The sequence below is a fragment of the Fictibacillus arsenicus genome, assembly GCF_001999465.1.
In the GTDB taxonomy this organism is placed as follows: Bacteria; Bacillota; Bacilli; order Bacillales; family Fictibacillaceae; genus Fictibacillus; species Fictibacillus arsenicus.
This window is the reverse complement of sequence record NZ_MQMF01000006.1, coordinates 1-56,077: the sequence shown is the minus strand read 5'-3', so window position 1 is coordinate 56,077 and position 56,077 is coordinate 1. Positions and strand designations below refer to the sequence as shown.

The 56,077-nt window shown below is 42.4% G+C and carries 70 protein-coding genes, 1 rRNA gene and 2 other annotated features (1 of these 73 cut by a window edge); all 71 genes read right to left on the bottom strand.

Annotated features, from left to right (window positions below; genetic code table 11):
• Window positions 1-326, bottom strand: the 5' portion of a protein-coding gene (gene cwlD, locus UN64_RS18440) for an N-acetylmuramoyl-L-alanine amidase CwlD (protein WP_077365546.1). The gene continues 400 nt to the left of window position 1, outside the view; 326 of the gene's 726 nt are visible here — the first part of the coding sequence; its start codon is at window positions 324-326; its stop codon lies off the left edge, out of view.
• A 73-nt stretch (window positions 327-399) separates the two neighbouring features.
• The gene (locus tag UN64_RS18435; protein ID WP_077365544.1) at window positions 400-840 is read right to left on the bottom strand and encodes a DUF2521 family protein; all 441 of its coding nucleotides are present in this window, start codon (window positions 838-840) and stop codon (window positions 400-402) included.
• A 370-nt stretch (window positions 841-1,210) separates the two neighbouring features.
• Window positions 1,211-1,603 (bottom strand): 30S ribosomal protein S9, encoded by a 393-nt coding sequence (gene rpsI, locus UN64_RS18425; protein ID WP_066237857.1) that lies wholly within the window; start codon window positions 1,601-1,603, stop codon window positions 1,211-1,213.
• 17 nt (window positions 1,604-1,620) lie between these two features.
• Window positions 1,621-2,058, bottom strand: coding sequence for a 50S ribosomal protein L13 (gene rplM, locus UN64_RS18420; protein ID WP_066285587.1), 438 nt, complete (start codon window positions 2,056-2,058; stop codon window positions 1,621-1,623).
• 150 nt (window positions 2,059-2,208) lie between these two features.
• Entirely contained in the window at window positions 2,209-2,973 is a 765-nt protein-coding gene (gene truA, locus UN64_RS18415; protein ID WP_077365540.1) for a tRNA pseudouridine(38-40) synthase TruA, read from the bottom strand.
• Window positions 2,974-2,987: 14 nt separating this feature from the next.
• Window positions 2,988-3,785: an energy-coupling factor transporter transmembrane component T family protein gene (locus UN64_RS18410; RefSeq protein WP_077365538.1), complete on the bottom strand. Its 798-nt coding sequence runs from the start codon at window positions 3,783-3,785 to the stop codon at window positions 2,988-2,990.
• Between the two features lies 1 nt (window position 3,786).
• Window positions 3,787-4,653, bottom strand: coding sequence for an energy-coupling factor ABC transporter ATP-binding protein (locus tag UN64_RS18405; protein WP_077365536.1), 867 nt, complete (start codon window positions 4,651-4,653; stop codon window positions 3,787-3,789).
• Window positions 4,638-5,468, bottom strand: a complete 831-nt coding sequence (locus UN64_RS18400; protein ID WP_077365534.1) for an energy-coupling factor ABC transporter ATP-binding protein — start codon at window positions 5,466-5,468, stop codon at window positions 4,638-4,640. Before UN64_RS18400 ends, UN64_RS18405 begins: the two co-directional genes overlap by 16 nt.
• Window positions 5,469-5,891: 423 nt before the next feature.
• Window positions 5,892-6,254, bottom strand: coding sequence for a 50S ribosomal protein L17 (gene rplQ / locus UN64_RS18395; RefSeq protein ID WP_066285577.1), 363 nt, complete (start codon window positions 6,252-6,254; stop codon window positions 5,892-5,894).
• Between the two features lie 58 nt (window positions 6,255-6,312).
• Window positions 6,313-7,257 carry a DNA-directed RNA polymerase subunit alpha gene (locus UN64_RS18390; RefSeq protein WP_066285575.1) on the bottom strand — a complete coding sequence of 315 codons (945 nt, stop codon included), beginning with the start codon at window positions 7,255-7,257 and terminating at the stop codon, window positions 6,313-6,315.
• 143 nt (window positions 7,258-7,400) lie between these two features.
• A complete protein-coding gene (rpsK, locus tag UN64_RS18385; protein ID WP_066237883.1) occupies window positions 7,401-7,796 on the bottom strand; it encodes a 30S ribosomal protein S11 in 396 nt (131 codons plus the stop codon).
• Window positions 7,797-7,816: 20 nt separating this feature from the next.
• Window positions 7,817-8,182 carry a 30S ribosomal protein S13 gene (rpsM, locus tag UN64_RS18380; protein ID WP_077365532.1) on the bottom strand — a complete coding sequence of 122 codons (366 nt, stop codon included), beginning with the start codon at window positions 8,180-8,182 and terminating at the stop codon, window positions 7,817-7,819.
• 21 nt (window positions 8,183-8,203) lie between these two features.
• Entirely contained in the window at window positions 8,204-8,317 is a 114-nt protein-coding gene (gene rpmJ / locus UN64_RS18375) for a 50S ribosomal protein L36 (RefSeq protein WP_007203526.1), read from the bottom strand.
• A gap of 35 nt (window positions 8,318-8,352) precedes the next feature.
• Window positions 8,353-8,571, bottom strand: coding sequence for a translation initiation factor IF-1 (gene infA, locus UN64_RS18370; RefSeq protein WP_066237890.1), 219 nt, complete (start codon window positions 8,569-8,571; stop codon window positions 8,353-8,355).
• Entirely contained in the window at window positions 8,564-8,887 is a 324-nt protein-coding gene (locus UN64_RS18365; protein WP_077365530.1) for a KOW domain-containing RNA-binding protein, read from the bottom strand. The genes infA and UN64_RS18365 overlap by 8 nt, the downstream gene beginning before the upstream one ends.
• 14 nt (window positions 8,888-8,901) lie before the next feature.
• Window positions 8,902-9,648: a type I methionyl aminopeptidase gene (gene map, locus UN64_RS18360; protein ID WP_066285564.1), complete on the bottom strand. Its 747-nt coding sequence runs from the start codon at window positions 9,646-9,648 to the stop codon at window positions 8,902-8,904.
• Window positions 9,645-10,298 carry an adenylate kinase gene (locus UN64_RS18355; protein WP_066285562.1) on the bottom strand — a complete coding sequence of 218 codons (654 nt, stop codon included), beginning with the start codon at window positions 10,296-10,298 and terminating at the stop codon, window positions 9,645-9,647. Before UN64_RS18355 ends, map begins: the two co-directional genes overlap by 4 nt.
• 71 nt (window positions 10,299-10,369) lie before the next feature.
• A complete protein-coding gene (gene secY / locus UN64_RS18350) occupies window positions 10,370-11,671 on the bottom strand; it encodes a preprotein translocase subunit SecY (RefSeq protein ID WP_077365528.1) in 1,302 nt (433 codons plus the stop codon).
• Window positions 11,671-12,111, bottom strand: coding sequence for a 50S ribosomal protein L15 (gene rplO, locus UN64_RS18345; protein WP_066285559.1), 441 nt, complete (start codon window positions 12,109-12,111; stop codon window positions 11,671-11,673). The genes secY and rplO overlap by 1 nt, the downstream gene beginning before the upstream one ends.
• Window positions 12,112-12,142: 31 nt before the next feature.
• The gene (gene rpmD, locus UN64_RS18340) at window positions 12,143-12,331 is read right to left on the bottom strand and encodes a 50S ribosomal protein L30 (protein WP_066285557.1); all 189 of its coding nucleotides are present in this window, start codon (window positions 12,329-12,331) and stop codon (window positions 12,143-12,145) included.
• 14 nt (window positions 12,332-12,345) lie between these two features.
• Window positions 12,346-12,846, bottom strand: a complete 501-nt coding sequence (rpsE, locus tag UN64_RS18335; RefSeq protein WP_066285555.1) for a 30S ribosomal protein S5 — start codon at window positions 12,844-12,846, stop codon at window positions 12,346-12,348.
• Between the two features lie 14 nt (window positions 12,847-12,860).
• Window positions 12,861-13,223 carry a 50S ribosomal protein L18 gene (gene rplR / locus UN64_RS18330; protein WP_077365526.1) on the bottom strand — a complete coding sequence of 121 codons (363 nt, stop codon included), beginning with the start codon at window positions 13,221-13,223 and terminating at the stop codon, window positions 12,861-12,863.
• 31 nt (window positions 13,224-13,254) lie between these two features.
• Window positions 13,255-13,794, bottom strand: a complete 540-nt coding sequence (rplF, locus tag UN64_RS18325; protein ID WP_077365524.1) for a 50S ribosomal protein L6 — start codon at window positions 13,792-13,794, stop codon at window positions 13,255-13,257.
• A gap of 24 nt (window positions 13,795-13,818) precedes the next feature.
• Window positions 13,819-14,217, bottom strand: a complete 399-nt coding sequence (gene rpsH, locus UN64_RS18320) for a 30S ribosomal protein S8 (protein ID WP_066285549.1) — start codon at window positions 14,215-14,217, stop codon at window positions 13,819-13,821.
• A 32-nt stretch (window positions 14,218-14,249) separates the two neighbouring features.
• Window positions 14,250-14,435, bottom strand: coding sequence for a type Z 30S ribosomal protein S14 (locus tag UN64_RS18315; RefSeq protein ID WP_066285547.1), 186 nt, complete (start codon window positions 14,433-14,435; stop codon window positions 14,250-14,252).
• Between the two features lie 24 nt (window positions 14,436-14,459).
• Complete coding sequence (gene rplE / locus UN64_RS18310) at window positions 14,460-14,999, bottom strand: 50S ribosomal protein L5 (protein WP_066390678.1); 540 nt, start codon at window positions 14,997-14,999, stop codon at window positions 14,460-14,462.
• A gap of 26 nt (window positions 15,000-15,025) precedes the next feature.
• On the bottom strand, window positions 15,026-15,337 hold the full coding sequence (gene rplX, locus UN64_RS18305; protein WP_066294477.1) for a 50S ribosomal protein L24: 312 nt from the start codon (window positions 15,335-15,337) through the stop codon (window positions 15,026-15,028).
• Window positions 15,338-15,393: 56 nt separating this feature from the next.
• Window positions 15,394-15,762 (bottom strand): 50S ribosomal protein L14, encoded by a 369-nt coding sequence (gene rplN, locus UN64_RS18300; protein WP_066285543.1) that lies wholly within the window; start codon window positions 15,760-15,762, stop codon window positions 15,394-15,396.
• Between the two features lie 45 nt (window positions 15,763-15,807).
• On the bottom strand, window positions 15,808-16,071 hold the full coding sequence (gene rpsQ, locus UN64_RS18295; protein ID WP_077365520.1) for a 30S ribosomal protein S17: 264 nt from the start codon (window positions 16,069-16,071) through the stop codon (window positions 15,808-15,810).
• 22 nt (window positions 16,072-16,093) lie between these two features.
• The gene (gene rpmC, locus UN64_RS18290) at window positions 16,094-16,297 is read right to left on the bottom strand and encodes a 50S ribosomal protein L29 (protein WP_066237940.1); all 204 of its coding nucleotides are present in this window, start codon (window positions 16,295-16,297) and stop codon (window positions 16,094-16,096) included.
• Window positions 16,287-16,721 carry a 50S ribosomal protein L16 gene (gene rplP, locus UN64_RS18285; RefSeq protein ID WP_066237943.1) on the bottom strand — a complete coding sequence of 145 codons (435 nt, stop codon included), beginning with the start codon at window positions 16,719-16,721 and terminating at the stop codon, window positions 16,287-16,289. Before rplP ends, rpmC begins: the two co-directional genes overlap by 11 nt.
• A 2-nt stretch (window positions 16,722-16,723) precedes the next feature.
• A complete protein-coding gene (rpsC, locus tag UN64_RS18280; protein WP_077365518.1) occupies window positions 16,724-17,383 on the bottom strand; it encodes a 30S ribosomal protein S3 in 660 nt (219 codons plus the stop codon).
• A 3-nt stretch (window positions 17,384-17,386) separates the two neighbouring features.
• Window positions 17,387-17,728: a 50S ribosomal protein L22 gene (gene rplV / locus UN64_RS18275; protein ID WP_066237948.1), complete on the bottom strand. Its 342-nt coding sequence runs from the start codon at window positions 17,726-17,728 to the stop codon at window positions 17,387-17,389.
• A 19-nt stretch (window positions 17,729-17,747) separates the two neighbouring features.
• Complete coding sequence (rpsS, locus tag UN64_RS18270) at window positions 17,748-18,026, bottom strand: 30S ribosomal protein S19 (RefSeq protein WP_066285535.1); 279 nt, start codon at window positions 18,024-18,026, stop codon at window positions 17,748-17,750.
• Window positions 18,027-18,083: 57 nt separating this feature from the next.
• Window positions 18,084-18,914, bottom strand: a complete 831-nt coding sequence (gene rplB / locus UN64_RS18265; RefSeq protein ID WP_077365516.1) for a 50S ribosomal protein L2 — start codon at window positions 18,912-18,914, stop codon at window positions 18,084-18,086.
• Between the two features lie 28 nt (window positions 18,915-18,942).
• On the bottom strand, window positions 18,943-19,230 hold the full coding sequence (gene rplW, locus UN64_RS18260; protein ID WP_066237959.1) for a 50S ribosomal protein L23: 288 nt from the start codon (window positions 19,228-19,230) through the stop codon (window positions 18,943-18,945).
• Window positions 19,230-19,853: a 50S ribosomal protein L4 gene (rplD, locus tag UN64_RS18255; RefSeq protein ID WP_066285532.1), complete on the bottom strand. Its 624-nt coding sequence runs from the start codon at window positions 19,851-19,853 to the stop codon at window positions 19,230-19,232. Before rplD ends, rplW begins: the two co-directional genes overlap by 1 nt.
• A gap of 17 nt (window positions 19,854-19,870) precedes the next feature.
• Window positions 19,871-20,509: a 50S ribosomal protein L3 gene (gene rplC / locus UN64_RS18250; RefSeq protein WP_077365514.1), complete on the bottom strand. Its 639-nt coding sequence runs from the start codon at window positions 20,507-20,509 to the stop codon at window positions 19,871-19,873.
• A 52-nt stretch (window positions 20,510-20,561) separates the two neighbouring features.
• The gene (rpsJ, locus tag UN64_RS18245) at window positions 20,562-20,870 is read right to left on the bottom strand and encodes a 30S ribosomal protein S10 (RefSeq protein ID WP_053356198.1); all 309 of its coding nucleotides are present in this window, start codon (window positions 20,868-20,870) and stop codon (window positions 20,562-20,564) included.
• A gap of 916 nt (window positions 20,871-21,786) precedes the next feature.
• On the bottom strand, window positions 21,787-22,977 hold the full coding sequence (tuf, locus tag UN64_RS18230; RefSeq protein WP_077365510.1) for an elongation factor Tu: 1,191 nt from the start codon (window positions 22,975-22,977) through the stop codon (window positions 21,787-21,789).
• 116 nt (window positions 22,978-23,093) lie between these two features.
• Window positions 23,094-25,172, bottom strand: coding sequence for an elongation factor G (fusA, locus tag UN64_RS18225; RefSeq protein WP_077365508.1), 2,079 nt, complete (start codon window positions 25,170-25,172; stop codon window positions 23,094-23,096).
• Window positions 25,173-25,246: 74 nt separating this feature from the next.
• Complete coding sequence (gene rpsG, locus UN64_RS18220; RefSeq protein ID WP_077365506.1) at window positions 25,247-25,717, bottom strand: 30S ribosomal protein S7; 471 nt, start codon at window positions 25,715-25,717, stop codon at window positions 25,247-25,249.
• A gap of 47 nt (window positions 25,718-25,764) precedes the next feature.
• Window positions 25,765-26,187, bottom strand: coding sequence for a 30S ribosomal protein S12 (gene rpsL, locus UN64_RS18215; protein WP_077365504.1), 423 nt, complete (start codon window positions 26,185-26,187; stop codon window positions 25,765-25,767).
• Between the two features lie 116 nt (window positions 26,188-26,303).
• Window positions 26,304-26,552 (bottom strand): 50S ribosomal protein L7ae-like protein, encoded by a 249-nt coding sequence (locus tag UN64_RS18210; protein ID WP_077365502.1) that lies wholly within the window; start codon window positions 26,550-26,552, stop codon window positions 26,304-26,306.
• Between the two features lie 84 nt (window positions 26,553-26,636).
• Window positions 26,637-30,260: a DNA-directed RNA polymerase subunit beta' gene (gene rpoC, locus UN64_RS18205; RefSeq protein ID WP_077365500.1), complete on the bottom strand. Its 3,624-nt coding sequence runs from the start codon at window positions 30,258-30,260 to the stop codon at window positions 26,637-26,639.
• A 29-nt stretch (window positions 30,261-30,289) separates the two neighbouring features.
• Window positions 30,290-33,832, bottom strand: a complete 3,543-nt coding sequence (gene rpoB, locus UN64_RS18200) for a DNA-directed RNA polymerase subunit beta (protein WP_077365498.1) — start codon at window positions 33,830-33,832, stop codon at window positions 30,290-30,292.
• A gap of 292 nt (window positions 33,833-34,124) precedes the next feature.
• Entirely contained in the window at window positions 34,125-34,727 is a 603-nt protein-coding gene (locus UN64_RS18195) for a class I SAM-dependent methyltransferase (protein ID WP_077365496.1), read from the bottom strand.
• 118 nt (window positions 34,728-34,845) lie between these two features.
• On the bottom strand, window positions 34,846-35,211 hold the full coding sequence (gene rplL / locus UN64_RS18190; protein ID WP_077365494.1) for a 50S ribosomal protein L7/L12: 366 nt from the start codon (window positions 35,209-35,211) through the stop codon (window positions 34,846-34,848).
• A gap of 47 nt (window positions 35,212-35,258) precedes the next feature.
• Entirely contained in the window at window positions 35,259-35,759 is a 501-nt protein-coding gene (gene rplJ / locus UN64_RS18185) for a 50S ribosomal protein L10 (RefSeq protein WP_077365492.1), read from the bottom strand.
• 40 nt (window positions 35,760-35,799) lie between these two features.
• Window positions 35,800-35,953, bottom strand: a sequence feature (ribosomal protein L10 leader region).
• Window positions 35,954-35,998: 45 nt separating this feature from the next.
• Window positions 35,999-36,700, bottom strand: a complete 702-nt coding sequence (gene rplA, locus UN64_RS18180) for a 50S ribosomal protein L1 (RefSeq protein WP_077365490.1) — start codon at window positions 36,698-36,700, stop codon at window positions 35,999-36,001.
• Window positions 36,701-36,866: 166 nt separating this feature from the next.
• Complete coding sequence (gene rplK, locus UN64_RS18175) at window positions 36,867-37,292, bottom strand: 50S ribosomal protein L11 (RefSeq protein ID WP_066285502.1); 426 nt, start codon at window positions 37,290-37,292, stop codon at window positions 36,867-36,869.
• A 167-nt stretch (window positions 37,293-37,459) separates the two neighbouring features.
• Entirely contained in the window at window positions 37,460-37,996 is a 537-nt protein-coding gene (nusG, locus tag UN64_RS18170; RefSeq protein WP_066285499.1) for a transcription termination/antitermination protein NusG, read from the bottom strand.
• Window positions 37,997-38,072: 76 nt separating this feature from the next.
• Window positions 38,073-38,279, bottom strand: coding sequence for a preprotein translocase subunit SecE (secE, locus tag UN64_RS18165; protein ID WP_066285497.1), 207 nt, complete (start codon window positions 38,277-38,279; stop codon window positions 38,073-38,075).
• A gap of 57 nt (window positions 38,280-38,336) precedes the next feature.
• Window positions 38,337-38,486: a 50S ribosomal protein L33 gene (gene rpmG / locus UN64_RS18160; protein WP_077365486.1), complete on the bottom strand. Its 150-nt coding sequence runs from the start codon at window positions 38,484-38,486 to the stop codon at window positions 38,337-38,339.
• 351 nt (window positions 38,487-38,837) lie between these two features.
• Entirely contained in the window at window positions 38,838-39,488 is a 651-nt protein-coding gene (sigH, locus tag UN64_RS18155) for an RNA polymerase sporulation sigma factor SigH (RefSeq protein ID WP_066285495.1), read from the bottom strand.
• A gap of 79 nt (window positions 39,489-39,567) precedes the next feature.
• A complete protein-coding gene (locus UN64_RS18150) occupies window positions 39,568-40,086 on the bottom strand; it encodes an NYN domain-containing protein (RefSeq protein WP_077365484.1) in 519 nt (172 codons plus the stop codon).
• Window positions 40,083-40,847: a 23S rRNA (guanosine(2251)-2'-O)-methyltransferase RlmB gene (gene rlmB / locus UN64_RS18145; RefSeq protein ID WP_077365482.1), complete on the bottom strand. Its 765-nt coding sequence runs from the start codon at window positions 40,845-40,847 to the stop codon at window positions 40,083-40,085. The genes UN64_RS18150 and rlmB overlap by 4 nt, the downstream gene beginning before the upstream one ends.
• Window positions 40,848-40,864: 17 nt before the next feature.
• Window positions 40,865-41,263: a Mini-ribonuclease 3 gene (locus UN64_RS18140; protein ID WP_077365479.1), complete on the bottom strand. Its 399-nt coding sequence runs from the start codon at window positions 41,261-41,263 to the stop codon at window positions 40,865-40,867.
• Window positions 41,264-42,667, bottom strand: coding sequence for a cysteine--tRNA ligase (gene cysS, locus UN64_RS18135; protein WP_077365477.1), 1,404 nt, complete (start codon window positions 42,665-42,667; stop codon window positions 41,264-41,266).
• The gene (gene cysE / locus UN64_RS18130) at window positions 42,664-43,314 is read right to left on the bottom strand and encodes a serine O-acetyltransferase (protein ID WP_077365475.1); all 651 of its coding nucleotides are present in this window, start codon (window positions 43,312-43,314) and stop codon (window positions 42,664-42,666) included. Before cysE ends, cysS begins: the two co-directional genes overlap by 4 nt.
• 283 nt (window positions 43,315-43,597) lie before the next feature.
• Window positions 43,598-43,829 (bottom strand) — a binding site (T-box leader).
• 56 nt (window positions 43,830-43,885) lie between these two features.
• Entirely contained in the window at window positions 43,886-45,355 is a 1,470-nt protein-coding gene (gltX, locus tag UN64_RS18125) for a glutamate--tRNA ligase (protein WP_077365473.1), read from the bottom strand.
• Window positions 45,356-45,526: 171 nt separating this feature from the next.
• Window positions 45,527-46,009 (bottom strand): 2-C-methyl-D-erythritol 2,4-cyclodiphosphate synthase, encoded by a 483-nt coding sequence (gene ispF / locus UN64_RS18120; protein WP_077365471.1) that lies wholly within the window; start codon window positions 46,007-46,009, stop codon window positions 45,527-45,529.
• The gene (ispD, locus tag UN64_RS18115; protein ID WP_077365469.1) at window positions 46,006-46,701 is read right to left on the bottom strand and encodes a 2-C-methyl-D-erythritol 4-phosphate cytidylyltransferase; all 696 of its coding nucleotides are present in this window, start codon (window positions 46,699-46,701) and stop codon (window positions 46,006-46,008) included. The genes ispF and ispD overlap by 4 nt, the downstream gene beginning before the upstream one ends.
• Window positions 46,702-46,720: 19 nt before the next feature.
• Window positions 46,721-47,812 carry a PIN/TRAM domain-containing protein gene (locus UN64_RS18110; protein WP_077365467.1) on the bottom strand — a complete coding sequence of 364 codons (1,092 nt, stop codon included), beginning with the start codon at window positions 47,810-47,812 and terminating at the stop codon, window positions 46,721-46,723.
• Window positions 47,813-47,885: 73 nt separating this feature from the next.
• Complete coding sequence (gene disA / locus UN64_RS18105) at window positions 47,886-48,959, bottom strand: DNA integrity scanning diadenylate cyclase DisA (RefSeq protein ID WP_077365465.1); 1,074 nt, start codon at window positions 48,957-48,959, stop codon at window positions 47,886-47,888.
• 8 nt (window positions 48,960-48,967) lie between these two features.
• Complete coding sequence (radA, locus tag UN64_RS18100) at window positions 48,968-50,341, bottom strand: DNA repair protein RadA (protein WP_077365463.1); 1,374 nt, start codon at window positions 50,339-50,341, stop codon at window positions 48,968-48,970.
• Window positions 50,342-50,625: 284 nt separating this feature from the next.
• A complete protein-coding gene (clpC, locus tag UN64_RS18095) occupies window positions 50,626-53,046 on the bottom strand; it encodes an ATP-dependent protease ATP-binding subunit ClpC (protein WP_077365461.1) in 2,421 nt (806 codons plus the stop codon).
• A 14-nt stretch (window positions 53,047-53,060) separates the two neighbouring features.
• Window positions 53,061-54,131, bottom strand: a complete 1,071-nt coding sequence (mcsB, locus tag UN64_RS18090; protein ID WP_077365459.1) for a protein-arginine kinase McsB — start codon at window positions 54,129-54,131, stop codon at window positions 53,061-53,063.
• A gap of 4 nt (window positions 54,132-54,135) precedes the next feature.
• Entirely contained in the window at window positions 54,136-54,669 is a 534-nt protein-coding gene (gene mcsA / locus UN64_RS18085) for a protein-arginine kinase activator protein McsA (protein WP_066285466.1), read from the bottom strand.
• Window positions 54,670-54,705: 36 nt separating this feature from the next.
• Window positions 54,706-55,173: a CtsR family transcriptional regulator gene (locus tag UN64_RS18080; RefSeq protein WP_066285464.1), complete on the bottom strand. Its 468-nt coding sequence runs from the start codon at window positions 55,171-55,173 to the stop codon at window positions 54,706-54,708.
• 769 nt (window positions 55,174-55,942) lie between these two features.
• Window positions 55,943-56,058: ribosomal RNA gene (gene rrf / locus UN64_RS18075) — 5S ribosomal RNA — on the bottom strand.
• Window positions 56,059-56,077: the final 19 nt, after the last annotated feature.

The window sequence follows — 56,077 nt, the reverse complement described above, 5'->3', positions numbered from 1 at the left end:
CATTTTCGATGCCTTAGCTTTCTTGTACCTTTTTCAGCCAAGTCTTTGTCTGTCTCACGGGTCATAATAACAAGCGCTCCCGCTTCCTGCAAATAATCACGTAGCATAATCGAGATATTTAAGGCGATTTCCTTCTCGAGTACTTCACCATCACCTACGGCACCGCCATCTGCACCCCCATGTCCAGGATCGATCACAACAACTTTTCCGGATAACGGCAAGTTCCATGCACGCCATGAATCATTATCTAAAATACGATAGGTGAAAATAAAGATAAGGACTGCGCACCCTAATGCAAATGCGGCTCCCTTCACCCACTTCTTCATGTTTTGTCCCCCTATACAAGCCATATATCACTATGTATATGGGACAAGAAAGAATTTATAACTTACTTAGAGATTATTGCAGTTTCATTCTGTAGCGTTTTTCACCGTTTCTGTACCCTTCCATCCACCAAACATGGACATAGGCTTCACAGCAGAGGTGAAGTGATTCCATCATCATTTCTGTACCCCAGCACCAGAACTGCCAATATTCAAAAAGTCCGTCTGCGATTGCTTTTTGTTTTTCATATGCACGATCTTTAATCTTTTCTAATGTTTCACCGTGGTAAGCAAAACGGCTGTAGCCTGCACCTAGTAGATACGCATCGATCGCCATATCAATGCATGCGTCCTCAATATCATTTTGATATAAAAGCGAGTATTGGAAAAACGGCTGGAACAACCGCTGAAATTCCTTTTTAATATTAGGAAGCGACAAGTCGCGAAGTACCTTTCGCTCGAAATTTTCTTTTTTATAGCGCTGTTTTTCTCTGAAGTTGTTTAAGACAATAGCCATTCTTTCTCCCCTTCCTGCGTTTTAACTTTACGCATTGTTTTTCCTTACCTTTATTTTTCTCAAAGGAAGGTTTATCGACACTGCATAAAAGATGGTAAGGGAAAAGCTGGCATTACACTAAAAAAACACATAAGATAATCCTTGTACTCAGGTGCATTTGAATATGAATGCAAAAGCTTTTAGTCTTGAATCCAGATTCTTGAATCCAAAAATTTTTGCATCCAATCCACGAAAAACAAGCATTTATCCACGAGTTTACATTCCTCGACAAATTACGCACATGGGTCGCTATTTACAAGGTACAAAGCATAAGCAAACAAAAAACCCCGCTCTCCAAAAAGAGAACAGGGTTTTGATAAACGTATAAAGATTAACGTTTTGAGAACTGAGGTGCACGACGAGCGCCTTTAAGTCCGTACTTCTTACGCTCTTTCATACGAGCGTCACGAGTAAGGAATCCAGCTGCTTTAAGAGATCCGCGGTACTCAGGATCTGCTTCTAGAAGCGCACGAGAGATACCGTGACGGATAGCTCCTGCTTGTCCAGTGTATCCACCGCCATGAACAGTTACTAATACGTCATACTTATCAGTTGTTTCAGTTGTGTTAAGTGGTTGCTTAACAATAAGCTTTAATGTTTCTAATCCGAAAAATTCGTCTATGTCACGTCCGTTGATAACGATACGGCCTTCACCAGGAACTAATCGTACACGCGCTACGGAGTGCTTACGACGTCCAGTGCCATAATATTGTACTTGTGCCACGTAAATACCCTCCTTTTTTATCCGCGTAACTCGTAGTTTTCAGGTTTTTGTGCTTGATGGTTGTGCTCAGCTCCAGCATATACGTGAAGCTTTTTGAACATTTGGCGACCAAGGCTGTTCTTTGGAAGCATACCTTTGATTGCTAGCTCAAGCATTTGAACCGGACGAGTTGTACGCATTTCTAATGCAGTTCTCGTACGAAGTCCACCTGGGTGTCCAGTGTGGCGGTAATAAATTTTGTCAGTCAATTTCTTACCTGTTAATTCGATCTTTTCTGCGTTGATGATGATCACGTGATCACCAGTATCAACGTGTGGTGTATAAATAGGCTTATGCTTACCGCGAAGGATAGAAGCAACTTCACTGGATAGACGTCCAAGAGTCTTGCCTTCAGCGTCGATCACAAACCATTTACGTTCTACTTCAGAAGCTTTCGCCATGAAAGTCGTACGCATGTGTTTTCCCTCCTGTATCTTCAATCAAATTCAATTATATTCAATGTGAACATTTCCCAAAATATCTCCGGGGCATGTGGACGATATCTTTAGAAATACCAAATAATATCTTATAATATATAAACAACGATGTCAAGCGTATCCTAAATATTATTCATGATTCTCTTGGTAATTCTCTTGGTAATTTACTTGATATAAATAAAGTCCGTGAGCAGGTGCTGTCTTGCCAGCCAATGCACGGTTTTTACCTGCGATGATCGTCATAATCTCTTCAGGCTTCCTTTTGCCTTGTCCTACCTCTAAAAGAGTCCCAATGATTATCCTCACCATGTTATACAAAAACCCGCTGCCTTTGATTTTAAAGGTCAGAGACTCACCTTCCTCATGCACATCCAATGAGAAGATCGTTCTTACCTTATCCGCTACTTCTGAACGTGCAGATGAAAACGAAGTGAAATCATGAGTACCTAAAAAGCAGCTGCATGCTTTTTGGATATCCCTCATATTCAATGGGTACGGATAATGAAACATGTGGTCCCTTTTAAAAACGTCAGGCTGTTTACTTACGAGCAATTTATAATGATACTCTTTGCTTTCTGCAGAAAACCGAGAATGAAACGAATCGGGTACTTCTTCCACATCTTTTATAAGAATGTCATCCGGCAGCATCGCGTTTAAAGCTTTCCCCCAAGCACCACTTGGAATAATCATTTCTGTATCAAAATGAAACACTTGGCCGACTGCGTGTACACCAGCATCAGTACGGCCAGAAGCTGAAATCTGTACAGCCTCTCCTTTATGCATCTTTTGGAGAACAGACTGAATCGTGCCTTGCACCGTTCTTCCGCTAGGCTGTACTTGGTATCCGGCAAAATCAGTTCCGTCATAAGCTACGGTTACTTTCATACGAGCCATTGTTGTTTCTCCTTTTAACTGCGTAATAAAAATAGCGATATTGTCAGCAAGATAAGCAGCACTAAGGCAAATGTATCCCGGTTATGCCACTCTAGCGCTCTTAACCTCGTTCTGCCTTCACCGCCGCGGTAGCCTCTTGCTTCCATGGCGAGTGCAAGCTCTTCTGCACGCTTAAAAGAAGACACAAACAAAGGAACAAGAAGCGGAACAAAGGCTTTTGCCCTTTCTTTTATCGGTCCGCTTGTAAAATCAGCACCACGAGCCATCTGTGCCTTCATGATCTTCTCTGTCTCTTGCAAAAGAGTCGGTATAAATCGAAGAGATATCGACATCATTAAAGCAAACTCATGAACAGGAAGCTTCCATTTTTTTAACGGACCAAGCAGATGTTCAAGCCCGTCTGTTATATCAATCGGTGTTGTAGTCAGCGTAAGCAATGAGGTCATCAACACGAGCAACAGAAGTCTCATCGCGATAAAGATACCCTGTATCACTCCGCCTTCATATATTTCTAACCAGCCCGCTTTATAAAGCACATCTCCTTCTTTTGTTAAAAAGATGTGCAGAAGCATCGTGAAAACTACAAGAATAAGGATCGGTTTAAGTCCTTTATATAAAAACCGCAGCGGAACTTTGGATGCTGAGATGGTGACAGCAGTAAAAGCGATCAGAAGACCGTATGTGATCCAATTGTTGGCTAAAAAAACAATGAACAAATAAAAGAATGCAGCAATAAGCTTTGAGCGTGAATCCATCCGGTGCAGAGGAGACGATGCCGGGTAATACTGACCGATAATTACATTTTGCAGCATACTAGCTCCCCCTCTTCTTGAGAGCTTGTCCAAGACTTTTAGCCAGTTCTTCTATCGTAAAATCCGACAGTGACAGGTTCTGTCCTGACTTCTCGTTCCATTTCAAAAGAAATTGAACCGTTTCAGGTACATCCAACCCTGCCTCTTGAAGTGCTTTTCTCTCATTAAAAATTTCGCTTGGCTTCCCGTGCAAGTAAAGTTCACCCTTATGCATGACAGCAATCTCATCCGCATATTTAGAGGCATCCTCCATGCTGTGAGTGACAAGCACAGTTGTTAACTTGTTTTTTTGATGAAGATCGTAAAATAAATCCATGATTTCTACACGACCCGCTGGATCTAATCCTGCAGTCGGTTCATCTAGAATAAGAACTTCTGGATTCATAGCAAGCACACCGGCGATCGCTACTCTTCTCATCTGGCCTCCGCTTAGGTCGAACGGTGATTTGCTTAAAACCGTTTGCGGCAATCCTACCATCTCAATCACTCTTGAAGCTGTATTCTTCGCTTCCTCTTCTGCCATCCCAAAATTGCGGGGACCGAACATGATATCCTTTTCCACTGTTTCCTCGAAAAGCTGATGTTCCGGATACTGAAATACGATTCCTGCCTTTTTGCGAAGCGGCTTTAAATCTTGCTTTTTCCCGCCAGCTTCTAAAAGCGTTTCACCCATTTTTATAGATCCAGCAGATGGTTTCAACAGCCCATTCAGATGCTGAATAAGTGTCGACTTTCCAGACCCCGTATGTCCGATGAGCGCGAGGAATGTTTCATCAGGTATATCCAGGTTCACATCATGAAGAGCCCGCCTTTCAAATGGCGTTCCTTGCATATACCGATGTTCGAGTTGCTTTATGCTAATTTCCATAATGCATTCACCAGCTCTTCCTGCGTTAAATAGCCTCTATCAAGCTCGACTCCCTGCCTGCGAAGAGCTTCGCTTAATTTTAGTGAAAACGGTAAATCCAGACCAGCAGACTTCAGCAAATCACGCTGCTGAAAGATAGTATCGGGTTTTCCTTCTGCTGCTTTTTCCCCCATTTTCATGACGACAACTCTGTCTGCACTTAGCGCTTCCTCTAAATCATGAGTGATTGAAATAACAGTGATGCCTTCATTTTGATTGAGTTCACGGACTGTCTCCATTACTTCAATCCTGCCGACTGGATCAAGCATTGAAGTGGCTTCATCTAATACGATGACAGAAGGCTTTTGTGCTAAAATACCCGCAATCGCTACTCTCTGTTTTTGACCGCCCGATAATTGATGTGGTTCTTGATTTAAGAAAGCTTCCATGCCGACCCGCTGAACACTTTCATTGATCCGCTTAATCATCTCTTCACGAGGTACACCGAAGTTTTCAAGACCAAATGCAATATCATCTTGAACGCTTGTCCCTACAAATTGATTATCCGGATTCTGAAAAACCATTCCTACCTGTCTGCGAATTTCCCAAATGTCATCCTCACGCGCTGTTACGTACTCAGAAACATTTACAGTACCCTCATTCGGCAGCAACAGACCATTCAGCAATTTAGCCAAAGTAGACTTCCCAGAACCATTATGGCCAACAATAGAAAGCCACTCGCCTTTGTATACATCTAAGCTCACGTTTTTCAGCGTGGCCGTCTCTTCTCCCGGATAAAAAAAGGTCACATCCTTAACCGAAATAATGCTCTCCATGTGACATCCTCCTCTTAGCTGCTGCTAATCTAAGCTGCTCTCTGCTAGTTAGTTCTTAAAACTCTTTTAATTATTGCTGCAAAGGCTGTATTTCCTTTACATCAATAATAGTTTTTAAAAAAATTTTTTAAAGGGTTGGTTTTTTGCTTTGTTTTTTGCTTTGTTTTTTGTTTTGTTTTGCTTCTCTGACAAGTTGATTGGAGCGCAAGGTGCGAGACTCCTGCGGGACGAGCGGTCAGGTGGAGACTCCTAAGGGCGCAAAGCGCCAGGAGGCTCACCGCACGCCCCGCGGAAAGCGAGCACCTGGAGCGCAAATCAACTCTTCCAAAGAGCGACAAAGCTTTTCTATATCAACTTTTTAATAAAATAAAAAAGGGCAAGATTGTCATTGAAGACTTGATCCCGCCCTTTAAGTAACGTTTATTATACTAATTCAATGATAACCATTGGTGCACCATCACCACGGCGAGGGCCGATTTTTGCGATGCGAGTGTAACCACCGTTACGCTCAGCATAGCGAGGTGCAAGATCACTGAAAAGTTTTTGAAGAGATCTTTGGCCAGACTCACTGTCTGCTACTTCGTTACGAAGGAACGATGCAGCTTGACGGCGAGCATGAAGGTCTCCACGCTTACCAAGCGTAATCATTTTTTCAGCAAATTTACGAACTTCTTTTGCACGTGCTTCTGTAGTTTCAATACGCTCGTTGATGATTAAATCAGTAGCTAAATCACGAAGCATTGCTTTACGAACCGCAGATACACGACCTAACTTTTGGTATCCCATGCTTGTATTCCCTCCTCTGCGCGTTTCTCTCTCGTCTTGAAAAAGCGCGTATTACGAATTAATCGTCAGCGCGTAATGAAAGACCAAGCTCATCAAGTTTCTCTTGAACTTCTTCAAGAGACTTCTTGCCAAGGTTGCGCACTTTCATCATGTCTTCTTCAGACTTATTCGCAAGTTCTTGTACTGTATTAATGCCAGCACGCTTTAGGCAATTGTAAGAACGAACAGAAAGATCAAGTTCTTCAATAGTCATTTCAAGAACTTTTTCCTTTTGGTCTTCTTCTTTTTCTACCATAATCTCAGCGTTCTGAGCCTGATCTGTTAAGCCAACAAAAATGTTTAAATGTTCGCTAATGATCTTCGCACCAAGAGAAACTGCTTCCTCTGGACGAATGCTCCCATCAGTCCATACATCAAGCGTTAGCTTATCATAGTTTGTTACTTGTCCTACACGAGTGTTTTCTACTTGATAGTTTACACGAGAAATAGGTGTGTAAATTGAATCAACAGGAATAACACCGATAGGCAGGTCTTCGCGTTTATTGCCTTCTGCCTGTACATAACCACGACCACGTTTAGCATGAAGCTTCATTTGGAAATGAGCTCCCTTTGCAAGTGTTGCGATATGAAGATCCGGATTAAGGATTTCTACATCGCTGTCATGAGTAATGTCACCAGCTGTTACGACGCCTTCACCTTGGATGTCGATTTCAAGTGTCTTTTCTTCATCAGAGTAAATCTTCATTGCAAGCTTCTTTAAGTTCAAGATGATTGTAGTAACATCTTCAACCACACCTTCAACTGTTGAGAACTCATGCAATACGCCATTGATCTGAATAGATGTAACTGCTGCACCAGGTAGTGAGGACAACAAGATACGACGCAAGGAGTTGCCTAGTGTAGTCCCGTATCCACGTTCAAGTGGTTCAACAACAAACTTTCCGTATGTGGCATCGTCGCTGATTTCAACCGTCTCAATTCTTGGCTTTTCGATTTCGATCATTCAACTGAACCCTCCTTCAAACGTCGAATCTCGGCTGGATTGTTCCAGCCGAAATTCCCCATAGGCATTCCGACTTATCTTTTACCAAAACTTTTACTATAACCATTATAGACAAGTTAAGGAATTATATACCGTGTATATCGTTACACACGACGGCGTTTTGGCGGACGGCAACCGTTGTGAGGTACAGGAGTAACATCACGAATAGCTGTTACTTCTAAGCCTACCGCTTGAAGGGCACGGATTGCTGCTTCACGTCCAGCTCCAGGTCCTTTAACGGATACTTCCAACGTCTTCATACCATGTTCCATTGCAGTTTTACCAGCTGTTTCAGCTGCCATTTGTGCTGCGAACGGAGTAGACTTACGAGAACCTTTAAATCCTAGGTGACCAGCAGTCGCCCAAGAGATTGCGTTCCCGTGCGTGTCAGTAATCGTAATGATCGTGTTGTTGAATGTAGAACGGATATGTGCTACGCCGACTTCAACATTCTTTTTGACACGACGCTTACGTGTATTAGTCTTACGTGCTTTTGCCATTTAGAGTTTACCTCCTTTACTTACTTTTTCTTATTCGCTACAGTACGACGAGGTCCTTTACGAGTACGGGAGTTGTTCTTCGTGTTTTGACCACGTACTGGTAATCCACGACGATGACGAACACCACGATATGCTCCGATCTCGATAAGACGCTTGATGTTTAATGAAACTTCACGGCGAAGGTCACCCTCCACTTTGTGTCCATCGATGACTTCGCGGATTTTGTTTAATTCATCTTCAGTAAGATCACGAACTCGTGTATCTTCAGAAACTCCAGCTTCAGCAAGAATTTGCTGTGCTTTTGTTTTACCGATACCGAAGATGTATGTTAATGAGATTACTACTCGCTTATCACGAGGAATATCTACACCTGCAACACGTGCCATAATTTTTGCACCTCCTGTATATTAACCTTGTTTTTGTTTATGTTTCGGATTTTCACAGATCACCATTACAGTGCCTCTGCGGCGAATCACTTTACACTTTTCACATATTGGCTTGACTGATGGTCTTACCTTCATTTTTTATAACCTCCTTATGTCACGGAGTACATTGATTATTTAAAACGATACGTTATACGACCACGTGATAAGTCATACGGAGACAATTCTACGGTTACTTTATCTCCTGGAAGAATTCGAATGTAGTGCATACGAATCTTTCCAGAAACGTGCGCTAGAACTTTGTGTCCGTTTTCTAGTTCAACACGAAACATGGCGTTCGGCAAAGGTTCAATAACTGTACCTTCTACCTCGATAACATCATCTTTAGCCATCGACTTGATCTCCCTTCTTCAGAGCAATGACTTTCTCGTCGGAAAACTTCGCTACTGCATAACGCAATTTGCCATTGGTTACACGACCTGTTTCAAGAATGCTTTTAACAACTTCTGGAGAAATAAAATCTAGCAATTCTAAATGGTTCAGGTTTTTTCGTTTGGCGCGATCGAACTTGCGCTTATCACCATCAGCTACGAGAACAAAACGTCCATCGAGAATGCCGACTATTACACCAAGCCGATCTGCGTCTCTTCCTTTTAGTATCCGAACCAGTTGTCCTATATTCGGTACCGAATCAGATTCGCTTACCATTTCATCACCTTCACCTAGATCTTTGTTAAGATTTCAAAGCCTTCCTCCGTAATGACAACCGTGTGTTCAAAGTGAGCACACCATTTGCCATCCGTTGTGACAACCGTCCAGTTATCGGATAATGTTCGAACATAGCGAGTTCCCGCATTTATCATCGGTTCTATTGCTAGAACCATGCCCTTTTTCAGTACCGGTCCTTTACCAGGCGGTCCGTAATGAGGAATTTGCGGGTCCTCATGCAAGTCCTGGCCTATCCCGTGTCCAACATATTCGCGGACAACAGAAAAACCTTCTTCCTCAGCATACTTTTGTATCTCATGAGAAATGTCAGTTAACCGGGCACCGGCTTTTGCCTTTTCAAGTCCTCTATATAAAGACTCTTCGGTTACATCCAGAAGTTTTTGAGCTTCCTCAGAAATCTCACCAACTCCGTACGTCCAAGCGGAATCACCATGATATCCGTTGTACTTCGCCCCAATATCTATAGAGATAATGTCGCCATGGTTCAGTACGCGTTTACCTGGAATCCCATGTACAAGCTCTTCATTCACAGAAGCACAGATACTTCCGCTAAAACCATTATAGTTTTTAAATGAAGGGATTGCACCTTGGCTGCGGATAAACTTATCAGCAATTTTGTCCAGTTCCTTAGTAGTTATGCCAGGCTTAATGTGTTTTTTTAACTCTTGATGAGTTAAGGCAACGATGCGACCTGCCTCCCGCATGATTTCAATCTCTCGCGGTGTTTTGCAGATAATCATTTCGCCAATCCCCCAATAAGTTGGTCAATGTCTTGAAAGACTTTGTCGATATCCTGATCACCATTAATGTTTTTCAGGTAACCTTTATCACCATAAAAATCAAGCAGTGGTTTAGCCTGCTTCATGTTTACATCTAAACGGTTTCGAACGGTCTCTTCATTATCATCTTGACGTTGGATAAGCGTACCGCCGTCTTTATCACATACTCCTTCAACCTTTGGCGGGTTGAATATTACATGATACGTGCTTCCGCATGTTTGGCAAATCCGACGACCTGTTAATCGCTGCATAAGCTTATCTGAATCAACTGAAATGTTTAGAACATAATCAATCTTTCGGGAAAGCTCTTGTGTGATTTCTTCCAGTGCTTCCGCTTGGGCAACTGTCCGAGGGAATCCATCTAGTAAAAATCCTTTTTCGCAGTCCTTTTTAGAAAGTCGGTCACGTACGATGCCGATTGTAACTTCGTCAGGAACGAGGTTACCCGCATCCATGTACGATTTTGCCTCAAGTCCAAGAGGAGTCTCCTCTTTAATTGCTGCTCGGAACATATCTCCAGTAGAGATATGTGGTATTCCGTACTTCTCAACAATTCTTTCTGCTTGAGTACCCTTACCTGCTCCGGGTAATCCCATTAAGACTAGATACATCTAATCCCTCCATAAATCACAATCGTCTTTTTTAAACAGAGCATGCCGGGAAGAATAATCTTCCCACGCCCTTATTTAATGAAGCCTTTATAGTGCCGCTTGATCAGCTGGCTCTCAATTTGCTTCATGGTGTCTAGTGCCACACCTACAACAATCAGCAAGCTTGTTCCACCAATTTGAATGGCTGGCGGAAGGTTCAAACCTGGAATTGCTGTAAAGACAACTGGCAGGACTGCAATTGCAGCCAGGAATAGAGATCCAACAAACGTTAATCGATACAGAATTCTTGTTATATAAGTTTGAGTGTTAGCCCCTGGACGAATGCCAGGAATGTATCCACCCTGCTTTTTTAAGTTTTCCGCCATTTGCTCCGGGTTCACTTGGATAAACGTATAGAAATACGAGAATCCGATAATGAGGAGCGCATATATAATCATTCCGACTGGCTTCGTATAGTCAAACGTGTTGATAATCCAAGTCGTAACATCATTCTGTCCGAAGAAACCAGCAACAGTTCTTGGCGTGATAATCAAGGAAATCGCAAAGATAACCGGGATAACACCTGCTGCGTTAACTTTAATCGGAAGATGAGTAGACTGGCCGCCAACAGGCTTTGTTCCAACGACCCGTTTTGCATACTGAATCGGGATTTTCCGAACACCTTGTTGAATAAAGATAACACCCATAATGATGAGTACAATCGCAAGTGCAAGGAGTACGACCGTAACGATGTGCATAAACATCTGATCGTTTCCGCCTTCGAATTGCGTTGTGAAAAGCTGGTTAACTGCTGTAGGAATAGCTGCGACAATCCCCGCAAAAATTAGAACTGATATTCCGTTTCCAATCCCCTTAAGGGTAATCTGCTCACCTAACCACATTAAGAATGCAGTACCTGCAGTTAAAACTAACGCGATAAATAGATACGTAGTCATGCTAGGGTTTTGAATAAGTCCAGGAAAAAGATTGTTAAAACCGATAGACATACCGATTGCTTGGATAAAACCAAGAACGATCGTTCCATAGCGTGTGAACTGAGCTAATTTCTTTCGCCCGACTTCACCTTGCTTACTCCATTCCGTAAACTTCGGCACAACGTCCATCTGCAAAAGCTGCACGATGATCGATGCTGTAATGTACGGCATGATACCCATAGCGAAAATGGAGAAGTTTTGTAACGCTCCACCGCCAAACGTATTTAAAAAACCAAAAATGTTAGCACTGTCGCCCGTACTGAATTTCAATACATCGCGATTCACACCAGGTACTGGGATGAATGTTCCAAGACGGAACACCACCAGCATCGCAAGTGTAAACAATATTTTGTTTCTCAGATCACCCACACGCATGATGTTGGAGATTGTCTGGAACATTAGATCACCTCAGTTTTTCCGCCCGCTGCTTCAATTGCTTCTTTAGCAGAAACAGAGAATTTGTGCGCCTTAACTGTAAGCTTAACTTCCAACTTGCCATTACCTAATACTTTAATACCGTTCTTAAGATTGCTTACTACTCCTGTTTCAAGAAGAAGTTCAGGAGTTACCTCTGTGCCCTCTTCAAAACGTACAAGCTTCTCAAGATTTACAACTGCATACTCTTTACGAGTAGGGTTTGTGAATCCGCGCTTCGGTAAACGACGTGCCAGTGGATTTTGTCCACCCTCGAATCCTGGTCTTACTCCACCGCCTGAACGTGAGTTTTGACCTTTATGTCCTCGACCACTTGTTTTACCATTTCCTGATCCGATACCGCGACCTACACGGTTGCGAACTTTACGGGATCCTTCTGATGGCTTCAACTCATGAAGTTTCATCTGAGCACCTCCTCATGATTTATTTATCTTATTAAGCTTCTAATTCTTTCACTGTTAAAAGGTGAGATACCTTGTTAACCATACCGCGGATAGCCGCGTTATCTTCGTGCACAACTGTCTGGTGCATTTTGCGCAAACCTAGTGTCTTAACAACAACACGCTGGTTTTCCGGACGGCCGATAACACTGCGAGTGAGGGTGATTTCTAATTTCTTAGCCATCTAAAATTCCCTCCTTAACCTAAAAGCTCTTGTACTGATTTGCCACGAAGTTTCGCAACGTCTTCAGCACGCTTTAAATTTTTCAATCCTTCGATTGTTGCACGAACCATGTTGATTGGGTTGTTAGATCCAAGTGACTTAGAAAGGATGTCACCTACACCAGCAAGCTCCAATACCGCACGTACAGGTCCACCAGCAATTACCCCAGTACCTTCAGATGCAGGCTTTAAGAATACGTTACCTGCTCCAAAACGTCCAACTACTTGGTGAGGAATTGTTGTTTTTACAATCGGTACAGTTACTAAGTTTTTCTTAGCATCTTCAATCGCCTTACGGATCGCTTCTGGTACCTCTTGGGCTTTACCAGTACCGAATCCAACGTGACCATTTTTGTCACCTACGACAACCACTGCAGCAAAGCGGAAACGACGTCCACCTTTTACTACCTTAGCTACACGGTTAACCGTAACGACGCGTTCTTCAAGTTCAAGTTTGTTAGGGTCGATACGCATCAGGTTCCCTCCTTCGATTAAAATTCTAACCCAGCTTCACGAGCTGCGTCTGCTAATGCTTTAATACGTCCGTGATATAAATATCCGCCTCGGTCAAATACAACCGATTTGATTCCTTTTTCAACTGCGCGCTTAGCGATTTCTTGACCAATCGCTTTAGCAGCATCTACGTTTCCACCGTTTTCTACATTTACTCCTTTATCAAGAGAAGATGCAGATACAATTGTTACACCTGCTTGATCATCGATCAATTGAGCATAGATGTGCTTTGTAGAACGGAATACGTTCAAACGAGGACGTTGTGCTGTTCCGCTTACAACGCGGCGAACACGAGCATGTCTTTTCTTACGAGCGACATTCTTATCTGCTTTCGTGATCATCCTTTGCACTCCTTTCCGCTACCTAACGGCTTTATTTACCAGTCTTACCTTCTTTACGGCGAACGAATTCACCTTCGTAACGAATACCTTTACCTTTGTAAGGCTCAGGTGAACGAACTGAACGGATGTTTGCAGCAACTTCACCTACACGTTGCTTGTCAATACCCTTAACGATAACCTTCGTGTTAGAAGGTACTTCGATGTCGATTCCTTGCTCAGGAACGATTTCAACTGGGTGAGAGTAACCAACGTTAAGTACAAGCTTGTTACCAGCTTTGGAAGCACGATATCCAACCCCGATAATTTCAAGAGCTCTTTCATAACCGTTTGTTACACCGATTACCATGTTGTTTAATACGCTGCGAGTAGTACCATGCAATGCACGGTGCTCTTTGTGGTCGCTCGGGCGTTCCACAGTAATTTCGTTATCTTGAACATTAATTTTAATGTCAGCATTGAATTTGCGAGAAAGTTCACCTTTAGGGCCTTTTACAGATACAGTGTTGTCATTTGCAACATTGATCGTAACGCCGCCTGGAACTTCTATCGGTTTGTTACCTACGCGAGACATGATGACACCTCCATTCGCTTTTTATTACCAAACGTACGCTAGTACTTCGCCACCCATTTGTGATTGGCGAGCTTCTTTATCAGTCATAATGCCTTTAGATGTAGATACGATTGCAATTCCAAGTCCTCCAAGAACACGTGGAAGTTCACTTGATTTTGCATAAACACGTAAACCAGGTTTTGAGATACGCTTAAGACCTGAGATTACACGCTCATTGTTAGAACCGTACTTAAGGAAGATGCGAATCATTCCTTGTTTGCTGTCCTCTACATACTCCACATCGCGAACAAAACCTTCACGCTTAAGGATTTCTGCGATTTCTTTTTTCATATTAGAAGCAGGAAGCTCCAACTTATCGTGACGAACAGTGTTAGCGTTGCGGATACGAGTAAGCATATCTGCAATTGGATCTGTCATAACCATTACTAGTTACCTCCTTCCCTTTTTTCAGGGTATTACCAGCTGGCTTTTCTTACGCCAGGAATTTGACCTTTATGAGCAAGTTCTCTGAAACAAATACGGCACAATTTGAACTTGCGGATTACTGAATGAGGACGCCCGCAACGTTCACAGCGCGTGTACTCTTGCACTTGGAACTTTTGCTTGCGTTGTTGCTTAGCAATCATTGACTTCTTTGCCACGGGTAAACCTCCTTTGGCTAAAGGTTATTTTTGGAATGGCATTCCGACTTGTGTTAGAAGCTCACGAGCTTCTTCGTCAGTGTTCGCAGTCGTTACAATAACGATGTCCATTCCGCGAACTTTGTTTACTTTATCATAATCGATCTCAGGGAAGATCAATTGTTCTTTAACACCTAGCGTGTAGTTACCGCGACCGTCGAAAGATTTCTTAGAAACCCCGCGGAAGTCACGAACACGTGGAAGTGAAACGCTGATCAACTTATCAAGGAAGTCATACATGCGCTCTCCGCGAAGTGTAACTTTTGATCCGATCGGCATACCTTCACGAAGCTTAAATCCAGCGATGGACTTTTTAGCACGAGTAATCACAGGCTTTTGACCAGCGATTGCTGTAAGTTCCTCTACTGCTGTATCTAACACTTTAGAGTTGGAAACTGCTTCACCAACACCCATGTTGATAACGATTTTTTCAATCTTTGGCGCTTGCATTACTGAAGTGTAATTAAACTTTTCCATTAGAGATGGTAAGATCTCTGCTTTATATCGCTCTTGTAGACGGTTCATTATGTGTCCTCCTTTCACTCTGAGACTTATTTATCTAGGGTTTCACCAGATTTTTTGGCCACACGAACTTTTTTCCCATCAACTACATTGTAGCCTACACGAGTAGGAGCACCAGTTTTAGGGTCAAGAGGCATTACGTTAGAAGCATGAATTGGTGCTTCTTGGCTAAGGATTCCGCCTTGCGGATTAGCCTGAGAAGGTTTTGCGTGTTTCTTAACAACGTTTACGCCTTCAACAAGCACTCTATTAAGCTTCGGATAAGCTTCAAGGATTACACCTTGTTTGCCTTTATCCTTGCCTGAAATTACTTGAACTTTATCGCCTTTTTTCACATGCAATGGCATTGTGAGCTGCACCTCCTTACAAGACAATAAGAGCCTTGCTAGTAAATATATTAAAGAACTTCTGGAGCAAGAGAAACGATTTTCATAAATTGCTTGTCACGAAGTTCACGTGCTACAGGTCCGAAGATACGAGTTCCTCGAGGACCTTTGTCATCCTTTACGATTACAGCCGCGTTCTCATCAAAGCGGATGTAAGATCCGTCGTTACGGCGCATACCACGCTTAGAACGTACCACTACCGCTTTAACAACGTCACCTTTCTTAACAACGCCACCTGGTGTTGCGGACTTAACCGAACAAACGATAATGTCACCAATGTTAGCGTACTTACGACCAGAACCACCAAGAACTTTAATGCAAAGTAGCTCTTTCGCACCAGAGTTATCAGCTACTCTTAAACGGGATTCTTGTTGAATCATGCGAATGGACCTCCTTTCGGATATGAGTATAATCCGAACAATTTATTAAATAATTACTGCTTCTTGAACAACTTCTACCAAACGGAATCGCTTGTCTTTGGAAAGCGGACGCGTTTCCATAACCTTAACGATATCACCGATCTTAGCAGTGTTGTTTTCATCATGCGCTTTTAACTTTTTAGAGTATTTAACGCGCTTGTTATATAAAGAGTGTGTCTTGTATGTTTCAACAAGTACTGTAATCGTTTTGTCCATCTTGTCAGAAACAACACGACCAGTGTACACCTTGCGCTGGTTACGTTCACTCATTGTGCGAACCTCCTCTCAAGAATTAACCGTTAGTAATCCCAAGCTCTCTTTCACGTAAAACCGTTTTTGCACGGGCAATTGCTTTACGAACTTCACGAATGCGGGCCGGGTTTTCTAATTGACCTGTCGCTAGTTGGAAACGAAGGTTAAAAAGCTCTTCTTTAAGTGCTTTTGCTTTTTGTTCAACTTCTGCAGTGGTCAGGTTACGAATATCATTAGCCTTCATTTGTGTCACCACCCACTTCTTCGCGTTTAACAAACTTACATTTTACAGGAAGTTTGTGTGCTGCAAGACGCAACGCTTCGCGTGCCACTTCTTCAGAGACACCAGCGATTTCAAACATAACTTTTCCTGGCTTAACTACTGCTACCCATCCTTCAGGAGCACCTTTACCGGAACCCATTCGGACTTCTAGAGGCTTTGCAGTGTAAGGCTTAGAAGGGAAAATTTTGATCCATACTTTACCGCCACGCTTCATATAACGAGTCATCGCAATACGAGCAGCTTCGATCTGACGGTTAGTAATCCAGCTAGCTTCTAGAGCTTGCAAACCGAATTCTCCGAAATGAACTTCTGTACCGCCTTTAGCGTTCCCACGCATTTTACCGCGGTGTTCACGACGATATTTAACACGTTTTGGCAATAACATAATTATTTGCCTCCTTCCTCTTTTTTCGTTCCTCTTGTTGGAAGGACCTCACCACGATAAATCCAGATTTTAATTCCAAGCTTACCGTAAGTTGTGTCTGCTTCAGCAGTACCATAGTCGATATCTGCACGAAGTGTGTGAAGAGGAACAGTACCTTCACTATAATGTTCAGAACGAGCGATATCAGCTCCGCCAAGACGGCCTGATACTTGAGTTTTGATACCTTTCGCACCCATACGCATTGCACGTTGGATCGCCTGCTTCATTGCACGACGGAAAGATACACGGTTTTCAAGTTGACGAGCGATGTTTTCAGCTACTAGCTTAGCATCAACGTCTGCTTGCTTAATTTCAAAGATGTTAACATGAACTCGCTTGCCAGTCATATCGTTAAGAGCTTTACGAAGTGCTTCTACTTCAGATCCGCCTTTACCGATTACCATTCCTGGCTTAGCAGTTTTGATTGTAATATTTACACGATTAGCTGCACGTTCGATCTCGATACCAGATACAGCAGCATCTTTTAGACGCTTTTCAATATAAGAACGGATCTTAATGTCTTCATGTAAAAGATTAGCGTAATCCTTTTCTGCGTACCATTTAGAATCCCAGTCACGGATGACGCCAATACGTAGACCTGTTGGATTTACTTTTTGACCCACGTCTTAACCCTCCTTCTTTTCAGAAACAACGATTGTGATGTGGCTAGTACGTTTGTTGATACGGCTCGCACGACCCATGGCACGTGGACGGAATCTCTTAAGAGTAATTCCTTCATCAACGAACGCTTGCTTAATCACTAGGTTGTTCGGTTCCATTTCATAGTTGTGTTCTGCGTTTGCGATAGCAGACTTAAGCACCTTTTCGATTACAGGAGAAGCTGCTTTAGGCGTCAAACGTAGAATCGCAAGTGCTTCACCTACTTGCTTGCCTCGAATCAAGTCGATAACGATACGAGCTTTACGAGGAGCAATACGCACTTGTTTAGCAATTGCTTTTGCTTCCATTTTGTGTACCTCCCCTCAATTAACGTCTAGTTTTCTTATCATCAGCTGCATGGCCTTTGTAAGTACGAGTAGGTGCGAATTCACCTAGCTTGTGACCGACCATATCTTCTGTTACATATACCGGCACGTGCTTACGACCATCATAAACAGCGATTGTGTGACCGATGAAGTCAGGGAAAATCGTAGAACGACGAGACCAAGTTTTAACTACTTTCTTGTCGTTAGATTCATTAAGTGCCTCGACCTTTTTCATCAAGTGGTCATCTACAAAAGGCCCTTTTTTCAAACTGCGACCCATTTGAGAACCTCCCTTTGTGTTTGCGCTACGGCTCGATTGAACCGTAGGACAATCACATTATTTTTTGCGACGACGTACAATGTACTTGTCAGTTTGGCTGTTTTTCTTACGAGTTTTATATCCAAGAGTTGGTTTGCCCCATGGTGACATTGGTGATTTACGTCCGATTGGAGCGCGTCCTTCACCACCACCGTGCGGGTGATCGTTAGGGTTCATTACAGAACCACGAACTGTTGGGCGGATACCCTTCCAACGAGAACGACCTGCTTTACCAACGTTTACAAGTTCATGTTCTAAGTTACCAACTTGACCGATAGTTGCACGGCAAGTAAGAAGGATCATACGAACTTCACCAGAACCTAGACGAACTAGCGCATATCTTTCTTCTTTACCAAGAAGTTGAGCTTCAGCACCAGCTGAACGAGCTAATTGTCCACCTTTACCAGGCTTAAGTTCGATGTTGTGAATTGTAGAACCTACAGGAATGTTAGCTAACGGTAAAGCATTACCTACTTTGATGTCAGCTTCAGTACCAGACATGATTTCTTGTCCTACTTTAATCCCTTTAGGAGCTAGGATATAACGCTTCTCACCATCTGCGTAATGGATTAGAGCGATGTTTGCTGTACGGTTTGGATCGTACTCGATTGTAGCAACGCGACCTAGTATTCCATCTTTGTTACGTTTGAAATCGATGATACGATACTTACGCTTGTGTCCTCCACCTTGGTGACGAACAGTTAGTTTACCTTGGTTGTTACGCCCAGCTTTTTTGCTAAGAGGAGCAAGCAAGGATTTTTCTGGCTGGTCAGTCGTGATTTCAGCAAAGTCAAGCTGAGACATGTTACGACGACCGTTAGTTGTCGGTTTAAACTTTTTGATACCCATTGTAATTTCCCTCCTTTACGAGTTCTTTTTAAACTCCTTCAAAAAAGTCGAGTTCTTTGCTTTCTGGAGTTAGTGTAACTACTGCTTTTTTACGTTTAGATGTATAACCAGTATGACGGCCTACACGCTTGAACTTACCTTTGTAGTTAGCAGTGTTTACTGTTTGTACTTTTACGCCAAAGATTTCTTCTAGTGCGCCTTTGATTTGAGTCTTAGTAGCACGAGGATTTACTTCGAACGTGTATTTTTTGTCAGCCATTATTTCAGTAGAACGCTCTGTAATAACGGGGCGCTTAATCACATCACGAGCTTCCATTATGCGAGCACCTCCCCTACTTTTTCCACAGCGTCTTTAGTCATAAGAAGCTTGTCGTGGTTTAACACGTCAAGAACACTAACGCCGTTAGCTGTAACAACTGTTACGCCAGGGATGTTACGTGCAGATAATGCAACAGCGTCATTGTAATCAGCCGTTACAACTAATGCTTTACGATCTGCGGATAGATTTGCAAGCACTTGCTTCATTTCCTTAGTTTTCGGAGCATCGAATGCAAGTCCTTCTAAAACGATCAAGTCGTTATCTAGAACCTTAGAAGATAGCGCTGATTTAATAGCTAAGCGACGAACCTTCTTAGGTAATTTGTAAGAATAGCTTCTTGGTGTTGGTCCGAAAACCACTCCACCGCCAACCCATTGCGGAGAACGGATAGATCCTTGACGAGCACGTCCAGTACCTTTCTGTTTCCATGGCTTGCGTCCACCACCAGCAACTTCGGAACGGTTCTTTACATCATGTGTTCCTTGGCGCTGTGATGCTTGCTGCATAATAACAGCGTCGAAAAGCACGCTTTTATTTGGTTCAATACCGAAAACGGAATCGTTTAATTCGATATCGCCAGCTTGAGTACCATCTTGTTTAAATAATGCTACTTTTGGCATCAGATTGTCCTCCTTCCTTATTTAGCATCCTTTGCTTTAACAGCAGAGTTAATTGTAACGTAGCTCTTTTTCGCTCCAGGTACGTTACCTTTGATCAATAGAAGATTACGTTCTGTATCAACTCTTACAACTTCTAAGTTTTGTACAGTTACTGTATCTCCGCCAGTACGTCCAGGCAATGCTTTCCCTTTGAAAACACGGTTAGGGTCAACTGCACCCATTGAACCAGGACGACGGTGGTAACGGGAACCGTGGCTCATTGGCCCGCGTGATTGCCCGTGACGTTTGATAACACCTTGGAATCCTTTTCCTTTAGATGTACCAGTAACGTCTACAGCGTCACCTTCTGCAAAAATATCTACCTTGACTTCCTGACCAACTTCGTATCCCGCAGCATCAACATTGCGGAATTCCTTAACGTAGCGCTTAGGGCTCGTGCTAGCTTTAGCAGCATGACCTGCTTGCGGCTTAATCGTACGAGATTCTTTTCTATCGTCAAATCCAAGCTGGATAGCTTCGTAGCCATCGTTCTCTACGGATTTCTTTTGAAGAACAACGTTAGGAGTTACTTCTACTACAGTAACTGGGATAAGATCTCCGTTTTCAGCGAAAACTTGAGTCATACCAATTTTTTTACCTAAGATTCCTTTGGTCATTCGTCACACCTCCTATTAATAAGTAAAATAATTATATAAAGTAAACGTGAAATTATAGTTTAATTTCGATGTCTACACCAGACGGCAGATCCAAACGCATTAATGAATCAACAGTTTGTGGTGTTGGCTCGATAATGTCGATCAAGCGCTTATGAGTACGCATTTCGAACTGCTCACGAGAGTCCTTGTACTTATGAACCGCACGAAGGATCGTGTAGATCGCTTTCTCAGTAGGTAGCGGGATTGGACCTGATACCTTTGCTCCTGAACGCTTAGCAGTTTCAACGATTTTTTCAGCAGATTGATCAAGAATTCTGTGATCATACGCCTTTAAACGGATACGAATCTTTTGCTTTGCCATTATTTTCCCTCCTTTATTCGCCTATTTTGATAAACAGACATTGCTCCACGGAAATTCAACCTGATGTCACCAGCCATGGCAAAGGGGCCTGGTGTGTCAGCAACCTTCCGAATCATCGCAGTGAATGACCAACATTACTCATTATAGAGAAAAACAATGCCTAATGCAAGTTTTATTTGCATTTATTTATTGTTAATCGCACTTTTTCTATTATAGAGACTTTATGCCGGGATTTCAACTTCCTTTTTCTTCTTTTACACACTTGAATGTGTTTCTTCTATATATAAGAGGTATTGCTGCGGTGATTGGCGTTCCTGCCTTTAGGAGCTGGTTGTCATATATATGTGACTATTTGTGGATTAACAGCCAAAACTCGTGGATTCAACGCTAAAACTTTTGGATTCACCGATCAAATTTGTGGATTGATCGGCTATATTTTTGGATTGAATGTGTTTCAAATAGTTTCAGGCTGCTTTTACACATCTTCTATTTTCATCATTCACAGATCGAGGGCAGTTTAAGGTGCCTTTTAAATAATGTTTCATTTTTTCTTAAGATTCTTATCTAAAAGATTGTTGTTCTTGGTTTTTTTATATCTTCATTGATAAGTTGACAGGATTGCAAGGTGCGTGCCTACCACCTGAAAAGCTTCTCGTTATGCATGCGACGAGGAAGCTCACATCGGTAGCATTTCTTGTAGACGCAGGAGCAAAATACTTCAAAGAAGTGGGACAGGTGAGACTCCTAGTGGTGCAAAGCGCAAGGAGCCTCACCGCCCGCCCCGCGGAAAGCGAGCATCCTGGAACGGAAGTCAACCACTTTCAAAAACTACAAAGCTTACGAAAATAATAGAGGATAAAATAAAAAAAGCACCCTCCGAATGGAGAGTGCTTTTTATATAGAAGTAATCTAAAGATTACTCAGTGATTGTTGCAACTACACCTGCACCAACTGTACGTCCACCTTCACGAATAGAGAACTTAGTTCCTTCTTCGATAGCGATTGGAGCGATTAGTTCTACAGTCATCTCAACGTTATCTCCAGGCATTACCATTTCAACGCCTTCAGGAAGTTGGATGATACCAGTTACGTCAGTTGTACGGAAGTAGAACTGAGGACGGTAGTTAGAGAAGAATGGAGTGTGACGTCCACCCTCTTCTTTTGAAAGAACGTATACTTCTGATTTGAACTTAGTGTGAGCTTTAACAGTACCTGGCTTAGCAAGAACTTGTCCACGCTCAACATCGTCACGGGAAACCCCACGAAGAAGTGCACCAATGTTGTCACCAGCTTCAGCATAGTCAAGAAGCTTACGGAACATTTCAACACCTGTTACAGTTGTTGATTTTGGCTCTTCAGTAAGACCAAGGATCTCAACTACGTCACCAATTTTAACTTGTCCACGCTCAACACGTCCAGTAGCAACTGTACCACGACCAGTGATTGAGAATACATCCTCAACTGGCATCATGAATGGCTTATCAACGTCACGTGGAGGAGTTGGGATATAAGAATCAACCGCGTCCATTAGTTCTAGAATTTTAGCTTCCCACTCAGCGTCTCCTTCAAGAGCTTTAAGAGCTGAACCTTTAATTACAGGGATGTCATCTCCAGGGAAGTCGTAATCAGAAAGAAGGTCACGAACTTCCATTTCAACTAGCTCAAGAAGTTCCTCATCGTCAACCATGTCACACTTGTTCATGAATACAACAAGGTAAGGTACACCTACTTGACGAGAAAGAAGGATGTGCTCACGAGTTTGTGGCATTGGGCCGTCAGCAGCAGATACTACTAGGATCCCACCATCCATTTGTGCTGCACCAGTGATCATGTTCTTAACATAGTCAGCATGTCCCGGGCAGTCAACGTGTGCATAGTGACGAGAATCAGTTTCATACTCAACGTGTGCAGTTGAGATTGTGATTCCGCGCTCGCGCTCTTCTGGAGCACCGTCGATTTGGTCATAAGCCATTGCTACACCTTTACCGTTTTTCTTAGCAAGAACAGTAGAGATAGCAGCTGTTAAAGTTGTTTTACCATGGTCAACGTGACCAATAGTACCAATGTTAGCATGCGTTTTGGAACGATCAAATTTCTCTTTACCCATGAGAAAGATTCCTCCTTAAATATGGTTACATATAGTAGATTTTTTTGTTTAAAACAGACAGTTTGTACTGCCCATTTTAGATTACATGAAATTGCTGTTTCTTACAACCGGGGAGATTAAGCTCCAGTTGCTTTTTTGATGATTTCTTCAGAAATCGACTTCGGTACTTCTTCGTAGTGATCGAAGTGCATAGAGTAAGTACCACGGCCTTGTGTACGAGAACGCAAGCTAGTTGCATAACCGAACATTTCAGCAAGTGGAACCATCGCTTTAACGATTTGTGCATTACCACGAGCTTCCATACCTTCAACACGTCCACGACGGGAAGTTACGTCACCCATGATGTCTCCCATATACTCTTCAGGAACCGTTACTTCAACTTTCATGATCGGCTCAAGAATAGCAGGATCACATTTTGCTTTTGCGTTCTTAAGTGCCATTGAACCGGCAATCTTAAACGCCATTTCGTTGGAGTCAACATCATGGTAAGATCCATCAACGATACGAGCTTTAAGGTCAAGTAATGGGAAACCAGCAAGCATACCGTTTTTCATTGATTCTTCGATACCATTTTGTACTGCAGGGATGTATTCACGAGGAACTGCCCCACCAACGATTTTGTTTTCAAATACGAATCCAGATCCTTCTTCACCTGGCTCGAATTCAATCCAAACGTGACCGTATTGTCCACGACCACCAGACTGACGAACGAATTTACCTTCAACTTTAGCAGCCTGGCGAATTGTTTCACGGTATGCAACCTGAGGAGCACCCACGTTAGCTTCAACCTTGAATTCGCGGCGCATACGGTCAACTAGGATATCAAGGTGAAGTTCACCCATACCTGCGATGATCGTTTGTCCAGTTTCTTCGTTTGTTTCAGTACGGAATGTTGGATCTTCTTCAGCAAGCTTAGCAAGCGCCATACCCATCTTGTCTTGGTCTGCTTTAGACTTCGGCTCGATAGATAGTGAGATAACCGGCTCTGGGAATACCATGGATTCTAAGATAACAAGGCTCTTTTCATCACATAGTGTATCACCAGTTGTAGTATCTTTAAGACCTACAGCAGCTGCGATATCTCCAGCGTACACGATAGAGATCTCTTCACGGGAGTTTGCGTGCATTTGAAGGATACGTCCAACACGCTCGCGCTTTCCTTTAGTAGAGTTCTGTACGTATGATCCAGAGTTTAATGTACCTGAGTACACTCGGAAAAATGTTAACTTACCAACATAAGGGTCAGTCATAACTTTAAATGCAAGTGCTGAAAACGGAGCTTCGTCACTTGATTCACGAGTTACTTCTTCTTCTGAATCTGGAAGAACACCCTTAATAGCAGGTACATCAACCGGCGATGGAAGATAATCAAGAACAGCGTCAAGCATAAGCTGAACACCTTTGTTCTTAAATGCCGATCCACACATTACTGGGTAGAACTCAACGTTACAAGTACCTTGACGGATACCTGCTTTAAGTTCTTCTTTTGTAATCTCTTCGCCTTCTAAGTACTTCATCATCATTTCTTCATCTAACTCAGCTACCGCTTCAACTAATTTGTTGCGGTATTCTTCAGCTAAAGGCATGTGTTCTTCAGGAATTTCACGAACTTCGATATCAGTACCAAGATCGTTTCCGTAGAATACAGCGTTCATTTCAACTAAGTCGATGATTGCTTCGAATTGGTCTTCAGCACCGATCGGTAATTGAATCGGATGAGCATTTGCACCAAGACGATCATGGATAGTTTTTACGGAGTATAAGAAATCCGCACCAATCTTGTCCATTTTGTTTACGAATACTACACGGGGAACTCCGTAAGTAGTCGCTTGACGCCATACTGTTTCTGTTTGTGGTTCTACACCTGATTGAGCATCAAGTAAAGCAACCGCTCCGTCTAATACACGTAATGAACGTTCTACTTCAACTGTAAAGTCTACGTGACCTGGTGTATCAATGATGTTAACACGGTGACCTTTCCATTGAGCAGTTGTAGCAGCGGAAGTAATCGTGATTCCACGCTCTTGTTCCTGCTCCATCCAGTCCATTTGTGAAGCTCCTTCATGAGTTTCACCAATTTTGTGGATACGGCCAGTATAGTAAAGTACACGTTCAGTAGTCGTTGTTTTACCAGCATCGATGTGAGCCATGATACCGATATTACGAGTATTTTTTAAGGAGAATTCTCTAGCCATGAATTTCTCTCCTTCCTTATGCAAAGGAATTTTTATAGTGTTTTAGAGACAGTCCGAAAACTGTCTCTATGATTTTACCAGCGGTAGTGAGCAAACGCTTTGTTTGCTTCTGCCATTTTGTGCATATCTTCGCGCTTCTTAACAGAAGCACCAGTGTTGTTTGCAGCATCCATGATCTCGAACGCAAGACGTTCTTCCATTGTCTTTTCTCCGCGTAGACGAGAGTAGTTCGTTAAATAACGAAGTCCTAAAGTTGTACGACGCTCTGGGCGAACTTCAACTGGTACTTGGTAGTTAGCTCCACCAACACGGCGAGCACGAACTTCAAGAACTGGCATGATATTTTTAAGAGCTTGTTCAAACACTTCCATAGGATCTTGGTTTGTACGTTCTTTAATAAGTTCGAACGCATTGTACAAGATTGTTTGAGCTACCCCTCTCTTACCGTCAATCATAATTTTGTTGATTAGACGCGTTACAAGCTTAGACTTGTAAATTGGATCAGGTAACACATCACGACGAGCAACAGGTCCTTTACGTGGCATGTGGTCCCCTCCTTTCTTATAGTTGTTTAATTTATTTTAAAACAATATTATTTCTTAGCTTCCTTTGGACGCTTCGTTCCGTACTTAGAACGACCTTGCATACGGTTAGTAACACCAGCCGTATCAAGAGCACCACGAACGATGTGGTAACGTACCCCCGGTAAATCTTTTACACGTCCTCCACGGATAAGAACAACACTGTGCTCTTGAAGGTTGTGCCCGATACCAGGAATGTAAGCTGTAACTTCGATTCCGTTAGTTAGACGAACACGAGCATACTTACGTAGCGCCGAGTTCGGCTTCTTAGGAGTCATAGTACCAACACGAGTACAAACTCCACGCTTTTGCGGAGATGAAACGTTAGTTTGGGACTTTTTGAAGCTGTTGTAACCTTTGTTCAACGCAGGAGAGTCAGATTTCTTGATTTTAGAAACGCGACCTTTGCGAACGAGTTGGTTAATTGTAGGCATTTTTATATCCTCCTCTCTTGTCTTGTAATACCACCGACCCAGGTGGTTCATTTTAGGACAAAAGAAAGTTTTTGCGAGCGGAGCGTTAAGCAATGCTCATCGCAAAAACAGTAATTTTATCCTTTTATCGCAACAGTTGCGGCCCCGACATCTATACCGCATGCTTTTCCAAGCTTTTTCATGGAATCAACCTTTACGATCGGCACTTGCTTTTCTTCGGCAATCTGCAATACTTTGCTCGTTACCCGAAAATCAGCGTCTTCCGCAACGACCAGCTCTTTGACCTCGCCGTTTTGTAAAGCTTTGATTGTTTGCTTAGTACCTACGATAATTTCAGAAGCCTGTGTCACTTTTTCATAAGACATACGAATATCCTCCAAAGTAACAATTCTTAGGAGCACATCCGTTATAATATCACCGATGTACTCCCAATGTCAACATTTCATTTATTAATCTTGAGAAACAAGCTCTGTAGGCAGTTCAGCCTCTTCACCGTTCTCTTCTTCAACTACCGGTGAGTTGATTCCGATGTTTCTGTAACGGTTCATACCTGTTCCAGCTGGAATCAGCTTACCGATAATAACGTTTTCCTTAAGACCGAGCAATTCGTCACGTTTACCTTTGATAGCAGCATCTGTAAGAACTCTTGTTGTCTCTTGGAACGATGCAGCAGATAAGAACGATTCAGTTTCAAGTGATGCTTTTGTGATACCAAGAAGAACTGGACGTCCTGTAGCAGGAGTTCCGCCTTCAAGAAGAACACTTCGGTTAACATCCGTAAAGTTATGAATGTCCATAAGAGCTCCTGGAAGCACTTGAGAATCACCAGAATCGATGATGCGCACTTTACGAAGCATTTGGCGAACCATTACTTCAACGTGCTTATCTCCGATTTCTACCCCTTGCATACGGTAAACTTTCTGTACCTCACGCAATAGGTATTCCTGAACGCCTTCTGCGCCTCGGACTTTGATTAATTCTTTTGGATCAATCGAACCTTCAGTCAATACTTGACCTGCAACTACTTTATCACCTTCAACTACCTTAATACGGGCACCGAATGGGATTGTGTAAGATCTAGATTCAATTTCACCTTGAACGACTACTTCACGCTTATCTTTATTGTCGTTAACGCCAACAACCGTTCCTTCAAGCTCAGAAATAACGGCTTGACCTTTCGGGTTACGTGCTTCGAACAATTCTTGGATACGCGGAAGACCTTGTGTAATATCGTCTCCTGCTACACCGCCGGTATGGAAGGTACGCATTGTAAGCTGTGTACCTGGCTCACCGATGGATTGTGCAGCGATGATTCCAACAGCTTCCCCAACTTCAACGTCAGAGCCTGTTGCAAGGTTGCGTCCATAACATTTTTTACATACACCGTGACGCGTGTCACAAGTGAATACAGATCGGATTGTTACAGCTTTTACGCCTACTTCTTCAATGTGAGCAGCCATATCTTCTGTAATCAATTCGTTAACATCTGCAAGGATTTCATTTGTTTCAGGGTGATACACCTTTTTATAAGCTGTACGCCCAATTAAACGCTCATGAAGCGGTTCGATAACTTCGTTGCCTTCCTTAATTGCAGCAACTTCTAAGCCGCGGTCAGTTCCGCAGTCATCTTCACGCACAATAACGTCTTGGGCAACGTCAACAAGTCGGCGAGTAAGGTAACCTGAGTCAGCCGTTTTAAGAGCTGTATCGGCAAGACCTTTACGCGCTCCGTGAGTAGAGATAAAGTACTCGAGTACTGTTAATCCTTCACGGAAACTTGATTTGATCGGAAGCTCGATGATCTTACCAGCCGGGTTGGCCATCAGGCCACGCATACCAGCAAGCTGAGTAAAGTTAGATGCGTTACCACGGGCACCAGAGTCACTCATCATGAAGATCGGGTTGCGCTTATCAAGAGTACCCATCAATTTATTTTGGATTTCGTCTTTCGCTAAACTCCAAATGTTAATTACACGCTCATAACGCTCTTCTTCTGTGATCAAACCACGTCTGAATTGCTTTGTAACGTTAACAACTTTTTCTTCTGCAATTTTAAGAATATCTTGCTTTTCAGGTAATACTACGATGTCAGAAACACCGATTGTAATACCAGCGCGAGTTGAATATTTAAATCCTAAGTCCTTCATGCGGTCAAGCATTTTAGACGTTTCTGTAATTTTAAAGCGTTTGAAGACTTCAGCGATTATTTTTCCAAGAATACCTTTCTTGAAAGGAACAATCTCTTCATGCTTTTGAATTTCTTCTTTTACATTAGAAGCCGGATCTAAGAAGTACTTTTCAGGTGTTTCCACTTGAAGGTTCGCAGTTGTCGGCTCGTTAATGTATGGGAATGACGGCGGCAGGATCTCGTTAAATAACAATTTACCTACAGTTGTCATAAGAAGCTTGGATTGCTGTTCTTCAGTGAACGATTCTTTGTTAAGGCTCGATACTGGCACTGCAATTCTTGTATGCAGATGAACATATCCGTTTTCGTAAGCGATAATCGCTTCGTTGATGTCTTTAAATACTGAACCTTCACCAATAGCTCCTGCACGCTCTAGAGTCAGGTAATAGTTACCTAGTACCATATCCTGTGAAGGTGTAACTACTGGCTTACCATCTTTCGGGTTCAAGATGTTTTGTGCAGCAAGCATTAAGATACGAGCTTCTGCTTGCGCTTCAGCTGATAAAGGTACGTGAACCGCCATTTGGTCACCATCGAAGTCAGCGTTGTAAGCTGTACAAACAAGCGGGTGAAGACGGATCGCGCGTCCTTCAACTAGAGTTGGTTCAAATGCTTGAATACCAAGTCTGTGAAGTGTAGGTGCACGGTTTAGCAATACTGGGTGTTCACGAATAACTTCTTCTAAAACATCCCAGACTTCAGGCTGAACACGTTCAACCTTGCGTTTAGCACTCTTAATGTTATGAGCAAGACCTTTTGATACGAGTTCTTTCATAACAAACGGCTTAAACAATTCAAGTGCCATTTCTTTCGGCAGACCGCATTGATACATCTTTAAGTTCGGTCCTACAACGATAACCGAACGACCAGAGTAGTCAACACGCTTACCAAGTAAGTTTTGACGGAAACGCCCTTGTTTCCCTTTCAGCATGTGTGAAAGTGATTTAAGCGGACGGTTTCCTGGTCCTGTAACCGGACGGCCGCGACGGCCATTATCGATTAAAGCATCAACTGCTTCTTGAAGCATACGTTTTTCATTTTGAACGATAATGTTAGGAGCACCTAGGTCTAATAGACGCTTCAAACGGTTGTTACGGTTGATAACACGACGGTAAAGGTCGTTAAGGTCAGAAGTAGCGAAACGTCCGCCATCAAGCTGAACCATCGGACGCAATTCCGGCGGGATAACCGGAAGCACTTCAAGAATCATCCAATCAGCATGGTTACCCGAGTGACGGAATGCTTCTAATACTTCTAAACGCTTAATTGCACGCGTACGGCGTTGTCCTTGTGCAGTTTTAAGCTCTTCTTTCAGCATATCAACTTCTTTTTCAGCGTCGATATCTTCTAAAAGACGCTTGATTGCCTCTGCACCCATTTGGGCAGTAAATCCTTTGCCATACTTTTCACGGTATGTGCGGTATTCCTTTTCAGAAAGCAATTGTTTTTTCTCAAGCGGAGTATCCCCTGTTTCTGTAACAACGTAAGATGCAAAATAGATAACTTCCTCTAATGCTCTTGGAGACATATCCAAAACAAGACCCATACGGCTTGGAATTCCTTTGAAATACCAAATATGGGAAACAGGAGCGGCAAGCTCGATGTGACCCATACGGTCACGTCGAACTTTAGCTCTTGTTACTTCAACACCACAACGGTCACAAACGACACCTTTATAACGGACGCGCTTGTATTTTCCACAATGACATTCCCAGTCTTTAGTAGGACCAAAAATTCTTTCGCAGAACAAGCCGTCTTTCTCAGGCTTAAGCGTACGGTAGTTGATTGTTTCAGGTTTCTTTACTTCCCCTCTTGACCACGACCGGATTTTGTCCGGCGAAGCAAGACCAATTTTCATATACTCAAAATTATTTACGTCTATCAAGGAGCGTACCTCCCTTTTGATATCCTGGTTTAGTCATTCGCAGTGTAAGACTCAAGATTTAGATTTAATTTCTCGCTTGCCTGATCGTCTTCATCATCAAGCTCTCTCATTTCGATCTCCTGATCATCTCCAGAACAGATCTTAACATCCATTCCAAGAGATTGAAGCTCTTTAATTAATACTTTAAATGATTCTGGAACACCTGGTTCAGGAACGTTTTCACCTTTAACGATGGCTTCATACGTTTTCACACGGCCGACAACATCATCGGACTTAACAGTAAGAATTTCCTGAAGAGTGTAAGCTGCGCCATATGCTTCAAGCGCCCATACTTCCATCTCCCCGAAACGCTGGCCTCCGAATTGCGCTTTACCGCCAAGAGGCTGCTGTGTAACAAGTGAGTAAGGTCCAGTTGAACGAGCATGAAGCTTATCATCAACCATGTGAGCAAGTTTGATCATATACATGACACCAACTGATACACGGTTATCGAAAGCAGTTCCTGTACGTCCATCATAAAGTACCGTTTTACCATCGCGAGCCATGCCGGCTTCTTCGATCGTAGACCAAACATCTTCTTCACGCGCACCATCGAATACCGGTGTTGCAACATGAATTCCAAGCTGGCGTGCTGCCATTCCAAGATGAAGCTCCAATACCTGACCGATGTTCATACGGGAAGGTACCCCTAGCGGGTTTAACATGATGTCAACTGGTGTTCCATCAGGAAGATAAGGCATATCTTCTTCAGGCATAATTTTAGAAATTACACCTTTGTTACCATGTCGTCCGGCCATCTTATCTCCTTCGTGAATCTTACGTTTTTGCACGATATATGCACGAACGAGCTGATTCACACCAGGAGGAAGCTCATCGCCGTCTTCACGGTTGAATACTTTAACATCCAGGATAATTCCATCGCCGCCATGAGGCACACGCAATGAAGTATCACGAACTTCACGAGCTTTTTCACCGAAGATCGCATGCAATAGACGTTCTTCCGCAGTCAGTTCAGTAACCCCTTTAGGTGTTACTTTTCCAACTAAGATGTCTCCGTCTTTTACTTCTGCACCAACACGGATAATTCCGCGTTCATCCAGGTTGCGAAGCGCATCTTCTCCGACGTTCGGAATATCACGAGTGATTTCTTCCGGTCCAAGCTTCGTATCACGTGCTTCTGACTCATATTCTTCAATATGAATAGAAGTATAAACATCGTCTTTTACAAGACGCTCGCTCATGATAACAGCATCCTCGTAGTTGTAACCTTCCCATGTCATGAAGGCAACAAGTACGTTGCGTCCTAAAGCAAGTTCACCTTTCTCCATCGAAGGACCATCCGCTAGGATCTCCCCTTTAGTTACTCGGTCACCAGTGCTCACGATCGGACGCTGGTTATAACAAGTTCCTTGGTTGGAACGGATAAATTTAAGCATGTTGTAAGTGTCAAGGTCGCCAGAAACTTCCTTGCCATCTACTTCTTTAATGCGGCGTACTTGTACTTGTTTAGCTGTAACACGCTCAACAATTCCTTCGTGCTTACATATAACTGCAGCTCCGGAGTCTTTCGCTGATACGTGCTCCATTCCTGTACCGACAATAGGTGATTCAGGAACAAGCAATGGTACGGCCTGACGCTGCATGTTCGCTCCCATTAGGGCACGGTTGGAGTCATCATTTTCCAAGAACGGAATACATGCTGTCGCTGCTGATACAACCTGTTTTGGCGATACATCCATGTAGTCGATGCGTTCGCGTTTAACAACTGTATTGTCACCACGGAAACGTGCTATTACGTCTTCGTTAAGGAATTCTCCGTCTTCGCCTAAGAGTGAGTTCGCCTGTGCTACAACGTACAGGTCTTCTTCATCGGCAGTCAGGTAATCGATACGGCTCGTTACACGGCCAGTTTCTGGATCAACACGGCGGTATGGTGTTTCAATAAAGCCATACTGGTTTACTTTCGCATAAGAGGAAAGTGAGTTGATCAACCCGATGTTCGGACCTTCCGGCGTCTCAATCGGACACATGCGTCCATAGTGAGAGTAGTGAACGTCACGAACTTCAAAGCCTGCACGCTCACGTGTAAGACCACCTGGCCCTAGTGCAGACAGACGGCGTTTATGCGTCAATTCAGCAAGCGGGTTCGTTTGATCCATGAACTGTGAAAGCTGAGAGCTTCCGAAGAACTCTTTAATTGAAGCAATTACAGGACGGATATTGATTAAAGCTTGTGGTGTGATCGCGTTCGTGTCCTGAATAGACATACGTTCACGAACTACACGCTCCATTCTGGAAAGCCCGATTCTGAATTGGTTTTGCAGAAGCTCACCAACAGAACGCAGACGGCGGTTTCCAAGATGGTCAATATCATCCGTATTACCTACTTGGTGCAATAAGTTAAAGAAGTAGTTAATAGAAGCAATAATGTCTGAAACAGTAATGTTTTTAATTTCCTTATCAACAAGACCGTTGCCGATAACATTAATGATTCTTTCGCCTTCTTGATCATCAGGCGCATAGATTTTAATAGATTGCAAAGCGATGTCCTGATCTTCAGCAACTCCGCCTGCAGGTGTAACAGTTTTGAAGCCTACTCCGCTTTCTAATGCAGGAATGATCTTATCCAGCGTTCTGCGGTCAAGCACTGTACCCTCTTCAGCGATCACTTCGCCAGTTTCAGCATCAACAAGTGTTTCAGCTAGTTTCTGGTTGAACAATCTATTTTTTATATGAAGCTTTTTATTGATTTTGTAACGTCCAACGTTAGCCAAGTCATAGCGTTTCGGATCAAAGAAACGAGAATCTAATAAACTTTTGGCATTATCTACTGTTGGCGGCTCTCCCGGACGAAGACGCTCATAGATTTCGAGAAGGGCTTTTTCAGTTCCTTCTGTATTATCCTTATCAAGCGTGTTGCGCAGATACTCATCTTCTCCGAGCAAATCAATGATTTCTTGATCAGACCCAAACCCTAAAGCACGAAGCAATACGGTAATCGGGATTTTTCTTGTGCGGTCAATACGCACATAAACTACGTCCTTAGCATCGGTTTCAAACTCCAGCCAAGCACCGCGGTTTGGAATGACAGTTGCGGTAAAACCTTTTTTACCGTTTTTGTCTATTTTCTCGCTATAGTAAACACTTGGTGAACGAACGAGCTGTGATACAATTACACGCTCTGCCCCGTTGATCACAAAGGTTCCCGTATCTGTCATTAACGGGAAATCTCCCATAAATACTTCTTGCTCTTTTACTTCGCCCGTCTCTTTATTGATCAGACGCACTTTCACACGAAGCGGAGCAGCGTAAGTAACATCGCGCTCTTTTGATTCATCTACAGGATACTTCGGCTCACCTAAGTTATAATCAATAAACTCTAAAACGAGGTTCCCTGTAAAATCTTCAATCGGCGAAATGTCTCGGAACATTTCACGTAACCCCTCATCAAGAAACCATTGATAGGAAGCGGTTTGAATTTCAATTAAGTTTGGTAATTCAAGCACTTCGCTAATTCTTGCATAACTTCTTCGTTGGCGGTGGCGTCCAAACTGAACTAGTTGACCTGTCAACTGCTTCACCCCTCAAATCCAGCGTTTTTTTCGTGTTTTTTTATTTCTATCTAACATTCTATTAAGAACATTAGAAAACAAAAAGAAAAAGGGTTTCATAACTTAAAACCGCAGTTTTCCTATTTTGACAAAAGCTGATTATATAATTTTGTCCAACTTTTTCACATTCTATACGTCTAAACATGAGTAAAAAACGTTGATATATCAACGTTTTTTCGCTTACCACGAAAAATAAGCAGGAAAATGCGAATCCATTGGCATTTTATAATACTATCATACGGGTTTTATCAAGTCAAACTTTTATTGCACGCAAAATATAATAACCTTTTTTCTTTGCGGCCGTTTCAACCTGCCCGAATAATTCTTCTATTTTATCCATCGCAGAAGGTGCACCTTGCTTTTTTTGAATAACTACCCACAACTCGCCTCCATTGCGGAGTTTTTTATGAGCGTCTTCAAAAATCTGATGAACAACTGCCTTACCTGCCCTGATCGGCGGGTTAGTGATAACAGCGGCAAAATCGCTATCTTCTACTTCAGAAAACAAATAGCTTTTTTTAATCTTAACGTTGTCTATTTTGTTTTGCTCTGCATTATGTTTCGCAAGTTCTACTGCGCGTTCATTGATATCAATCATTTGTACAGTTCGGCCGGGTTCTGCTTTTGCAAGCGAAAGTCCGATCGGACCATATCCGCAGCCTACATCTATATAATCACCCGGTACTTCTGGAGCAATAAAGGAATCTATTAAAACGCGGCTTCCGAAATCTACTTCCTTTTTTGAAAAGACTCCAGAATCAGTTGTAAATTTGAATTTTCCGCCTTTTAGCTCAAATTCCCACGCTTCTCTTTTGCTCTCTGTCCCAGGTGTTTCTGAATAGTAATGGTTTTTCATTTTAAACAACTCTCCTTACCATCTGATAAAGACAGTATTCCCGATCAGCACGGATTTCGTACTTCAGACAGTAAAACAAGCAAAAAGGTCCGCCAACGGGCGAACCTTTTCTTTTGAATTACTTAACTTCAACAGAAGCTCCAACTTCTTCAAGCTTAGCTTTGATTTCTTCAGCGTCTTCTTTAGATACGCCTTCTTTAACTGGCTTTGGAGCACCGTCAACAAGTTCTTTCGCTTCTTTAAGTCCAAGACCTGTAAGTTCACGAACAACTTTGATAACTTTAATTTTTGAAGCTCCACCGCTTGTAAGAATTACGTCGAATTCAGTCTTTTCAGCTGCAGCTTCTCCACCAGCAGCTCCACCAGCTACAGCTACAGGAGCAGCAGCAGTTACACCAAACTCTTCTTCGATTGCTTTAACTAGATCGTTAAGCTCTAAAACAGTCATTGTTTTTAGGCTTTCAATGATTTGTTCTTTTGACATTTTAATTTCCTCCTTATGGAATGTAAGTTATTGGATGAAGAATCAGCTTATGCGCCTTGTTCTTCTTTTTGTTCAGCAACAGCCTTAGTAGCCAACGCAAAGTTGCGGATAGGTGCTTGAAGCACGCTGAGTACCATTGAAAGAAGACCTTCTCTTGAAGGAAGTTCAGCAAGAGCTTTAACTTCTTCTAGAGACGCGATGCGTCCTTCGATTACACCAGCTTTGATTTCAAGAGCCTCATGCTTCTTAGCGAAGTCGTTAAGGATCTTAGCAGGAGCTACAACATCTTCATTTGAGAATGCGATCGCTGTAGGACCAGTTAAGTGTTCTGATAGTTCGTTAAGGTTATTTTCTTCAGCAGCGCGGACTACCATTGAGTTCTTGTATACCTTAAACTCGATTCCAGCTTCACGCAATGACTTACGAAGTTCAGTAACCTCAGCAACAGTAAGTCCACGGTAATCAACAAGAATTGTTGATTGGCTATTTTTGATCTTCTCAGAAATAGTGGATACTACTTGCTTTTTTGTTTCTAAAATGCTGCTCATTATTACACCTCCTGTAAAATGATTGCATCACCGCAGGTTTTGTTTCAAAAACAAAGCCTCCATGTCGAGACATGGAGGCGTGAGTATCTAAAAGTCATAAGTAACATACTAATGAGCTTATCGATGCTTCACCTCGGCAGGAAAGTTTTAAGCCTGATGGCTCCTGCTGTCTACGGCATTCATCTGATGCATTTGTGTTTAACAGTATATAATATAACGGGTTGAAACCCGTTTGTCAACTATCGTTTTACAGAGAAAGAAGTTGGATTAACTTTGATCCCAGGTCCCATAGTAGAAGAGATAGCTACATTCTTCATGTAAGTTCCCTTTGCAGCTGCAGGCTTAACTTTTAACAATGTTTCGATGATTGTTGAAAGGTTTTCTGCAAGCTTATCAGCTTCGAAAGATACTTTACCGATTGGAACGTGTACGTTACCAGTTTTATCAACACGGTATTCTACTTTACCAGCTTTGATTTCGTTAACCGCTTTTTCTACTTCAAATGTAACTGTTCCTGTTTTAGGGTTTGGCATTAAGCCTTTAGGTCCTAAAACACGCCCAAGTTTACCAACTTCAGCCATCATGTCTGGAGTTGCAACGATTACGTCGAACTCAAACCAGCCTTGTTGGATTTTGTTGATGTAGTCAGAATCCCCAACGTGATCTGCTCCAGCAGCTTCAGCTTCCTTCGCTTTTTCGCCTTTAGCGAAAACTAATACACGCTGAGTTTTACCAGTTCCGTTTGGAAGCACTACTGCTCCACGAACTTGCTGGTCAGCTTTCTTAGTGTCTACTCCTAAACGAACTGCAACTTCTACAGACTCGTCAAACTTAGCAGGAGCAGCTTTCTTAACTAGCTCAATAGCCTCTGCAGGCTCATATGCTTTTGTGCGGTCTACTAATTTAGCCGCTTCTTGGTACTTCTTACCTTTGTTTGCCATTTGTTTTGTCCTCCTTATGTGGTTTAGCGGATATTCCTCCCACTTATTGCACTCAAAGTTTTTGAGTACAATTCACGCGCGCTTTGCATGAATAAAGGTTGCGAACCGTAATTATCGGCAGGATCTCATCCATTTACTCGCAACCTAATATACATCAGGCATGGAATTAGTCTTCGATAACAATTCCCATGCTGCGTGCTGTACCTTCAACCATACGCATTGCAGCTTCAACGCTGGCAGCGTTTAGGTCAGGCATTTTTGATTCTGCGATTTCGCGAACTTTATCACGCTTTACAGTCGCAACTTTTTTCTTGTTTGGCTCACCTGAACCTGACTCGATTCCCGCAGCTTTCTTTAAAAGAACAGCAGCCGGAGGAGTTTTAGTGATGAATGTAAATGAACGGTCTTCGAAAACCGTGATTTCAACCGGAATGATTAAACCAGCTTGATCAGCAGTACGAGCGTTGAATTCTTTACAGAATCCCATGATGTTTACCCCAGCTTGTCCTAGTGCAGGTCCAACTGGCGGTGCCGGGTTTGCTTTACCAGCAGGGATTTGCAATTTCACCATTTTAATAACCTTTTTAGCCACGCGACACACCTCCTTAAGTCCGTGATGTGGTATTATGGGCCGAAACCCTCCCACTCAAAAATACGCTTCCCCTCCTAAAAGAGAAGAAGCAGTTGATTAGAAATATCAAACATAAAAAATTCTATCACCTTTTTAAAGTGATTACAAGTCTTTTTCCATTATTGCTGTTAACTTAACTTGCTGACTTGGTTAAACTCGAGTTCAACAGGTGTTTCACGGCCGAACATGTTAACGTGAACCTTCAGCTTGCGTTTTGTTGCATCGATCTCTTCAATCGTTCCAACAAAGTCAGCAAAAGGACCTTCTTTCACTTTTACAGATTCCTTAATTTCGAAATCCACTTCAACGCGCGGCGCTTCCATACCCATACCTTTAAGAATATGTTCTACTTCCTCAGGCAATAGCGCCGTTGGTTTTGAACCCGCACCAGCAGAACCGACAAATCCAGTTACTCCCGGTGTATTACGTACAACGTACCATGAATCATCAGTCATGATCATTTCTGTTAGTACATAACCAGGGAAAACTTTTTTCATGCTTGTTTTTGTCTTGCCGTTCTTTGTTTCGGTCTCTTCTTCTACAGGTACAAGTACACGGAAAATTTTATCTGTCATCCCCATAGATTCTAAACGTTTTTCCAAGTTTGCTTTTACCTTGTTTTCATAACCTGAATAGGTATGAACTACGTACCAATTTTTTTCCATACGATGGGACCCGTGTCCTTTCCCTCCTAAAATGGATAATACTCTAGCATTCTATCCAAAAGAAGATGTATCTAATCTACCCTAAAATAAGCTCTACGATTTGTGAAATCCCTAGATCCACAACCCAGAAGAACAAAGCCATAATTACAACAGTTGACAGTACAATCCCCGTGTAGCGAAACAGTTCTTTTCGCTTAGGCCAGCTTACGCGCTTCATTTCCTTATTAACATCAGAAAGAAACTTTGCTGGTGATTTCTTTGTCTTTTCTGCAACATCCGCCATCTTCATAAACCCCCATGCCTTTAATTCATTCAAACATTTATAAAAAAGCTTGCTCGCTTACTTCGTTTCCTGGTGAATGGTATGAGCGTTGCAGTAGCTGCAAAACTTCTTAACCTCGACTCGTTCAGGATTGTTTTGCTGGTTCTTCATCGTTGTATAATTCCGTTTTGAGCATTGTTTACAGGCTAAAAATACTTTTTTTCTCATGCTAAATAAACACCTTTCGTGCGACAAACCCACTCATCCACGTTACAATGTTACTTTTAAAACATTAACATAGGGGTATAAGCTTGTCAATAAAGGGAAAAAGCGGTTTATGTTAACTCTGTTGGTCTTGAAAGTAGTTGATTTCCGTTACAGATGCTTCGCTTTCCGCGGGGCAGACGGTGAGCCCCTTGCCGCTTTGCGCCTTAAGGGTCTCACCTGACCGCTTGTCCCGCAGGAGTCTCGCATCTTCCACTCCAATCAACTTGCAAGTGGAGCTTTTTAAAAAAGCATTTAGCCACGCTCTAATAGATAAGAACCCACGAAAAAAAGAGCAGGGACTGTCCCCCGCTCTTACGATGTAATTTCCCTTAGTTCTAAATACCGCTCTAATTTACGCTTCACTCTCTGCAGTGCGTTATCAATTGATTTCACATGTCTGTCGAGATCCACTGAGATTTCCTGATAGGATCTTCCGTCCAGGTACAGCATAAGAACCTTGCGTTCGAGGTCACTTAAGATCTCACCCATCTTCACCTCAATATCATCAAACTCTTCTTGATTGATAATGAGTTCTTCCGGGTCAGTGACTTTTGTACCGCAAATAACATCCATGAGTGTACGATCAGACTCTTCATCGTAGATGGGCTTGTCCAATGATACATATGAATTCAACGGAATATGCTTTTGTCTTGTTGCTGTTTTGATAGCAGTAATCATTTGCCTCGTAATACAGAGTTCGGCAAAAGCTTTAAAGGATGACAGCTTGTCCTCTTTAAAATCACGAATTGCTTTATAAAGCCCAATCATACCTTCTTGAATGATATCTTCACGGTCTGCACCGATTAAAAAGTATGATCTCGCCTTAGCACGAACAAAGTTTTTATATTTATTAATTAAATATTCTAACGCTGCGCTGTCTCCCTCATGAACCAGTTCCACAAGGCTTTCATCTTCCATTAGCTCGTAATCGCTTACTGACAGTTCCTTGAGATCTATGTTCACGACAATCCCCCCGACCAGGTTTTTACCGGCAAAATATAGCAATATTATACTTCATAGTTCACAAAAGCGTCAACATTCCTTATTTTCGCCCTCTTCTCCATCTTTCAAATATTTCGGCAATTTCATCCGAAAGATGTATAGAGGAAGAGCTTTGTCGTCGTTTTCTCTCGTCTACGGAGACATGTATTTCTTTTTGGATCTCGTCCATTTCGTTCTTTAACTCTCTGGCAGATTTCCTTAACGCACCTTTGCCAAATATCTGCCATTGTTCAGTGGAATCAGAAGTCGCAACATATATACGGGTTTCTATCGATTTTAATTCTCCTACCAGCCGTTCAATCCGCTCATCAGCTGTTTCATTTTCACGTGTGAAAATAACATCCACCCGGTAATTTTTTGTCTTTTTTTCAGTGCCGGGCGAGAGATGGGCATCAAATACAACGATTACTTGATACCCTGTTGAGCCCTGGTACTCTGCCATGTATTCAATCAGCAGATCTCGTGCTTTTGCAAAATCGGAAGTTTTTAAGCCCCGTAGTTCGGGCCACGCGCCAATGATGTTGTAACCGTCAACAATCAAATAATGGCGTGTTCTCATTTTTTCAATTCTAGTGGATTTCGGCCGCGGTAGACCTCGTACATTAAAAGACTGGCAGCAACTGAAGCGTTGAGTGATGTTACCTTGCCCATCATTGGCAGCCGGACTAAGAAATCACACGTTTCTGAAACGAGCCTTCCCATCCCTTTCCCTTCACTTCCGATTACAAGGCCTAAAGGCATGTCCCATTTCGCCTGACGGTAATCATCTTTGCCTTTCATATCTGCTCCGGCAAACCACATACCTCTTTCCTTCAGGTCTTTCATCGTCTGCACAAGGTTTGTTACACGTACAACAGGGATGTATTCAATCGCACCTGTTGATGCTTTTGCAACTGTTGCCGTTAACCCTACAGATCTTCTTTTAGGAATAATAATCCCATGTGCTCCAACAGCATCAGCGGTACGCATGATCGAACCTAAGTTATGCGGATCTTCTAGCTCGTCTAATAAAATAAAGAAAGGCTCTTCACCGCGTTCCTCAGCAAGTTTAAACAAATCATCGATGTCAGCATATGTGTAAGCCGCTACACCAGCGACAACGCCTTGGTGATTACCGCCCCCGCTAAGAGAATCGAGTTTTTGTTTAGGGACATATTGTACAAGTACATTCTGCTTTTTAGCCATCGAAACAATCGTGCTGACCGGTCCTTTTTGCGAACCCTCACCTACAAAAATTTTATTAATATCACGGCCGGAGCGCAGTATCTCCATTACCGGATTTCTGCCTATAATCAGTTCTTGCTCTTTTTCTTCACTCATCTTCAGCCTTCCCCCTCTCAATCTTGTTTGTCTGGTAAAACAGTTTTCATTATTGCTTTGAGCCGTTCATGCTCGTTCAGCAAATATAAATAGCCGATAATCGCCTCAAAGCTTGTTGCATGCCTGTATGTCTGTACATCAGTATTTTTCGGAACCGTTCCTTGATTAGCGTTGCGACCGCGTTTGATGACTGCAACTTCCTCTTCCGTAAAAAAGTTTTCTTCCAGCAATTGAACGACCATGCCTGCCTGGGCTTTAGCAGATACAAATTTTGTTGCCGAAACATGAAGCTTATTCGGTTTCACTTGTCCGTTGCGTATTAGATGCTCACGCACGAATTGCTCCATTACTGCATCACCCATATAAGCAAGTGTGGTTCCATTCAGTTGTTTGATGTCTGAATCAGATAGTTTCATCTACTTATCTCTTTTCCACCGTACACCTTGTGCGGTATCCTCAAGAATGATGTTCTGCTCTTTTAGCAGATCACGAATTTCATCGGCACGGGAGAAGTTCTTGTCTTTGCGCGCCTGATTTCGTTCTTCAATAAGAGCTTCGATTTGTTCATCTAAAAGCTCTTCTTCTTTTTGAAGCGTCAATCCTAATACCCCTGCAAGCTCATCGAATAAGTGGATAAAATCAGTAATGACAGCTTTTGAAGTGTTTCTTTCCTGCAAGTAAACATTCGCTTCTTTCGAAAAATCGAACAGGATGGAAATCGCATTAGCCGTATTAAAATCATCATCCATATCTGTGATAAACTTTGCTCTTGTGTCGTCGATCACTTTTGCCCATTTATCGCTGTCCTCAGCCAAGTCGGCTGTAACTGTCAAGCGGTGCTTCAAGTTTTCATAAGCAGTTCTGATTCGGTTTAAGCTCGTTTCCGCCACTTCTAGCAGTTCCTGGCTGAAGTTGATCGGGTTGCGGTAGTGAACAGCCAGCATAAAGAACCGGATAACTTGCGGATCCTGTTCTCTGACAAGGTCATGAACGAGCACGAAATTGCCGAGTGATTTGGACATTTTTTCATTGTCTATATTAATATACCCATTATGCATCCAATACTTAGCCATCGGAGCTTCATTCAATGCCTCAGATTGCGCAATCTCATTTTCGTGATGCGGGAATGCAAGGTCCTGTCCGCCTCCATGAATATCGATGGAATCACCAAGATATTTCTTAGCCATAGCTGAGCACTCAATATGCCAGCCCGGACGTCCTTTGCCCCAAGGACTTTCCCAATAGATCTCCCCTTCTTTAGCTGCTTTCCAAAGCGCGAAATCAAGCGGGTCTTCTTTTTTCTCTCCGACTTCAATTCTTGCGCCTGATTTAAGGTCATCGATGGATTGGTGGGAAAGCTTGCCGTAGCCTTCAAAAGAACGTGTTTTAAAATAAACATCCCCTGCTGCCTCGTATGCAAATCCTTTTTTAACCAGATTATCGATGAATTCAATAATTTCAGGCATCGTTTCTGTTACACGCGGATGTGCATCTGCTTTCTGAACGCCAAGCGCGCACGTATCTTCGTGATAAGCATTTATGAATTTTTCAGCGATCGTCGGGACATCGCTTCCCATTTCGTTAGCTGCTTTAATCAACTTGTCATCAACATCCGTAAAGTTGGAGATGAATTGAACATCATAGCCTCTGTATTCCAGATATCTTCTGACTGTATCAAAAACGATAGCAGGACGGGCATTGCCGATGTGAATGTAATTGTATACAGTTGGTCCGCATACATACATCTTCACTTTTCCTTCTTCTAAAGGTACGAACGGTTCTTTCTGGCGTGTCATCGTGTTAAAAATTTTAATGCTCATTTAGATTCACTCCCTCTTTTCATTCTTTCCAATTCTTCATATAACTTTTTCATTTCGAGCTGCATTTCTCTGAACTTATCAGCTACTGGGTCTGGCAGATCGCGGTGGTCTAGTTCACAACCCACCTTGATCCCGTCTTTAATGACGACTTTTCCTGGTATACCGACTACTGTTGCGTTAGGAGGTACATTTTGTAAAACAACTGAACCCGCTCCAACTTTTGAGTTTTTCCCGATCGTAATATTCCCTAAGACCTTTGCTCCTGTGGCAACAAGAACATGATCCTCAAGTGTCGGATGCCGTTTCCCTTTTTCTTTTCCGGTTCCGCCAAGTGTCACACCTTGATAGATTGTTACATCATTGCCGATGATACAGGTCTCACCGATAACGACTCCCATACCGTGATCGATAAAGAACCTTCTTCCGATTTGAGCTCCGGGATGGATTTCAATGCCGGTAAAAAATCGGCTGATCTGAGAGATCACACGGGCTAAAAACAGCAGATTCCGCTTAAATAATTTATGTGCCAGTCTGTGTGCCCATACAGCATGCAATCCTGAATAAGTTAAGATTACTTCCAATGAGCTTCTTGCGGCTGGATCTTTTTCAAATACAACACGAATGTCTTCTTTTATGGCTGAAAACATGCTTCTCAACCTCCTTGCAAAAAAAATAATAAAAGCTGTTGGACTTCGAATAGTTTTTGTAAAACTTCGTTGATAGTTGATTGGAGTGCAAGGTGCGAGACTCCTGCGGGACTGGCGGTCAGGTGAGACACTTAAAAGTGAAACGTACGAATGTGGCTCACCGCCTGCCCCGCGGAAAGCGAGCACCTGGAACGGAAATCAACCACTTCTCAGTAGCAACAAAGCTTATGATTATAATCCTTTAGAAAAAACTAAAAATAAAAAACGCCTCTGTGCCGAATGACACAGAGACGCTGAATTAGACGCGGTTCCACTCTGTTTAACAGGTAAATTAAACTTTATTACCTGTTCCCTTGATCTCCGTAACGGGGAGCTGCCGCCCATGCCTACTTCTGTTTCAGCAAGGGACTCCGAGGGGCACTTCAGCAGGCATTTCTCATAAACCACTTTCAGCCGGTGATGGTTCTCTCTACTATGAAAAGGCGCCAGCCTACTTTCCTCATCTGCGTTTTAGTCTTTAAAAATAAGTTTCTTTTACTATATTATAATCTTTGCAAAATGTGTACTTTTATTATTTATTAATTTTTGCGATCACAGCATTTAGGCGTTTAACGATAACGTCTTTCCCTAAAAGAGAAACAGCTGCCGGCAGATCTGGACCATGCGTCTGTCCTGTTGTCGCAACACGGATCGGCATGAATAAGTTCTTTCCTTTTTGTCCTGTTTCTTTTTGTACTGCCTTCATCATCGCTTTAATATCTTCTGCTTCAAACGATTCACTGTTTTCCACCTGGCTTAAGAATGTTTCCATAACAGATGGAACACCCTCACCTTGAAGAACTTCTATCGCTTCCCCATCGTACTCAATCTCTTCTTTGAAGAAAAGTTCAGTAAGATCTACGATTTCAGCACCATAGCTCATTTTTTCCTGATGAAGAGCTACAAGGCGAGTTACCCATTCTTGCTCCTCGGCACTTGGGTTTTCAGAGATTCTTCCTGCTTTTACGAGATGAGGCATGCAAATGTCAACGATTCGTTCAACGTCTTGCTTTTTCATATACTGGTTGTTCAGCCATTCTAGCTTTTGCGTATCGAAAACAGCAGGTGCTTTTGATAAGCGGTTTGGATCAAAAATCTCAATAAACTCCTCACGGCTAAATATTTCTTCTTCTCCGCCTGGTGACCATCCTAATAATGCAATAAAGTTAAACAGCGCTTCAGGAAGGTAACCTAGATCCTTATACTGCTCAATGAATTGAACGATAGACTCGTCACGCTTACTTAACTTCTTACGGTTTTCGTTTACGATTAATGTCGTGTGTCCAAACTTAGGATGTTCAAAGCCTAAAGCATCGTAGATTAAAAGCTGCTTTGGTGTATTTGAAATATGGTCATCTCCTCTTAATACATGAGAGATCGCCATTTCGTGATCATCGATTACTACCGCGTAGTTATAAGTTGGTATGCCGTCCTTTTTTACGATAACAAAATCGCCAAAGCCGCTAGATTCAAAGGAAACTTCTCCTTTTACCATATCATCAAACGTAATGGAACGGTCTTGAGGCACTAAGAAGCGAATACTAGGCTTGCGTCCCTCTGCTTCTAATGCAGCACGCTCTTCATCTGAAAGATTGCGACAGCGCCCGTCATAAACTGGTGTATCACCTTTTGCCATCTGTTCTTCACGGGAAGCTTCCAGTTCTTCTTCCGTACAATAGCACTTATAGGCAAGTCCTTTTGAAAGAAGCTCGTCCGTATATTTTTGATAAAGATCTAAGCGCTCCATCTGACGATAAGGGCCATAATCCCCGCCGATATCAACACTTTCGTCCCAATCCATGCCAAGCCATTTCAAATGGTTCAGCTGACTTTCTTCACCGCCCTGAATATTTCGCTTTTGGTCAGTGTCTTCAATTCTGATAATAAATTTCCCGCCAGTGTGACGTGCATATAAATAATTAAAAAGTGCTGCACGTGCATTACCTATATGTAAATGTCCTGTGGGACTTGGTGCATAGCGTACCCGAACTTCATTTGCCATCCTGTTTCACCTCTATAAATATTTTTTACTTAAACGATGATGCTTTTTGAAAGTGGTTGATTTCCGTTCCAGGCTGCTCGCTTTCCGCGGGGCAGGAGTCTCGCATCTTCCACTCCAACCAACTTTAGCAGAGAAGATAATGAACGTAATGCCTCCAAGGCACCAATCTTTTTAAGGAAGAACCTTCTCTATCAACACAACCGCTTGAGCTGCGATACCCTCTTCGCGTCCAGGAAATCCTAGCTTTTCAGTGGTCGTTGCTTTCACGTTGATTCTCTCTACTTCAATACCAAAAATACCGGCGATCACTCCGCGCATCACTTCAATGTAGGGAAGCATCTTAGGTTTTTGAGCGATAATCGTGCAATCTATATTTCCTAAACGGTACCCTTTTTTCTCTACAAGCTTCCAAGATTCTAATAATAAACGCTTTGAATCTGCACCCTTATAGGCAGGATCCGTGTCAGGGAAGTGCTTGCCAATATCCCCTTCACCTGCAGCACCAAGCAATGCGTCTGTTATCGCATGCAAAAGAACATCTGCATCAGAATGTCCTAAAAGTCCTTTTTCATAAGGTATCGTAACTCCGCCAATAATTAATGGCCGTTCTTCACAAAATGCATGAACATCAAAACCCTGACCGATGCGCATCATGCTTTTTCCCCCTGTCTATCCAATAAAATGGCTTGTCCAAACAACAAGTCATCAGACGTAGTTAATTTTATATTATGATAGTCTCCCATTACAATAGCAACTGTATGTCCAATTCGTTCCACCAGACTTGCATCGTCCGTTCCAAGATAATAATCGGCGGCAGCTTTTTCATGCGCCTCTTTTACAATAGAAAGACGAAAAGCTTGCGGGGTTTGAACAGCCCACAAGCTGGAACGGTCGATCGTTTCTACCACCTGATTTTGCATAGCCCGCTTCACCGTATCCTTTACAGGTACAGCTAAAACAGCAGAACCTGTTTCAGCCGCATTTTCAACGAGCTGGCTAATATGGTGATGCGTAATAAAAGGTCGTGCAGCATCATGTATAAGGACAAGCTCTGCATCTTCCGGAACTTTTTTTAGACCCTCATATACACTTTGCTGCCGTTCACTTCCGCCTGGAACGATTTGGTGCACTTTTGTATATTGGAATGTTTGTACAAAATCTTGCATCTGTTTTAATTCCCGCTCGCTGCCGACAAGAACGATACCCGAACAAACCGGGTCTTTCTCAAAAACATCCAGTGTGTGCTTTAGAACCGGCTCTCCTAAGAGCTCGATCCATTGCTTTGAAATACCAGCGTTCATTCTTTTGCCTTGTCCGGCCGCAGGAATTACTGTCCAATAATTCACGTGCTTTCCCCACCGTTCATTACAATGCTTTTTCTAGCAGCTTTTTTTTAGCAAAAATCATTCGTCCCGCTGACGTTTGAAGTACAGAGGTAACAACTACATCGATCGTTTTTCCGATATAGTCTCGTCCATCCTCAACAACAATCATCGTTCCGTCATCAAGATAACCGACACCTTGATTTTGTTCTTTTCCATCTTTGATCACTTGAACAACCAGTTCTTCACCCGGAAGAACGACAGGTTTTACCGCGTTAGCAAGATCATTAATATTAAGAACAGCAACATTCTGCAGCTCACATACTTTATTAAGATTAAAATCATTCGTAACGACTACGCCTGTTAAAAGCTGTGCAAGCTTTACTAGTTTGCTGTCTACTTCGGTAACTTCTTCAAAGTCACCTTCATATATCTCCACTTTCATAGACAATTCTTTTTGGATACGGTTTAAGATATCCAATCCGCGGCGGCCTCTGTTACGTTTCAAAACATCTGACGAATCTGCAATATACTGCAATTCCTCTAAAACGAATCTAGGAATGATCAGCGGACCTTCCAGAAAACCAGTTTGACAGATATCTGCAACACGGCCATCAATAATTACACTTGTATCGAGAATCTTATATTTCCCTCTAGTCTTTTCAGGTTCTGCTTCCTTCTTCTTCTCTTTGCCCTGACGGTTCAGCGAGAAGAGCTGAATCAATTCATCTCTCTTTTTGAATCCTACCTGGAAACCAAGGTATCCAAGTAAAAATGTGATAGCAATCGGCATAATTGAACTTACAACAACGATGTCCATGCTGCTGAGCGGCGACTGGATTAAGAATGCAACAATAAGCCCAATGATAAGTCCCATCGTACCCGATAAAAGATCAGTTGCAGGGGCTTTTACAACCGTTTCCTCTGCCCAGCGAATCAATCCTACTACGTAATCTGACAGCCAAAATGTAGATAAAAATAGTATAAGTGCACCAATTACTGCCCCGACATATGGGGATGTTACTTGAGTCGGCAGATCACCGAAGTTAAGAACACGAATTAAATCTGGAATATACAGATAGCCCAGCATGCCCCCTATCACTATAAAAAACAACTGAACAATTCTTTTTAGCATGCCTGATTCACCTCCCCTAATCATTATTTACAAAATAATAGTTTTGAAACGTAGAAAATCGTATTTTTAAAAACTAAATATGACGATCTACGAAAAGCTGTTCCTGAATTCGTTTTAATCCTTCTTTTACTTTTCTTGCTCGAATTTCACCAATTCCTTCAACCTCGTCCAACTCATCAATTGAAGCACGTAATATTTGCGGGAGATTTTCGAATGCATCTGTTAAGTTTTCGATAATAACAGATGGCAGTCTTGGTATCTTCGCAAGAATACGGTATCCGCGTGGATGAATCGTTTCATCCTGCATATTCATACCGGCTGAGAAGCCTAAAAGTTTCATAATAACGGACTCATCAAATAATTCTTCGCTTGAAAGCTTATTGAGCTGGCGAAGGATCGCATAAGGATCGCTTTCATCATCCTTCATATAATCTTTAATTAAAAGCAAAGCTTCTTCTTCGATGTTTGAGACGAGCTCTTCCATCTGAATTCTGATCAGCCTGCCTTCAACTCCAAGTTCATTAACATATTTAATTATCTCATTTTTTATGCGTAAAACCATTTCAATTCTGTGAATAACTTGTGTAACTTCCTGGAAAGTCACAAGTTCTTCAAATTCAAGTGCACCCAGATTGGTCACACTCTGATCAAACACAACTTTATATTTTTCAAGCGTCTGTATCGCCTGGTTCGCTTTCGTTAATATTACACCGATTTCTTTTAAGGAATAACGAATCATTCCTTGATAAAGCGTAATAACGTTACGGCGCTGTGAAATAGAGATTACAAGGTTGCCTGTCTGACGCGCAACACGCTCTGCCGTTCTATGCCTGATTCCCGTTTCCGTTGACGGAATAACAGTATCGGGTATAAGCTGCGTGTTCGCAAACAATATCTTTGCTGCATCTTCGTTTAAAATGATGGCTCCGTCCATCTTTGCAAGCTCATATAGAGATGCAGGTGAATACTTGCAGTTTATCGAGAAACCGCCATCAACAATCTCTTTAATTTTATCATTATAGCCAACAACAATCAGTCCGCCTGTATTTGCGCGCAATACGTTATCAATGCCTTCCCGAAGCGGTGTTCCGGGGGCAACAAGCTGCAGCATCTGACTAATGATCGCTTCTTTAATCGCATGATCCATAATATGCTTTACCCTCCTAACGCTGCTTGTAATGCCTCATAAACAGTAGATACACCAACGACTTTTATTCCCTTTGGAACCGTCCAGCCGCCGATATTTTTATCAGGTATAATAGCACGCGTAAATCCTAGCTTTGCTGCTTCATGTACTCGTTGTTCAATGCGGGAAACCCTTCGTACTTCCCCCGTCAATCCGATTTCTCCGATCATTACATCCGTTGGTTTTGTCGGTGCATCTCTGAAGCTTGATGCGATGCTGATCGCAACAGCAAGATCAATCGCAGGTTCATCAAGTCTTACTCCGCCTGCCACATTTAAATAAGCATCTTGATTTTGAAGCAGCAATCCGACTCTTTTCTCTAAAACAGCCATCAATAGCGATACACGATTATGATCGATTCCGGTGGCCATCCTTCTAGGGTTTCCAAAACTGGTCGGTGAAATAAGTGCCTGAAGCTCAACAAGCATCGGCCGCGTTCCTTCAAGTGAAGCTACCACTGTAGAGCCAGCAGCTCCTTTTGAACGTTCTTCTAAGAAAATTTCAGAAGGATTCAGTACTTCTTCTAATCCTTCTTCCTTCATCTCAAAAACACCAATCTCGTTCGTTGATCCAAAACGGTTCTTAACTGCTCTTAAAATACGAAAAGTATGATGTCTTTCACCTTCAAAATATAATACTGCATCTACCATGTGCTCCAAAAGGCGAGGTCCCGCAATTGCACCTTCTTTTGTAACATGTCCAACGATAAATATTGCAATTCCTTTTGTTTTCGCCATTCTCATTAAATGCGATGTACATTCTCTTACTTGCGAAACACTTCCTGGTGCTGAAGTTACTTCAGACCGATAAACGGTTTGAATGGAATCAATGATCATTACCGATGGCATAACGTCAGCCATTGCCTGCTCTATCAGTTCCAAATCCGTTTCTGCTAATACAAACAAATCCTTTGCCGCGATTTCGAGTCTGTCCGCTCTTAACTTTGTTTGTTTAACAGATTCTTCACCAGATATGTAGAGAACACGTTCTCCTTTTTGAGCAAGTTGTGCTGATGTCTGAAGGAGAAGCGTTGATTTTCCGATTCCCGGATCACCGCCAACTAAAACTAAAGAGCCTGGAACAATTCCTCCGCCCAAAACACGGTTAAACTCTTGATAATTTGTAGGAATACGAGGTTCCTGCTCACTTTTCACTTCCACGATCGACTGTGGTTTTTGCTTTAGATTTGAGTCTCCGGAACTAAGTCCTCTTACGTTCTTTTCAGGACGTATCGTTTCTTCCACCATCGTATTCCACGCCTGGCATCCTGGACATTTCCCCATCCATTTTGGAGACTCATAACCGCAATCCTGGCACATAAAGATTGATTTTATTTTGGCCATCAAAAAAACTCCTCTTCCAAACTTCACACCTTAAAACATGATATTTATTCAATTCGAAGCTTTTATATATTAAACAGTTAAATGCTATAAATAAAAAAATTTATTCAATAATATCATAACATAAAACCTCACAACTCTTTCCATTTACGCTTTGCAAAAAAGGGCGAAACTTAAGAATTATTTCGACAAAAACCCGGAGGACATGACTGCCTTCCGGGTTTTTTTGCAGGATATTCTCATTTATTCTGTTTCACCGGCCAATACCGGTCTGTTCATTCATTTAGTTACACCGTTTCAACAACAAAGTCGTTCTCTTCTACGTCAATTTTAACCGTTTGCCCTTTGTTGATATTTCCTTTTAGCAGTTCTTCAGACAATCGATCCTCGATCTTGCGCTGAAGTGCTCTTCTGAGCGGACGAGCTCCATAATCAGGGTCATAGCCTTCTTCTGTAATCTTCTCTAGTGCAGCCTGTGAAAGTTCGATCTCAATGCCTTGATCACTCAGACGCTTCTTCAAGGAATCTGCCATGAGACTTACAATTCTTAATAGGTGCTCTTTCTCTAGAGAATGGAAGACGATGATTTCATCGATACGGTTTAAGAACTCTGGACGGAACGCGCGCTTTAATTCATCCATTACTTTAGACTTCATATCGTTGTATTTCTGTCCTTCATTATGAACAGCGAACCCTAGTGAACGGTTGCGTTTCAACGTGCTCGCACCAACGTTTGATGTCATGATCACAACTGTATTGCGGAAGTCGACTGTACGTCCTTTAGAATCTGTCAGACGCCCATCTTCAAGCACTTGAAGCAGAATGTTGAATACTTCTGGATGTGCTTTTTCAATCTCGTCAAGCAAGATAACAGAATAAGGTTTTCTTCTGACTTTCTCTGTTAACTGTCCGCCCTCTTCATGTCCCACATAGCCAGGAGGTGATCCAACAAGTCTTGACGTTGTATGCTTCTCCATGTACTCAGACATATCGATGCGGATAATTGCATCTTCATCTCCAAAAAGTGTTTCAGCAACAGCTCTAGCAAGCTCTGTTTTACCAACACCAGTCGGTCCTAAGAATATGAACGAACCAATCGGACGCTTAGGATCTTTCAATCCTGCACGAGCTCTTCGAATTGCTTTTGAAATAGCCGTTACTGCCTCAGACTGGCCGATTACACGGTCGTGAAGAATCTCTTCCATCTTCAAGAGGCGTTCTGTTTCTTCTTCTGCAAGCTTAGAAACCGGCACTCCCGTCCATGAAGATACAACTTGTGCGATATCTTCAGGGGTAACTTCTGTATTTTCTTTTCCTTGTTTTTCTTTCCAAACGTCCTTCGTCTTTTCAAGCTCTTCACGAAGACGCTGTTCTGAATCACGCAGTGACGCTGCTTTTTCAAACTCCTGGCTTTGAACAGCTGCGTCCTTTTCTTTGCGGACTTCTTCAAGCTTTTGCTCAAGTTCTTTTAAATTTGGCGGAGCTGTATAAGAACGAAGACGTACTTTTGATGCTGCTTCATCAATTAAGTCGATCGCTTTATCCGGCAAGAAACGGTCTGAGATATAGCGGTCAGATAATGAAACAGATGCTTCGATCGCCTCATCCGTGATGGTTACACGGTGGTGAGCCTCATAACGGTCACGAAGACCTTGAAGAATCTGAATGCTTTCATCCTTCGTTGGCTCATTAACCGTGATCGGCTGGAAGCGGCGCTCTAACGCTGCATCTTTTTCAATATACTTTCTATATTCATCAAGTGTTGTAGCACCAATACATTGTAGTTCACCACGAGCAAGAGCAGGTTTTAAAATGTTAGATGCATCGATCGCACCTTCTGCTCCACCTGCACCAATTAACGTGTGAAGTTCGTCAATGAACAAAATGATATTGCCAGCCTGGCGAATTTCATCCATTACCTTTTTTAGACGGTCCTCGAATTCACCTCTATATTTTGTACCTGCAACAACAGTACCCATATCAAGCGTCATAACTCGCTTATCGCGAAGTGTTTCGGGCACCTCGTTATTAATGATCTGCTGTGCTAATCCTTCAGCAATCGCCGTTTTACCTACACCAGGCTCCCCAATAAGCACAGGATTGTTTTTCGTACGGCGGCTTAACACTTCGATAACACGCTGTATTTCCTTAGCACGCCCAATAACAGGGTCAAGTGAACCATCACGGGCAATAGCTGTCAGATCGCGGGCTAAGCTGTCTAGGGTCGGTGTATTTGCGCTGGCAGATGAACCTCTATGGCTGGAAGAAGATTCGTTGCTTCCCAGCAATTGAAGCACTTGCTGACGCGCTTTATTCAGGCTTACACCAAGGTTGTTCAATACTCTTGCTGCTACGCCTTCACCTTCACGGATCAATCCTAATAAAATATGTTCTGTTCCAACATACGAATGTCCTAATTTACGAGCTTCGTCCATTGAAAGCTCAATCACCTTTTTAGCACGCGGTGTATAATGAATCGTTTGAACAGCTTCCTGTCCACGGCCGATTAACGTTTCCACTTCTTTCTGAATCTTTTCAGGTCCAAGGCCAAGTACTTGGAGAGCTTTCGCCGCAATACCCTCGCCTTCCCTGATCAATCCTAACAAAATATGCTCAGTTCCCACATTGTTATGACCTAATCGAATTGCTTCTTCTTGTGCTAACGCTAATACTTTTTGAGCTCGCTCTGTAAAACGGCCAAACATCATACCCTTCACGCTCCTTATCGGTTTTCCAATTTTATTCTTTCTCTGATTAAAGTGGCTCTTCTAATGTCACGTTCGTCTGGAGTTAGAACTTCACCTGCATATTGTTGAAGAAAACCTGGTTGTGTAAGTATCATAAGTTCATTTAAGATTGTTTTCGAAATACCAGGCAGAATTTCTAAGTCGATGCCAAGCCTTACATCTGATAAGCATTTGGCAGCTTCTTTCGATTGGATAATCCTGCTGTTTTCCAACGTTCCCAATGAACGGTATAACTTATCTTCAAGCTGTAGTTTCAAACCATCCTTCAGCTGTTTTCTTGCAGCACGTTCTTGCTGAATAACCTGCATAACGACACCAGCTAAATCTTCCATTATATCCTCTTCTGACTTGCCTAGTGTCATCTGATTTGAAATTTGAAAAATATTCCCTTGTGCTTCTGTTCCTTCCCCATATATTCCTCTTACGGCTAATCCAAGCTGATTAATCGCCGGAATAATGCGGCTCATCTTTTTTGTCAGAACCAAAGCGGGGAGATGCATCATGACTGAGGCTCTGAGTCCTGTTCCAACGTTAGTCGGGCAGCTCGTTAAATATCCTCGCTTTTCATCAAAAGCATAATCTGCATTTCTTTCAATAAAATCATCGATTACATTTGCTTTATGAAGCACTTCTTCGAGTTGAAAACCTGGTGCCAAGCATTGAATGCGGATATGATCTTCCTCATTTAGCATGATGCTGACTGACTCATCCTCATTCATAAGCACTGCCCCGTATTTTGCCTGTTCAGCAAGATTTGGACTTATAAGGTGTTTCTCAACAAGTACCCTTTTTTCAATCGGTTTTAACTCTTCCATTACCAGCATTTCCAAATTTTCTGCATCTGGTACATCCTTTTCTTCATTTATGAAAGAAGAAATAGATGAAATCACCTCATGAGCAGATTCTTTGTCTGCTGCGATAGGAAAAACAAACTGCTGAAGATTTCTTGCAAGTCGGACACGGCTTGAGAGAACAATATCCGATTCCGGTCCTTCCCTTTTCATCCAGGGACTGATCGCATCACTGATAAATCGCTCTAGAGACATAAGTTTACGTATCCCTCCCCTGCTGCAAGCGGTGCTCAATCTCTCTTATTTCATCTCTTGTTTCAGCAGCTTTTTCGAATTCCTCATTTAATATATACTGCTGCATGGCTTGCTTTAATTGCTGAAGCTGCTTTTTTTCTTGAATACTGCTTCCTGCCCGTAATGGGATTTTACCCGCATGCAATGTATTGCCGCCATGAACCCTTTTGAAGATAGGATTTAATTTAGATTCAAAAGCTTTATAGCAATTATCACATCCAAAGCGGCCAATTTTAGCAAACTGATAATAACTCATTCCGCATTTTTCACAGGCTAACGATGGCGGAATAAAGTTTGATGATGGTGTGTTCGGAACATGTCCATCACCATGCAGAAGACCAGAAAGCAATTGGTGAATGGAAAAGGAATTCGACCCCGGCAGGAATTCTCCTTTTTCTTTAGCACAATGTTCACAAATGTGAAATTCTGTTTTCTCGCCATTTATGATCTTAGTAAAATGCAATGACGCTTCACGTTCATGGCATTCTTCACAATTCATTCTGCTCCCTCCCTTTATATAGAATGAAAAAAAGGGCTATGTGGTTCTATATTTTAAAGTTTTTATCATAGCTTTTAATAGTTCTGCTCGCAATTCATCTCTATCCGGAAGATTCAGCTTTAAGATGGAACGGTCCATAACACTTAACATAAGCCTTGCTTCCCGTTCACGTACAATGTTTTCTTCCAATAGTCGCTTAATTACATTTTCTGCGTTACCTTGTGATATCCTTTCACCAATCAAGGTAGTTAAGTGATCAATAAGATGTGCGGAGCTTTCGGTTCGAACTTTCATGATCCGAATATAACCGCCTCCACCTCTTTTACTTTCCACTACAAATCCTTTTTCAACCGTAAATCTCGTGTTGATTACATAATTTATTTGAGAAGGTACGCATTGAAACCTTTCAGCAATATCCGTCCGTTTGATCTCGATCGCCAAATCGTTTGTGCTTGAGAGAATTTGCTTTAAATAATTTTCAATCACATCTGAAATATTCCTCATTTCCCCTCCCCCTTCTGACTTTGACTAACTTTGACTATACCCTTATTATAGCCAGGTTTTTTCCGAAAATGCAAATCTCTATGCATCCATTATTGCCTCAGGAGTCGTGCTTTAACCTGTATGATTCTGTCGAAACGATGGTGGTTTTGGAGGAGCGGTGATAGGATTGCTGGTTGTGAGCTTTTGGATGGTTATCAATCTGGGTCGGGATTGGGATGGTTTATGTCAAATGAGAGTGGGAACTTTTGATTGGGACAGCAATTGATAATATTGCTGGGGTTTTTGTGTTGAAGTATTAGGGGGAGAGTGGTTTTCAAGCTGTAATTTTATTTTCTAAGCTATAATTTGGATTTCTAGACTGTAGTTTGGATTTATAAGCTGTAATTCTTGCTGTTTATGCTATGAATTTTCATTTATTGACTATTCGACAAAATACTTTTACGGTACGTGTTCTTTTATTTGTTACACGTTCGCTCAAGTTTACCCTCTCTTCGCTCAAAACCTTCAAGTTACGCTCAGAATCGTCGTTTTACGCTCAAGATTCCTTACCTACGCTCAGAATGATACCTGTTCGCTCAAACTTGCATATCCATGTCACGCCATGCTCTTCATTTATAACAAAAATAGGTCTATATGCAGTAATTCTTAGAACAACCAGCTTGAAATCTACAGACAGCAGCTAATCTTTATTGTTTTAATCTTGAAAAAGGCACTTTTCTTTCTTTTTAACACAAAAAAAGAAGATGGATCTTCATCCATCTTCCTCATTGCCTAGCGACGTCCTACTCTAACAGGGGGAAACCCCCAACTACCATCGGCGCTGAAGAGCTTAACTTCCGTGTTCGGTATGGGAACGGGTGTGACCTCTTCGCCATCATCACTAGACCTTATTAAATTAGAGAGG

Bases quoted from the DNA above. Each gene is read 5' to 3' on its own strand.
- UN64_RS18080 (WP_066285464.1), bottom strand. From the start codon at position 55,173: ATGAGGAATATTTCAGATGTGATTGAAAATTATTTAAAGCAAATTCTC.
- infA (WP_066237890.1), bottom strand. From the start codon at position 8,571: ATGGCTAAAGATGATGTTATCGAGGTAGAAGGTACAGTTATTGAACCT.
- rpmG (WP_077365486.1), bottom strand. From the start codon at position 38,486: ATGAGAAAAAAAGTATTTTTAGCCTGTAAACAATGCTCAAAACGGAAT.
- clpC (WP_077365461.1), bottom strand. From the start codon at position 53,046: ATGATGTTTGGCCGTTTTACAGAGCGAGCTCAAAAAGTATTAGCGTTA.
- rplV (WP_066237948.1), bottom strand. From the start codon at position 17,728: ATGGAAGCAAAAGCAATTGCTAAACAAGTGCGTATTGCTCCTCGTAAA.
- tuf (WP_077365510.1), bottom strand. From the start codon at position 22,977: ATGGGTAAAGAGAAATTTGATCGTTCCAAAACGCATGCTAACATTGGT.
- rpsS (WP_066285535.1), bottom strand. From the start codon at position 18,026: ATGGGTCGCAGTTTGAAAAAAGGGCCTTTTGTAGATGACCACTTGATG.
- UN64_RS18195 (WP_077365496.1), bottom strand. From the start codon at position 34,727: ATGAAAAACCATTACTATTCAGAAACACCTGGGACAGAGAGCAAAAGA.
- UN64_RS18355 (WP_066285562.1), bottom strand. From the start codon at position 10,298: ATGTATCTAGTCTTAATGGGATTACCCGGAGCAGGTAAGGGTACTCAA.
- rpsL (WP_077365504.1), bottom strand. From the start codon at position 26,187: ATGCCTACAATTAACCAACTCGTTCGCAAAGGTCGCGTTTCTAAAATC.
- radA (WP_077365463.1), bottom strand. From the start codon at position 50,341: ATGGCCAAAATAAAATCAATCTTTATGTGCCAGGATTGCGGTTATGAG.
- UN64_RS18150 (WP_077365484.1), bottom strand. From the start codon at position 40,086: ATGAGAACACGCCATTATTTGATTGTTGACGGTTACAACATCATTGGC.
- rplQ (WP_066285577.1), bottom strand. From the start codon at position 6,254: ATGGGATACCAAAAGTTAGGTCGTGTATCTGCGGTTCGTAAAGCAATG.
- gltX (WP_077365473.1), bottom strand. From the start codon at position 45,355: ATGGCAAATGAAGTTCGGGTACGCTATGCACCAAGTCCCACAGGACAT.
- rplP (WP_066237943.1), bottom strand. From the start codon at position 16,721: ATGTTATTGCCAAAACGTGTTAAATATCGTCGTGAACACCGCGGTAAA.
- rpsM (WP_077365532.1), bottom strand. From the start codon at position 8,182: ATGGCACGTGTTGCAGGTGTAGATATTCCTCGTGATAAGCGAGTAGTA.
- UN64_RS18405 (WP_077365536.1), bottom strand. From the start codon at position 4,653: ATGGAAATTAGCATAAAGCAACTCGAACATCGGTATATGCAAGGAACG.
- UN64_RS18390 (WP_066285575.1), bottom strand. From the start codon at position 7,257: ATGATCGAAATCGAAAAGCCAAGAATTGAGACGGTTGAAATCAGCGAC.
- rpsG (WP_077365506.1), bottom strand. From the start codon at position 25,717: ATGCCACGTAAAGGACCTGTTGCTCGTCGTGATGTGTTACCTGATCCA.
- UN64_RS18110 (WP_077365467.1), bottom strand. From the start codon at position 47,812: ATGCTAAAAAGAATTGTTCAGTTGTTTTTTATAGTGATAGGGGGCATG.
- rpsK (WP_066237883.1), bottom strand. From the start codon at position 7,796: ATGGCAAAAGCACGTAAGACTAATACACGTAAGCGTCGTGTCAAAAAG.
- fusA (WP_077365508.1), bottom strand. From the start codon at position 25,172: ATGGCTAGAGAATTCTCCTTAAAAAATACTCGTAATATCGGTATCATG.
- rplR (WP_077365526.1), bottom strand. From the start codon at position 13,223: ATGATCACGAAAGCAGATAAGAATGTCGCTCGTAAGAAAAGACATGCT.
- rplE (WP_066390678.1), bottom strand. From the start codon at position 14,999: ATGAACCGTCTACAAGAGCGATATAAAGCAGAGATCTTACCATCTCTA.
- rplB (WP_077365516.1), bottom strand. From the start codon at position 18,914: ATGGGTATCAAAAAGTTTAAACCGACAACTAACGGTCGTCGTAACATG.
- nusG (WP_066285499.1), bottom strand. From the start codon at position 37,996: ATGGAAAAAAATTGGTACGTAGTTCATACCTATTCAGGTTATGAAAAC.
- rplA (WP_077365490.1), bottom strand. From the start codon at position 36,700: ATGGCAAACAAAGGTAAGAAGTACCAAGAAGCGGCTAAATTAGTAGAC.
- rplJ (WP_077365492.1), bottom strand. From the start codon at position 35,759: ATGAGCAGCATTTTAGAAACAAAAAAGCAAGTAGTATCCACTATTTCT.
- rpsH (WP_066285549.1), bottom strand. From the start codon at position 14,217: ATGGTTATGACAGATCCAATTGCAGATATGCTTACTCGTATCCGCAAC.
- UN64_RS18210 (WP_077365502.1), bottom strand. From the start codon at position 26,552: ATGTCTTATGAAAAAGTGACACAGGCTTCTGAAATTATCGTAGGTACT.
- rpsJ (WP_053356198.1), bottom strand. From the start codon at position 20,870: ATGGCAAAGCAAAAGATTCGTATCCGTTTAAAGGCGTATGATCACAGA.
- rpsQ (WP_077365520.1), bottom strand. From the start codon at position 16,071: ATGAGTGAACGTAACCAGCGCAAGGTGTACACTGGTCGTGTTGTTTCT.
- rplO (WP_066285559.1), bottom strand. From the start codon at position 12,111: ATGAAACTTCATGAGTTGAAGCCATCAGAAGGATCCCGTAAAGTTCGC.
- truA (WP_077365540.1), bottom strand. From the start codon at position 2,973: ATGGCTCGTATGAAAGTAACCGTAGCTTATGACGGAACTGATTTTGCC.
- disA (WP_077365465.1), bottom strand. From the start codon at position 48,959: ATGGATCATGCGATTAAAGAAGCGATCATTAGTCAGATGCTGCAGCTT.
- rlmB (WP_077365482.1), bottom strand. From the start codon at position 40,847: ATGAGTGAAGAAAAAGAGCAAGAACTGATTATAGGCAGAAATCCGGTA.
- UN64_RS18365 (WP_077365530.1), bottom strand. From the start codon at position 8,887: ATGGTAAGCGAATCTGATTCGGTACCGAATATAGGACAACTGGTTCGG.
- rpmJ (WP_007203526.1), bottom strand. From the start codon at position 8,317: ATGAAGGTAAGACCATCAGTCAAGCCAATATGTGAAAAGTGTAAAGTG.
- secY (WP_077365528.1), bottom strand. From the start codon at position 11,671: ATGTTCCAGACAATCTCCAACATCATGCGTGTGGGTGATCTGAGAAAC.
- UN64_RS18140 (WP_077365479.1), bottom strand. From the start codon at position 41,263: ATGAAACTATCTGATTCAGACATCAAACAACTGAATGGAACCACACTT.
- UN64_RS18410 (WP_077365538.1), bottom strand. From the start codon at position 3,785: ATGCTGCAAAATGTAATTATCGGTCAGTATTACCCGGCATCGTCTCCT.
- mcsB (WP_077365459.1), bottom strand. From the start codon at position 54,131: ATGTCTCTAGAGCGATTTATCAGTGATGCGATCAGTCCCTGGATGAAA.
- ispF (WP_077365471.1), bottom strand. From the start codon at position 46,009: ATGATGCGCATCGGTCAGGGTTTTGATGTTCATGCATTTTGTGAAGAA.
- rplF (WP_077365524.1), bottom strand. From the start codon at position 13,794: ATGTCTCGCGTAGGTAACAAACCGATAGAAGTTCCAGGCGGCGTTACG.
- map (WP_066285564.1), bottom strand. From the start codon at position 9,648: ATGATTATCTGCAAAACACCGCGAGAGATTGAAATCATGCGGGAGGCA.
- rplC (WP_077365514.1), bottom strand. From the start codon at position 20,509: ATGACCAAAGGAATCTTAGGTAAAAAAATTGGTATGACTCAAGTTTTC.
- UN64_RS18435 (WP_077365544.1), bottom strand. From the start codon at position 840: ATGGCTATTGTCTTAAACAACTTCAGAGAAAAACAGCGCTATAAAAAA.
- rplL (WP_077365494.1), bottom strand. From the start codon at position 35,211: ATGTCAAAAGAACAAATCATTGAAAGCCTAAAAACAATGACTGTTTTA.
- cysS (WP_077365477.1), bottom strand. From the start codon at position 42,667: ATGAGCATTAAAATTTTTAACACGATGACACGCCAGAAAGAACCGTTC.
- cysE (WP_077365475.1), bottom strand. From the start codon at position 43,314: ATGTTTTCAGCCATAAAAGAAGACATTCGTGTTGTATTTGAAAAAGAT.
- rplW (WP_066237959.1), bottom strand. From the start codon at position 19,230: ATGGAAGCTCGTGATGTGATTAAGCGCCCCGTTATTACAGAGCGTTCT.
- rplD (WP_066285532.1), bottom strand. From the start codon at position 19,853: ATGCCAAAAGTAGCATTATTTAAACAAGATGGTACTCAAGCTGGCGAT.
- mcsA (WP_066285466.1), bottom strand. From the start codon at position 54,669: ATGAATTGTGAAGAATGCCATGAACGTGAAGCGTCATTGCATTTTACT.
- rpmD (WP_066285557.1), bottom strand. From the start codon at position 12,331: ATGGCTAAGAAATTAGAAATCACCCTCACTCGCAGTGTTATCGGCCGT.
- rplM (WP_066285587.1), bottom strand. From the start codon at position 2,058: ATGCGTACGACTTTCATGGCGAAAGCTTCTGAAGTAGAACGTAAATGG.
- secE (WP_066285497.1), bottom strand. From the start codon at position 38,279: ATGGCGGATGTTGCAGAAAAGACAAAGAAATCACCAGCAAAGTTTCTT.
- rplN (WP_066285543.1), bottom strand. From the start codon at position 15,762: ATGATTCAACAAGAATCCCGTTTAAGAGTAGCTGATAACTCTGGTGCG.
- rpmC (WP_066237940.1), bottom strand. From the start codon at position 16,297: ATGAAGGCTAATGATATTCGTAACCTGACCACTGCAGAAGTTGAACAA.
- UN64_RS18400 (WP_077365534.1), bottom strand. From the start codon at position 5,468: ATGGAGAGCATTATTTCGGTTAAGGATGTGACCTTTTTTTATCCGGGA.